51 protein-coding genes and 5 pseudogenes are annotated in these 57,671 nt (G+C 52.8%); 42 read left to right on the top strand and 14 right to left on the bottom strand.

From position 1 onward, the window contains the following. The first annotated feature begins 16 nt into the window (after window positions 1–16). Both B4113_RS03540 and B4113_RS03535 read left to right on the top strand, forming a co-directional pair. Window positions 17–979, top strand: coding sequence for a glycosyltransferase family 2 protein (locus B4113_RS03540; RefSeq protein WP_033019057.1), 963 nt, complete (start codon window positions 17–19; stop codon window positions 977–979). Further along, a complete protein-coding gene (locus tag B4113_RS03535; RefSeq protein WP_033019058.1) occupies window positions 951–1,361 on the top strand; it encodes a GtrA family protein in 411 nt (136 codons plus the stop codon). The genes B4113_RS03540 and B4113_RS03535 overlap by 29 nt, the downstream gene beginning before the upstream one ends. A 202-nt stretch (window positions 1,362–1,563) precedes the next feature. Here B4113_RS03535 and B4113_RS03530 read toward each other — a convergent pair. The 3 genes and pseudogenes from B4113_RS03530 to proB all read right to left on the bottom strand — a co-directional run. Beyond that, window positions 1,564–1,863: pseudogene (locus B4113_RS03530) on the bottom strand (low specificity L-threonine aldolase); the annotation flags it as partial. Between the two features lie 77 nt (window positions 1,864–1,940). Beyond that, window positions 1,941–3,185 (bottom strand): glutamate-5-semialdehyde dehydrogenase, encoded by a 1,245-nt coding sequence (locus B4113_RS03525; protein WP_033019060.1) that lies wholly within the window; start codon window positions 3,183–3,185, stop codon window positions 1,941–1,943. Beyond that, on the bottom strand, window positions 3,182–4,306 hold the full coding sequence (gene proB / locus B4113_RS03520) for a glutamate 5-kinase (protein ID WP_033019066.1): 1,125 nt from the start codon (window positions 4,304–4,306) through the stop codon (window positions 3,182–3,184). The genes B4113_RS03525 and proB overlap by 4 nt, the downstream gene beginning before the upstream one ends. A 523-nt stretch (window positions 4,307–4,829) precedes the next feature. Between proB and B4113_RS19350 the strand changes: the two genes are divergently transcribed. From B4113_RS19350 to B4113_RS03415, 21 genes are all read left to right on the top strand, one after another. Further along, on the top strand, window positions 4,830–5,036 hold the full coding sequence (locus tag B4113_RS19350; protein WP_131385675.1) for a hypothetical protein: 207 nt from the start codon (window positions 4,830–4,832) through the stop codon (window positions 5,034–5,036). A 92-nt stretch (window positions 5,037–5,128) separates the two neighbouring features. Beyond that, a complete protein-coding gene (gene ilvD / locus B4113_RS03510) occupies window positions 5,129–6,808 on the top strand; it encodes a dihydroxy-acid dehydratase (RefSeq protein ID WP_033019062.1) in 1,680 nt (559 codons plus the stop codon). Between the two features lie 629 nt (window positions 6,809–7,437). Further along, window positions 7,438–8,763 (top strand): phenylacetate--CoA ligase PaaK, encoded by a 1,326-nt coding sequence (gene paaK, locus B4113_RS03505; RefSeq protein ID WP_061912217.1) that lies wholly within the window; start codon window positions 7,438–7,440, stop codon window positions 8,761–8,763. A gap of 92 nt (window positions 8,764–8,855) precedes the next feature. Beyond that, the gene (gene paaA, locus B4113_RS03500; RefSeq protein ID WP_033843710.1) at window positions 8,856–9,824 is read left to right on the top strand and encodes a 1,2-phenylacetyl-CoA epoxidase subunit PaaA; all 969 of its coding nucleotides are present in this window, start codon (window positions 8,856–8,858) and stop codon (window positions 9,822–9,824) included. 12 nt (window positions 9,825–9,836) lie between these two features. Next, a complete protein-coding gene (gene paaB / locus B4113_RS03495) occupies window positions 9,837–10,190 on the top strand; it encodes a 1,2-phenylacetyl-CoA epoxidase subunit PaaB (protein ID WP_033843712.1) in 354 nt (117 codons plus the stop codon). Further along, the gene (paaC, locus tag B4113_RS03490) at window positions 10,166–10,993 is read left to right on the top strand and encodes a 1,2-phenylacetyl-CoA epoxidase subunit PaaC (RefSeq protein ID WP_033843714.1); all 828 of its coding nucleotides are present in this window, start codon (window positions 10,166–10,168) and stop codon (window positions 10,991–10,993) included. The genes paaB and paaC overlap by 25 nt, the downstream gene beginning before the upstream one ends. Before the next feature lie 134 nt (window positions 10,994–11,127). After that, complete coding sequence (paaD, locus tag B4113_RS03485; RefSeq protein WP_033843715.1) at window positions 11,128–11,604, top strand: 1,2-phenylacetyl-CoA epoxidase subunit PaaD; 477 nt, start codon at window positions 11,128–11,130, stop codon at window positions 11,602–11,604. A gap of 24 nt (window positions 11,605–11,628) precedes the next feature. Then, window positions 11,629–11,940, top strand: coding sequence for an EthD family reductase (locus tag B4113_RS03480; RefSeq protein ID WP_031408974.1), 312 nt, complete (start codon window positions 11,629–11,631; stop codon window positions 11,938–11,940). Further along, complete coding sequence (locus tag B4113_RS03475; RefSeq protein ID WP_033021318.1) at window positions 11,933–12,709, top strand: enoyl-CoA hydratase/isomerase family protein; 777 nt, start codon at window positions 11,933–11,935, stop codon at window positions 12,707–12,709. Before B4113_RS03480 ends, B4113_RS03475 begins: the two co-directional genes overlap by 8 nt. 12 nt (window positions 12,710–12,721) lie before the next feature. Continuing rightward, window positions 12,722–13,495, top strand: coding sequence for an enoyl-CoA hydratase-related protein (locus B4113_RS03470; protein WP_033843716.1), 774 nt, complete (start codon window positions 12,722–12,724; stop codon window positions 13,493–13,495). A gap of 17 nt (window positions 13,496–13,512) precedes the next feature. Then, window positions 13,513–15,030 carry an aldehyde dehydrogenase gene (locus B4113_RS03465; protein WP_033843718.1) on the top strand — a complete coding sequence of 506 codons (1,518 nt, stop codon included), beginning with the start codon at window positions 13,513–13,515 and terminating at the stop codon, window positions 15,028–15,030. Between the two features lie 303 nt (window positions 15,031–15,333). Continuing rightward, window positions 15,334–16,197 (top strand): 3-hydroxyacyl-CoA dehydrogenase, encoded by an 864-nt coding sequence (locus B4113_RS03460; protein ID WP_033843720.1) that lies wholly within the window; start codon window positions 15,334–15,336, stop codon window positions 16,195–16,197. A gap of 26 nt (window positions 16,198–16,223) precedes the next feature. Further along, window positions 16,224–17,435, top strand: a complete 1,212-nt coding sequence (locus B4113_RS03455; protein ID WP_033843721.1) for an acetyl-CoA C-acyltransferase — start codon at window positions 16,224–16,226, stop codon at window positions 17,433–17,435. A 257-nt stretch (window positions 17,436–17,692) separates the two neighbouring features. Continuing rightward, window positions 17,693–18,550 carry a phenylacetic acid degradation operon negative regulatory protein PaaX gene (gene paaX / locus B4113_RS03450; protein WP_033843722.1) on the top strand — a complete coding sequence of 286 codons (858 nt, stop codon included), beginning with the start codon at window positions 17,693–17,695 and terminating at the stop codon, window positions 18,548–18,550. Between the two features lie 242 nt (window positions 18,551–18,792). After that, on the top strand, window positions 18,793–19,794 hold the full coding sequence (locus B4113_RS03445) for a nitronate monooxygenase family protein (protein ID WP_081897207.1): 1,002 nt from the start codon (window positions 18,793–18,795) through the stop codon (window positions 19,792–19,794). A 186-nt stretch (window positions 19,795–19,980) separates the two neighbouring features. After that, a complete protein-coding gene (locus tag B4113_RS03440; protein ID WP_033843725.1) occupies window positions 19,981–21,123 on the top strand; it encodes a Glu/Leu/Phe/Val dehydrogenase in 1,143 nt (380 codons plus the stop codon). Between the two features lie 115 nt (window positions 21,124–21,238). Continuing rightward, window positions 21,239–22,252 (top strand): ABC transporter substrate-binding protein, encoded by a 1,014-nt coding sequence (locus B4113_RS03435; protein ID WP_033843727.1) that lies wholly within the window; start codon window positions 21,239–21,241, stop codon window positions 22,250–22,252. Window positions 22,253–22,266: 14 nt separating this feature from the next. Next, window positions 22,267–23,259 carry an ABC transporter permease gene (locus B4113_RS03430; protein WP_033843729.1) on the top strand — a complete coding sequence of 331 codons (993 nt, stop codon included), beginning with the start codon at window positions 22,267–22,269 and terminating at the stop codon, window positions 23,257–23,259. Then, a complete protein-coding gene (locus tag B4113_RS03425; RefSeq protein ID WP_031408994.1) occupies window positions 23,234–24,028 on the top strand; it encodes an ABC transporter ATP-binding protein in 795 nt (264 codons plus the stop codon). Before B4113_RS03430 ends, B4113_RS03425 begins: the two co-directional genes overlap by 26 nt. 40 nt (window positions 24,029–24,068) lie before the next feature. Continuing rightward, on the top strand, window positions 24,069–25,139 hold the full coding sequence (pdhA, locus tag B4113_RS03420) for a pyruvate dehydrogenase (acetyl-transferring) E1 component subunit alpha (protein WP_033843730.1): 1,071 nt from the start codon (window positions 24,069–24,071) through the stop codon (window positions 25,137–25,139). Further along, complete coding sequence (locus tag B4113_RS03415) at window positions 25,136–26,131, top strand: alpha-ketoacid dehydrogenase subunit beta (protein WP_033021360.1); 996 nt, start codon at window positions 25,136–25,138, stop codon at window positions 26,129–26,131. Before pdhA ends, B4113_RS03415 begins: the two co-directional genes overlap by 4 nt. Window positions 26,132–26,300: 169 nt before the next feature. On the opposite strand, the gene B4113_RS03410 is transcribed toward B4113_RS03415, so the two are convergent. Beyond that, the gene (locus tag B4113_RS03410) at window positions 26,301–26,825 is read right to left on the bottom strand and encodes a gamma carbonic anhydrase family protein (RefSeq protein ID WP_033021362.1); all 525 of its coding nucleotides are present in this window, start codon (window positions 26,823–26,825) and stop codon (window positions 26,301–26,303) included. 427 nt (window positions 26,826–27,252) lie between these two features. Here B4113_RS03410 and B4113_RS03405 point away from each other — a divergent pair, with 427 nt between their 5' ends. From B4113_RS03405 to B4113_RS03385, 5 genes are all read left to right on the top strand, one after another. Next, a complete protein-coding gene (locus B4113_RS03405) occupies window positions 27,253–28,743 on the top strand; it encodes a peptide MFS transporter (protein ID WP_033019399.1) in 1,491 nt (496 codons plus the stop codon). A gap of 269 nt (window positions 28,744–29,012) precedes the next feature. Then, entirely contained in the window at window positions 29,013–30,113 is a 1,101-nt protein-coding gene (locus B4113_RS03400) for an ABC transporter ATP-binding protein (RefSeq protein WP_033019397.1), read from the top strand. Next, window positions 30,110–31,051 carry a carbohydrate ABC transporter permease gene (locus B4113_RS03395; protein ID WP_033019394.1) on the top strand — a complete coding sequence of 314 codons (942 nt, stop codon included), beginning with the start codon at window positions 30,110–30,112 and terminating at the stop codon, window positions 31,049–31,051. Before B4113_RS03400 ends, B4113_RS03395 begins: the two co-directional genes overlap by 4 nt. Further along, window positions 31,048–31,860, top strand: a complete 813-nt coding sequence (locus tag B4113_RS03390) for a carbohydrate ABC transporter permease (protein WP_033019393.1) — start codon at window positions 31,048–31,050, stop codon at window positions 31,858–31,860. The genes B4113_RS03395 and B4113_RS03390 overlap by 4 nt, the downstream gene beginning before the upstream one ends. Window positions 31,861–31,877: 17 nt before the next feature. Then, window positions 31,878–33,194, top strand: a complete 1,317-nt coding sequence (locus B4113_RS03385; protein ID WP_033019391.1) for an ABC transporter substrate-binding protein — start codon at window positions 31,878–31,880, stop codon at window positions 33,192–33,194. A gap of 303 nt (window positions 33,195–33,497) precedes the next feature. On the opposite strand, the gene B4113_RS03380 is transcribed toward B4113_RS03385, so the two are convergent. Then, the gene (locus B4113_RS03380; RefSeq protein ID WP_081897295.1) at window positions 33,498–33,911 is read right to left on the bottom strand and encodes a hypothetical protein; all 414 of its coding nucleotides are present in this window, start codon (window positions 33,909–33,911) and stop codon (window positions 33,498–33,500) included. A gap of 520 nt (window positions 33,912–34,431) precedes the next feature. Between B4113_RS03380 and B4113_RS03375 the strand changes: the two genes are divergently transcribed. After that, window positions 34,432–35,577: a CapA family protein gene (locus B4113_RS03375; RefSeq protein WP_033843739.1), complete on the top strand. Its 1,146-nt coding sequence runs from the start codon at window positions 34,432–34,434 to the stop codon at window positions 35,575–35,577. A 140-nt stretch (window positions 35,578–35,717) separates the two neighbouring features. Here B4113_RS03375 and B4113_RS03370 read toward each other — a convergent pair whose 3' ends face one another. Both B4113_RS03370 and B4113_RS03365 read right to left on the bottom strand, forming a co-directional pair. Beyond that, complete coding sequence (locus B4113_RS03370) at window positions 35,718–36,311, bottom strand: class D sortase (RefSeq protein WP_033843740.1); 594 nt, start codon at window positions 36,309–36,311, stop codon at window positions 35,718–35,720. Next, a complete protein-coding gene (locus tag B4113_RS03365) occupies window positions 36,312–37,625 on the bottom strand; it encodes a processed acidic surface protein (RefSeq protein ID WP_033843741.1) in 1,314 nt (437 codons plus the stop codon). 651 nt (window positions 37,626–38,276) lie between these two features. Between B4113_RS03365 and B4113_RS03355 the strand changes: the two genes are divergently transcribed. The 5 genes and pseudogenes from B4113_RS03355 to B4113_RS21100 form a co-directional block, all read left to right on the top strand. Further along, on the top strand, window positions 38,277–39,260 hold the full coding sequence (locus B4113_RS03355) for an MBL fold metallo-hydrolase (RefSeq protein WP_033843743.1): 984 nt from the start codon (window positions 38,277–38,279) through the stop codon (window positions 39,258–39,260). Window positions 39,261–39,430: 170 nt separating this feature from the next. Beyond that, window positions 39,431–40,681 carry a triacylglycerol lipase gene (locus B4113_RS03350; RefSeq protein WP_033843744.1) on the top strand — a complete coding sequence of 417 codons (1,251 nt, stop codon included), beginning with the start codon at window positions 39,431–39,433 and terminating at the stop codon, window positions 40,679–40,681. Between the two features lie 518 nt (window positions 40,682–41,199). Continuing rightward, window positions 41,200–41,505: a 4a-hydroxytetrahydrobiopterin dehydratase gene (locus B4113_RS03345; RefSeq protein ID WP_033843746.1), complete on the top strand. Its 306-nt coding sequence runs from the start codon at window positions 41,200–41,202 to the stop codon at window positions 41,503–41,505. Then, window positions 41,502–41,597, top strand: a pseudogene (locus tag B4113_RS21105) (SDR family NAD(P)-dependent oxidoreductase); the annotation flags it as partial. The gene B4113_RS03345 and the pseudogene B4113_RS21105, both read left to right, overlap by 4 nt. A gap of 41 nt (window positions 41,598–41,638) precedes the next feature. Continuing rightward, window positions 41,639–41,779: pseudogene (locus tag B4113_RS21100) on the top strand (SDR family oxidoreductase); the annotation flags it as partial. A gap of 218 nt (window positions 41,780–41,997) precedes the next feature. Here the strand turns inward: B4113_RS21100 and B4113_RS03335 are convergent. Then, entirely contained in the window at window positions 41,998–42,525 is a 528-nt protein-coding gene (locus B4113_RS03335) for a YceI family protein (protein ID WP_033843749.1), read from the bottom strand. A gap of 163 nt (window positions 42,526–42,688) precedes the next feature. On the opposite strand from B4113_RS03335, the gene B4113_RS03330 reads away from it, so the two are divergent. From B4113_RS03330 to B4113_RS21090, 4 genes and pseudogenes are all read left to right on the top strand, one after another. Continuing rightward, window positions 42,689–43,546, top strand: coding sequence for a MurR/RpiR family transcriptional regulator (locus B4113_RS03330; protein WP_033844898.1), 858 nt, complete (start codon window positions 42,689–42,691; stop codon window positions 43,544–43,546). A 134-nt stretch (window positions 43,547–43,680) separates the two neighbouring features. Beyond that, the gene (murQ, locus tag B4113_RS03325) at window positions 43,681–44,568 is read left to right on the top strand and encodes an N-acetylmuramic acid 6-phosphate etherase (RefSeq protein ID WP_031409052.1); all 888 of its coding nucleotides are present in this window, start codon (window positions 43,681–43,683) and stop codon (window positions 44,566–44,568) included. A 24-nt stretch (window positions 44,569–44,592) separates the two neighbouring features. Next, a pseudogene (locus tag B4113_RS21095) lies at window positions 44,593–44,673 on the top strand (hypothetical protein); the annotation flags it as partial. 60 nt (window positions 44,674–44,733) lie between these two features. Continuing rightward, window positions 44,734–44,934: pseudogene (locus B4113_RS21090) on the top strand (phospho-sugar glycosidase domain-containing protein); the annotation flags it as partial. Between the two features lie 132 nt (window positions 44,935–45,066). Here the strand turns inward: B4113_RS21090 and B4113_RS03315 are convergent. From B4113_RS03315 to B4113_RS03290, 6 genes are all read right to left on the bottom strand, one after another. Next, window positions 45,067–45,972 carry a response regulator gene (locus B4113_RS03315; RefSeq protein WP_033844899.1) on the bottom strand — a complete coding sequence of 302 codons (906 nt, stop codon included), beginning with the start codon at window positions 45,970–45,972 and terminating at the stop codon, window positions 45,067–45,069. A 38-nt stretch (window positions 45,973–46,010) separates the two neighbouring features. Next, window positions 46,011–47,270 (bottom strand): HAMP domain-containing sensor histidine kinase, encoded by a 1,260-nt coding sequence (locus B4113_RS03310; protein WP_051962816.1) that lies wholly within the window; start codon window positions 47,268–47,270, stop codon window positions 46,011–46,013. A gap of 210 nt (window positions 47,271–47,480) precedes the next feature. Next, complete coding sequence (locus tag B4113_RS03305) at window positions 47,481–48,131, bottom strand: amino acid ABC transporter permease (protein ID WP_033019134.1); 651 nt, start codon at window positions 48,129–48,131, stop codon at window positions 47,481–47,483. A gap of 16 nt (window positions 48,132–48,147) precedes the next feature. Further along, entirely contained in the window at window positions 48,148–48,801 is a 654-nt protein-coding gene (locus B4113_RS03300; protein ID WP_031409063.1) for an amino acid ABC transporter permease, read from the bottom strand. Between the two features lie 84 nt (window positions 48,802–48,885). Next, the gene (locus B4113_RS03295; protein WP_033843753.1) at window positions 48,886–49,731 is read right to left on the bottom strand and encodes a glutamate ABC transporter substrate-binding protein; all 846 of its coding nucleotides are present in this window, start codon (window positions 49,729–49,731) and stop codon (window positions 48,886–48,888) included. A gap of 28 nt (window positions 49,732–49,759) precedes the next feature. Next, window positions 49,760–50,488 (bottom strand): amino acid ABC transporter ATP-binding protein, encoded by a 729-nt coding sequence (locus tag B4113_RS03290; RefSeq protein ID WP_031409067.1) that lies wholly within the window; start codon window positions 50,486–50,488, stop codon window positions 49,760–49,762. Window positions 50,489–50,788: 300 nt separating this feature from the next. Here B4113_RS03290 and B4113_RS03285 point away from each other — a divergent pair, with 300 nt between their 5' ends. The 4 genes from B4113_RS03285 to celB all read left to right on the top strand — a co-directional run bounded on the left by B4113_RS03285 (window position 50,789) and on the right by celB (window position 57,463). After that, entirely contained in the window at window positions 50,789–52,504 is a 1,716-nt protein-coding gene (locus B4113_RS03285; RefSeq protein WP_033843754.1) for a sigma-54-dependent Fis family transcriptional regulator, read from the top strand. 254 nt (window positions 52,505–52,758) lie between these two features. Next, window positions 52,759–53,946: an iron-containing alcohol dehydrogenase gene (locus B4113_RS03280; RefSeq protein ID WP_033019130.1), complete on the top strand. Its 1,188-nt coding sequence runs from the start codon at window positions 52,759–52,761 to the stop codon at window positions 53,944–53,946. A 189-nt stretch (window positions 53,947–54,135) separates the two neighbouring features. Further along, window positions 54,136–55,599, top strand: a complete 1,464-nt coding sequence (locus tag B4113_RS03275) for a CoA-acylating methylmalonate-semialdehyde dehydrogenase (protein WP_033019129.1) — start codon at window positions 54,136–54,138, stop codon at window positions 55,597–55,599. A 556-nt stretch (window positions 55,600–56,155) separates the two neighbouring features. After that, window positions 56,156–57,463 (top strand): PTS cellobiose transporter subunit IIC, encoded by a 1,308-nt coding sequence (gene celB, locus B4113_RS03270; protein ID WP_033843757.1) that lies wholly within the window; start codon window positions 56,156–56,158, stop codon window positions 57,461–57,463. Window positions 57,464–57,671 lie beyond the last annotated feature (208 nt).

Genomic DNA, 57,671 nt, shown 5'->3' with positions numbered 1-57,671 from the left:
GCAAGGAGGGAAATCAATGGCGACCTATTCTGTCATTATTCCTGTCTATAATGAAGCGCTTGTGATCCGTGAGACGTACCGACGGCTGAAAACAGTGATGGAGCAAACAGGTGAGCCGTACGAATTGTTGTTTGTGAATGACGGCAGCACCGATGGGACGCTCGATATCTTGAGGGAACTGGCCGTGAAAGATGAAACGGTGAAGTACATTGACTTCTCCCGCAATTTCGGCCATCAAATCGCGATTACAGCAGGAATGGATTACGCCTCTGGCCAAGCTGTTATCATCATTGACGCCGACTTGCAAGATCCTCCTGAACTGATTTGGGACATGATCGCGCGATGGAAAGAAGGGTATGATGTTGTCTATGCCCGGCGCGTCAAGCGGAAGGGGGAGACGTTGTTCAAGCGATGGACAGCGTATGTGTTTTACCGCTTGCTGCGGGCAGCGACCGAGATCGACATTCCCACTGATACCGGCGATTTTCGTCTCATTGACCGGAAAGTGTGCAATCAGTTACGCTATATGAGGGAGCGAAATCGTTTTGTCCGCGGGCTTGTCAGCTGGGTCGGTTTTCGGCACATAGCGGTGGAATACGAGCGAGAGCCGCGGCTGGCTGGGGAGACAAAGTATCCATTGAAAAAGATGATTCGTTTTTCGTTAGACGGCATTACGTCTTTTTCGCATAAGCCGCTCAAATTGGCGAGCTGGCTTGGGTTTGCTTTGTCGGCGGCAAGTGCAGTCGGCATGATGGCGGTATTGTACTTGAAGTGGTTCACCCATTCGACCGTGGCCGGATGGGCATCGCTGTTGATGGTCATGCTGTTTTGCAACGGAGTGACGATGACGATGCTTGGGATTACCGGTGAATACATCGGCCGCATTTACGATGAAGTGAAAGAGCGGCCTCTGTATATTGTCAATGAAACATGGGGAGTCGGAACGAGACATGAACGAAAGCCTTCCTACATTCCGTAAAGAAAAACAAGCCTTATGGCGGTTTGCCGTCGTCGGGGTGGGCAATACGGCGGTCGACTTCGCTGTCTTTTTTCTGCTCACCGCCGCAGGCGTTCCTGCGGCCGCGGCGCAAGTCGCTTCTTATGGCGCCGGGGTGGCAAACAGCTACGTTTGGAACCGGCGCTGGACGTTTCAAATGAAGCAAAGGGCGAATATCGGGGAACTGCTTCGGTTTCTTGCCGTCAACGGGCTGTCGCTCGGAGTGTCGCTTGTCGTCTTGTTGGCGGCCGAACGGCTCGGCCCGCTTTGGCTCGCGAAAGGTGTGGCCACGGTCATGGGCATGGCGGTGAACTTCGTTGGCAGCCGCTGTTGGGTGTTTGCGGCACCGCGAAGCGAACGTTGACAGAAAGCAGGGAAGGAGGACAACGAAAACGACCCGAAAGCCATAGGCGGTCCGGGTCGTTTTCTGGTTAGGAGGGACTGTAAAGGAAAACGATATTTTCCCAAGTGTACTGCTTTTCAGAAAAAGGAATAAAGGTGCTTCCAAATCGGGAAGCGAGGCGGTCGACCATTGTTTCAAGGGCAATGATGCCCGGCGCAGCCAAGACGCCGGCGAGCGCCGCTGCTGCTCCCGCCTCAGACAAGAAAATGTGCGATTCGGCTTCCAATATCACCTCATCTCCCGGGCGGCAATGCGTCAAGATGGCGACTTCGTTTCCTTGCGTGCCGCTTGTGACGAACAAGGCGTCTTCTTTTCCAAGCATTTTGGCCGCCAACGCTTCTCAACGGTTGACGGTCGGATCTTCGCCGTATACGTCGTCACCGACTTCGGCTTCTGACATCGCCCGGCGCATCTCTGGCGTCGGTTTGGTCACGGTATCGCTGCGAAAATCAATGAACGGCATCGTGGCCCCCCTTCTTTCCTGATCGTTGTGTGCATCGAAAGAACGGGAGTGCAGGGGGTCCCGCTTCCCGCCTTTGGTTACACGGTTCGAATTTGCCCGGTCCCGTACACGAGCGATTTCGTTGTCGTGATGGCCACAAGCCCCATCGGCCCGCGGGCATGCAGCTTTTGGGTGCTGATGCCGATTTCCGCCCCGTAGCCGAACTGTTCGCCATCCGTGAAGCGGGTGGACGCGTTATGGTACAAGACCGCCGCGTCGACCGCTTGGAAAAAGCGGCGGACGTGCGCCTCGTTTTCGGTGATGATCGCTTCCGAATGTTTCGTCCCGTAGCGGCGGATATGCTCGATCGCTTCATCGACATCGGCGACGAGTTTCACGGCTAAAATCGGCGCCAAATATTCCGTATGCCAGTCTTCTTCTGTCGCTTCGTTGACAAACGGATGCATAGCGGCAAGGCGGCGGTCGCCGCGCAGCTCGACGCCGCGAGCGTGAAGCGCCTCAAGCAGCTCGCCGGCGTGCGGCCACTGTTCGTGAATGAGCACCGTTTCGACGGCGTTGCAGACGGACGGACGCTGCAGTTTGGCGTTTACGACGATATCGACCGCCATCGACCGCTCGGCTGATTCGTCGATGAAAATATGGCAGTTGCCGACACCGGTCTCGAGCACTGGCACGGTGGCGTTTTCGACGACCGAGCGGATCAACCCCGCTCCGCCGCGCGGAATGAGGACATCAAGATAGTCGTTGAGGCGGAACATGCGCTGGGCCGTTTCCCGGCTCGTGTCTTCGAGCAGCTCAATGGCGGTTTCCGGGATGGCCGTTGTGCGAAGCGCCTCTTTCATGACGGCCACAAGCGCTTTGTTGGAATGAAGCGCCGATGAGCTGCCACGGAGCAAGACGGCATTGCCCGTTTTTAGGCAAAGGCTGGCGGCATCGACCGTCACGTTCGGGCGCGCCTCATACACCATGCCGATCACCCCAAGCGGCACGCGCACCGTTTGAATGCGAAGCCCGTTCGGCCGCGTCCATTCGGCTACGATTTCCCCGACCGGGTCAGGCAATGAAGCGACTTGGCGGACGCCACCGATGATTTGATCGATCCGTTCATTCGTGAGCTGCAGCCGGTCAAGCAAAGCCGGCGACAGCCCTTGCGCGCGGCCGGCGGCCATATCGTTTTCGTTTGCCGCCAAAATGACGGCCCGTTCGCGGTCGATGGCTTGGGCGATCTGTTCCAATGCCGCGTTTTTTTCTTCGGTAGACAGCATGGCTAACGTGTGTGCCGCCGTTTTCAACCGTTCGGCTTTTTCCAGCAGTTCGTTCATCTTTGGACACGCTCCTTTCGCAAAGTGACCCAATTGTCGCGGTGGATGACTTCCGGGCGGTGAAGGTAAGAGTATTGCCGGGCCTCTTCGCTCGGCCGCCCTTTCACTTTTTTCAAATCGGCGGCGGCGTAATACACTTGGCCGCGGCCGATGGTAATGCCTTTTTCATTGACGACGTCGACGACATCCATCGCATGGAAGTCGCCGGAAACGGCCGTGACGCCGGCGGGAAGCAAGCTTTTCCCGCGCACAAGCAGCGCTTCCTCGGCGCCGCTGTCAACGGTGATCGTGCCGGAAACGGGGGCGTGATAGGCGATCCATTGCTTGCGCATTTGCATTGGTTTCGGAAACGGAACGCCGATGTACGTACCGTCGCCTTTTCCAGCCAAAATATCGGCGAGCTTTTCTTTGCCGCTTTCCGTGCCGATGAAGACGCTGACACCGAACGAGAGCGCTTTTCGGGCGGCCAACAGCTTTGAGCGCATGCCGCCGGTGCCGACCGCTGAGCCGCTGTCGCCGGCTGAGGCGAGCATCTCGCTTGTAATCTCCGGCAAAAAGGCATACTTTTTCGCCTGCGGGTTCGTTTTCGGATTGGCGTCGTACAGCCCGTTAATGTCGGTGAGCAAAACGAGCGCATCGGCGTGCAAAAAGCCGGCGACCAAGGCGGAAAGCATGTCATTGTCGCCAAACGTCAGCTCCTCAGCGGAAACCGGATCGTTTTCGTTAATGACTGGGACGGCGCCGTGCTCAAGCAATGTCGTGATCGTCGTAAACAAGTTGCGAAACCGCTCGCGGCTGTAAAAATCGCTGCGCGTCAACAACAATTGGGCGGCGGTGAAGCCGAATCGGGCGAACGCCGAACTGTACGCCTGCATGAGCAGGCTTTGTCCGACGGCGGCGGCCGCCTGTTTGCCGGCGAGCGTCGTCGGCCGCGCCGGGTAGCCTAACGGTCCGAACCCGGCCGCGACCGCCCCCGAAGTGATGAGAATGACGTCATGGCCAAGCTGTTTCAGGTGTGCCATGGCTTCGACGTGATCATGAAGTTTGTCAAGGCATAGGCCGCCTTTTGGATCGGTGAGCGAGCTGCTTCCGATTTTGACGACGACGCGCTGCCGTTTCATGGCGTTCCCTCCTTTGCGAGTTTTGCCGCTGTCGATTCCATTGTTGTTTGCCGCCCGTTGGAAAGGCGGCCAACAAAAAAAACGCTTCTCCTCCTTTGGCAAAAGGACGGAAAAGCGTTCCGCGGTACCACCTTTTTTGGCGCACAAAGCGCCCACCTCTGGCCTATAACGCAGGCATGCGGCTTATGTTTGCATAAGCGGCCGTCTAGGGCAGGTTCAACCGGCTTCCCGCGAGGAACCTTCCAGCCTATGGGTTCCACTCTCTGGCGCGTTCCCTCGGTTTACTAGTCCCGTGCCGTTCCCGTTGATCCATTGTCATCGTCCAGAACGATAGATAGTTTGTAAGAAATTATGCCGGCAAATTCGGCTGTTGTCAAGAGAGAAGGAAACGGAACGATCAACGCAGCGCAAACCGCTCGTTGTCCTCCATCGGGAAACCGGGCGACCAATGTGTTCCGTGCCGCCTTCCCCGCTTGCGGCCGTTGTCCTCCGCCGGGAAACCCGGTGACCGCCGTTCCGTTGGGTGGAAGCATGGAGAAAAAGCGCAAACCGTCTTTATTTCCCAGCGAACGCTGGCCATGGTACGAACAGCATTTTCACCAGCTTTTCCGGTCTGTTTGGCGAGGCGATCGGGATACAGCCGCTTTCGCTGGCGCAAAGGAATGGCGAACGGCCGGAGCTTGGCTGGGAAGCGGCGCTGCCGCTGACTTGGATTGCAGGCAGCAAATGAAAACGTATTCAAAATAAAGATAATTGTCTTTCTATTAGAAAAAGTGGTACAATACTAGCAACCTAGCACTTTGTACGATGGAGGGACAACAGATGAAAAAACGGCGCAGTGACATGATCAAAAAAGGGTTTGACCGTGCTCCGCATCGGAGTTTGCTGCGGGCGGCTGGCGTGAAAGACGAAGATTTTGACAAACCGTTTATTGCCGTGGTCAACTCGTACATCGACATCATTCCGGGGCACGTCCATTTGCAAGAGTTTGGAAAAATCGTCAAAGAAGCGATTCGCGAGGCGGGCGGCGTCCCGTTTGAAATGAATACGATCGGCGTTGATGACGGCATTGCGATGGGCCATATTGGGATGCGCTATTCGCTTCCGAGCCGGGAAATCATCGCGGATTCGATTGAAACGGTCATTTCCGCGCACTGGTTTGACGGTATGGTGTGCATTCCCAACTGTGACAAGATTACGCCGGGGATGATGATGGCAGCGATGCGGCTCAACATCCCGACGATTTTCGTCAGCGGCGGGCCGATGAAAGCCGGTGTCACGAAAGATGGGCGCAAAATCTCGCTTTCGTCCGTGTTTGAAGGCGTCGGCGCGTATTTGGGTGGAACGCTCGATGAAAAAGGGTTGGAAGAGCTCGAACGCTACGGCTGTCCGACGTGCGGGTCGTGTTCCGGCATGTTTACCGCCAACTCGATGAACTGTTTGGCTGAAGCGCTTGGGTTGGCTTTGCCGGGCAACGGCACGATTTTGGCGGTCGACCCGGCGCGCAAAGAGCTCGTCCGCCGCTCAGCGAAGCAGCTCATGTATTTGATTGAGCATGATATTAAGCCGCGCGACATCGTGACGGAAAAAGCGATTGACAACGCGTTCGCGCTCGATATGGCGCTCGGCGGCTCGACGAACACGGTGCTGCATACGCTGGCGATCGCCAATGAAGCGGGCATTGACTACTCGCTCGAGCGGATCAACGAAATCGCCGCCCGCGTGCCGCACTTGGCGAAGCTCGCACCGGCCTCCGATATTCATTACATTGAAGATTTGCACGAAGCCGGCGGCGTCTCGGCGGTGCTGAATGAATTGGCGAAAAAAGAAGGGACGCTGCATTTGGATACGCTGACCGTCACCGGCAAGACGCTCGGTGAAAACATCGCCGGCTGTGAAGTGAAAAACGATGACGTCATTCGGCCGATTGACAACCCGTATTCGGAAACGGGGGGCCTCGCCATTTTGTTCGGCAACTTGGCTCCGGACGGTGCCGTCATTAAAACGGGCGCGGTTCAAGGCGGCATTACCCGCCATGAAGGCCCGGCGATCGTCTTTGATTCGCAGGAAGAGGCGCTGGAAGGCATCGCCAGCGGCAAAATCCAACCGGGTCATGTCGTCGTCATCCGCTATGAAGGGCCAAAAGGCGGTCCAGGCATGCCGGAAATGCTGGCGCCAACATCGCAAATTGTCGGCATGGGGCTTGGCACCAAGGTGGCGCTTGTGACCGACGGCCGCTTCTCCGGCGCCTCGCGCGGCCTGTCGGTCGGGCATGTGTCTCCGGAAGCGGCGGAAGGCGGCCCAATCGCCTTCATCCAAGACGGCGATATCATTGAAATCGACACAGTGAAACGGACGATCAACGTCAAGCTGTCCGACGAAGAGCTCGAACGGCGCAAAGCGAACTGGAAAGGCTTTGAGCCGAAAGTGAAAACCGGGTACCTCGCCCGCTACTCGAAACATGTCACCTCGGCGAGCACGGGCGGGATTATGAAAATTTAGTAGTTTGTCGTATGGATGGATCGAAATCCGTTCACGCAACGCTTCTGAGGATGATGAAAATTTAGTGGTTTGTCGTATACCGCGTTCGCTTGATAAAGCGCGGCAAGATGTCGAGGAGATGATGAAAATTTAGCAGTTTGTCGCCTAGCAGAGGCGGAAGCGCATATGATCACGAAGGGGATCCAGCCGTTGACGGATCCCCTTTTTTATTTTGTCGCGCCGATTTCACGATATGAAAAGCGTATTCGACTATATAAGTTGCAATTTGGGTTTACATGGCATTGTTCAATCTTCTTGTCACCGTGCCAGCTTGTCAGGTGATAAAGCCGGGACATGGAGGTCGGAAATTCTTTATTACAACCTATATCGTATGAAGCACGGGAGCGCCGCAAACAACGCCTTTGGCGCGGACTTCGGCTGCGGGGCGCCTGTTTCTGCGTGCCTTTGTCAGAAACGAAGAACCGAAAGCGGCTGCTTTTTTCTTGGCGGATGAAGGCAAAAACGATATTGACATTTTATAATATTTAGACTATTTTAAGATTAGATATGATATTTTATATATATTACGTTTATATAACGTTATATATTTTTGTATTTTTGGAAGCGCTTTAAAAAGGAGGGCGGAAACGATGATTTTCCATGACATCGAGACGGCTGCACGCTGGGAGCTTGAGGCGCTCCAGCTCGAGCGGCTGCGGGTGACGGCAGAGCGGGTGTATGCGCGGGTGCCGTTTTATCGGCAACGGTTTGAGGAATGCGGAGTGAAGCCGGAGGACATCCGCACGCTTGAGGATGTGCGCAAACTCCCGTTTACGACAAAGCGGGATTTGCGGGACCATTATCCGTTTGGTCTGCTCGCGGTCGATCTTTCCCAATGCGTCCGTGTGCACGCTTCAAGCGGCACAAGCGGCAAACCGACGGTGGTCGCTTACACGAAGAAGGACATTGAGCACTGGGCCGATATTGTGGCGCGGGCGATTGTCATCGCGGGCGGAAAACCGGGGGATGTGATTCACAACGCTTATGGATACGGGCTGTTTACGGGCGGGCTCGGGCTGCATTATGGCAGCGAGCGGCTTGGCGCCGTGACGGTGCCGGTATCCGGGGGTAACACCGACCGGCAAGTGATGATCATTGAAGATTTTCAGCCGACCGTCATTTGCGCCACGCCGTCCTATGTATTGAACATTGCCGAGCGGATGAAAGAGCTGGGCAAAGACCCGCGGCAAACATCGCTCAAATACGGCATCTTCGGGGCGGAACCGTGGTCCGAGGAAATGCGGCGCACGCTTGAAGAAACGTTTGATATGAAGGCGTGCGACATTTACGGGCTGAGTGAAGTGATCGGCCCGGGGGTGGCGATGGAATGCCACGAAGCGCAAAACGGCCTCCATATCGCCGAGGACCATTTCCTCGTGGAAGTGATCGACCCGAACACGCTCGAGCCGGTGGCGGAAGGGGAAGAAGGAGAGTTGGTGTTTACGAGCTTGATGAAAGAGGCGTTTCCGGTCATCCGCTACCGGACGGGCGATATCGCTTCCGTGACGAGAGAGCGGTGTGCTTGCGGGCGGACGACGGCGCGCATGTCGCGGGTCAAGGGGCGGGTTGATGATATGATCATCATCCGCGGCGTCAACGTGTTCCCGTCGGAAATTGAACACCATCTGCTTCGTGTCTCGGAACTGGCTCCGCACTATCAGCTGCACCGTCTCCGAAACGGACATTTGGAAGCGGTGGAATTGCATGCCGAAGTGACCGAGCAATTTTACGGTGAGATAGGCGGAAAGTTGCAAGGGGAAGCGGTCGACCGACTCATCCACCGCATTCAAGCGCTGCTGAAAACACACTGCCTCATTTCGATTGACGTTCATCTCCATCCTCCAAAAACGCTCCCGCGCTCGGAAGGAAAAGCGGTGCGTGTCGTTGACCGGCGCGGACAAGAGCATGCGGTGTAACGATTGAAAAAATAGTTGCTAATTTTATAACGTTAAAATATAATAACGTTAAATAAACGTTATATATTAAAATTTTTACAGGAGGAGGAAGGATGGCAGCGATGATGACGTTCACCCGCCTGTCAGATGAGGAGAAATACGAACGGTTTATGCAGCGCATCGAGGCGGGGGAAAAGATCGAAGCCGATGACTGGATGCCGGATGAATATCGAATGACGCTCATCAAGCTGATTGCGATGCATGCGGTGAGCGAAATTATGGGAGCGCTTCCGGAAAAAGAATGGGTGCCGAAAGCGCCGTCGCTGCGCCGGAAGCTTGGCATCATGGCGAAGGTGCAGGACGAGATGGGGCACGGCCAGCTGCTGCTGCGGGTGGCGGAAGATTTGCTGGCGCCGCTTGGGAAAACGCGGGAAGATATGATCGAAGATTTATTGAACGAACGGTTGAAGTTTCATAATGTGTTTCATATGCCGGCGCCGACATGGGCGGACGCCGGGCTGATCGGGTGGCTTGTCGACGGGGCGGCGATTATGACGCAGACGAACATGCTGGATGCCTCATACGGACCGTACGCACGGGCGCTGAAGCGCATTTGCGCCGAGGAAGTGTTTCACGCCCAGCACGGCGAGTCGATCATTTTGGCGCTCGCCGAAGGGACGAAGGAGCAGAAGGAGATGCTGCAAGAGGCGCTCAACCGTTGGTGGGAGGCGTTGCTCATGTTTTTCGGCCCGCCGACGGCCGACACGACGGGAACCTCGAAGCAAGACATCACGATCAAATACCGCATCCGCACGAAAACGAATGAACAGCTGCGCCAAGACTTCTTTACGAAATATGTGCCGCGCATTGGGGCGCTTGGTCTGAAGATTCCGGATGAGACAATGCGTTTTGACAAAGAGAAGGGCCAATGGATTTACCGGCAGCCGGACTGGGAGAAGTTTAAACAAATCATTCGCAACAACGGTCCAAAATCGCAAGAGCGGCTGGAGCTGCGGCGGACGGCATACAAGCAAAACGCCTGGGTGCGCGAGGCGCTCAGTGCGGTGCGGACGGCCGGATGAGGAGGGATGGCCATGGCGGGGAAAGAACAAGGGTTTTATCAAGTGTTTGAGGTGTTCAGCCGCAAAGCGCCGGATGCACCGATGCAGCATCAATTCAGTCTGCTTGCCCCCAATGAGGAGATCGCGCTCGTGATGGCGCAGGAAAACTTTATGCGCCGTGAGCCGGTCGCTGACCTTTGGGTCGTAAAGCGGGACTATATCCGGCGGATGAGTGAAGACGAAAAAGCAGCGCTCAAGCGGCTTGACAACAAAGATTACCGGCTGACGCGGGGATATGGGGATTTGAAAAAGCGGTGGCGCAAATACGAACAACAGGCGTTGGACGAAAAAGAAATTTTGTCATGGAAAGGCGAGATTCAACGATGAGTGAAAAGCATGTCGATGCGAACGGCCGGGAGGCGTTGACGGAGCTGTTGTTCCAGCTGGCCGACGATGACTTTTTGCTTGCCTACCGCGGCTCGGAATGGCTCGGCCTGGCGCCGCATATTGAGGAGGACATCGCGTTTTCTTCCATCAGTCAGGACACGATGGGCCATGCGGCCATGTATTATCAGCTGCTTGAAGATCTTGGCTGTGGATCAGCCGACGAACTGGCGCACGCCCGCCCGGCTTCGGCCCGGCGCAATGCGGTTTTGCTCGAACGGGCGAACGGCCCGGGGCATTATTTGCGTGAGCCTCGCTATGATTGGGCGTTCACCGTTGTTCGCCACTATTTTTATACGCAGGCGAAGCGCGTCCGTCTCGAATCGCTGACCAAAAGCAGCTATGCCCCGCTCGCGGAAGTAGCGGCGAAAATTCAAGTGGAGCTGCACTACCATTTGCTTCATTGGCATACGTGGTTTGTCCAGCTGACGAATGCCCCTGGGGAAGCGCGGACGCGAATGACCAAAGCCATTCAAGACGTGGCCGCTGATTTTGCCGGTGTGTTGACGCTCGGAGCGAAAGGAACGGACATGGTGCGGTGGGGGCTGATTGATGAGGAAAAGGTGCTGACCGAAAACACCATTGCCGCGCTGGCGCCGGCGTTTGCCGAAGTGGGGCTTGAGTGGCCGATGCCGTTTGGCATGAAGCATGGCAACGGCCGCAACGGCGAACATACGCCCGATTTGGACGAAGCGCTGGCGACGTTGTCAGAAGTATACCGCGCCGTCCCGCATGCGATATGGTAATGCCGGAGCCGCTGTTTGCCAACATGCGGCGTTGGGCGTGACGCCTCTTGATGTGTTTGTTCAAGGAGCAAAACGGTGCACTAGGCAACCGAAGCGGGAAAGCGGCAGCGGGTTGGAAAATGTGAGGGAGAGCCATGACAAATGAAGAGGTTTGGAAAGCGTTAGAAACGGTGAAAGACCCAGAGATTCATTCGATTAGCATTGTCGAGCTTGGGATGGTGGAACAGGTTGACGTTCGGGATGAAGCGGTCTCGGTCTGTCTGCTGCCGACGTTTCTCGGCTGTCCGGCGCTTGATATCATCCGCACGCGGGTGGAGGAAGCGGTGAAGCAAGCAGGGGCTTCAGCGGTGACGGTTGAGTTTCTCCGCCATCCGCCGTGGACGTCCGATCGGATCAGCGAAGCCGGACGGGAGCGGCTGAAGCAGTTTGGCATCGCTCCGCCGCCGCGGCAAATGCCGTCAGGGGCGTGGCAAGTCGAGTGCCCGTATTGCGGGACGGAGCGGACCATCATGGAAAATTTGTTCGGCCCGACCGCCTGCCGCAGCATTTTCTACTGCAAACAATGCAAAAATCCGTTTGAGGCGATGAAGCCGGTATTGATTTCGGGATAAGAAAAGGGAAAGGAGACGTTCGTGATGTTTAAAATGATTGCCTTGTACAAACAGCCGAAAGATAAGGAACAGTTTGACGCCCATTATTATGGAACGCATGTGCCGCTGACGGAAAAAATTCCTGGCCTCCGAAAAATCGAGGTGACGAAAATTACGGGGACGCCGATGGGGACGGAAAGCGAGTATTATTTGTTGTGTGAAATGTATTACGACAGCCAAGAGGCGTTCCAAGAGGCGATGAAAACGAAAGAAGCGAAGGCATCGGCCAAAGATGTCATGTCATTTGCCGGCGATCTCGTCACCTTTATGGTCGGTGAGGAAGTGGAACATGAGTGAGTGGACGTTCCTTGCGGTGCGGCAAGAGGGAGCGGTTGGCGTCATTGAACTGGCCCGCCCTGATGTGTTGAATGCGCTCAGCCGTCAGATGGTGGCGGAAATCGTCGCTGCCGTCGAATCGTTCGACCGGGATGAAGCCGTGCGTGTCATTGTGCTCACCGGGCGCGGGCGGGCGTTCGCCGCTGGGGCCGATATTCAAGAGATGGCGGACGATGACCCCATTCGTCTTGAGTGGCTGAACCAGTTTGCCGATTGGGATCGTCTGTCCCTCGTGAAAACGCCGATGATTGCCGCTGTCAACGGCTTAGCGCTCGGCGGCGGCTTCGAGCTGGCGCTGTCATGCGATTGGATCATCGCTTCGGCCGCAGCGGAATTCGGTTTTCCAGAAGTCAACCTCGGCGTCATGCCAGGAGCGGGAGGCACGCAGCGGCTGACGAAGCTCATTGGGCCGAAGCGGGCGCTCGAGTGGCTTTGGACCGGGGCGCGCATGTCGGCGAAAGAAGCCGAGCAGCTAGGGATTGTCACCCGTGTCGTCAGCCCAGAGCTTTTAATGGAAGAAACGATGCGGTTGGCCGGGCGTCTCGCTGAACAGCCGCCTTTGGCTCTTCGGCTGATCAAAGAGGCGGTGCAAAAAGCGGTCGACTATCCGCTGTATGAAGGCATGCAATTTGAGCGGAAAAACTTTTACCTATTGTTCGCCTCGGAAGACCAAAAAGAAGGAATGGCGGCCTTCCTCGAAAAACGAAAGCCGCGCTTCCAAGGAAAATAAGGGGGGCGTCCGATGTACGAAACGATCCGTTATGAAGTGAAGGGGCAAGTCGCCTGGCTGACGCTCAACCGCCCGGATCAGCTCAATGCGTTTACGGAACAAATGAATGCAGAAGTGACAAAGGCGCTGAAGCAAGCAGGAGCGGATCAAAACGTCCGCTGTGTGGTGATCACCGGCGCCGGCCGAGCGTTTTGCGCCGGCGAAGACTTGAGCGGCGTGACGGAAGAAATGGACCATGGCGACGTGTTGCGCACCCGATACGCGCCGATGATGAAAGCGCTTCATCATCTGGAAAAGCCGATTGTCGCCGCGGTGAACGGAGCGGCGGCCGGCGCGGGCATGAGCTTGGCGCTGGCGTGTGATTTCCGGCTTCTCTCGGAAAAGGCGAGTTTCGCTCCCGCGTTTATTCACGTCGGTCTTGTGCCGGATGCGGGGCATCTGTACTATTTGCCGCGCCTCATCGGGCGGGCAAAGGCGCTTGAGCTTGCGGTGCTCGGGGAAAAAGTGGCTGCCGAGGAAGCCGTTGCTCTTGGGCTGGCCACCAAGGTGATTCCGCTCTCGTCTTGGGAAGAGGAAGTCAAGCAGTTTGCCGAGCGGCTGGCGGCCATGCCGACGAAGGCGATTGGACTGATCAAACGACTGCTTCGCGAAAGCCAAGAAGCGACGTTTGACCGCTACCTCGAACGGGAAGCGGAATGCCAGCGCATCGCGGGATTGACATCCGACCACCGCGAAGGCGTTAAGGCATTTTTTGAGAAACAGAAACCGATTTTCCAAGGAAACTAAGCAAGGGGGAAAAAACGATGGCGACTGTCAAGCAAAAGAAAATGGAACCGATGCCGACGAAACGCGATTTCTATCATTTGATTATCAATGGGGAGCGGGTCGAAAGCGCCGCGGGCGAAACGTTGGTCGTCACCAATCCGGCCACGGGCGAACCGGTCGCTCGCGTCGCCAAAGGGACGCGCGAGGATGCCGAGCGTGCGGTGCAGGCGGCGCGGCAAGCGTTTGACCGCGGGAAATGGCGTCATTTTCCGGTGCAAAAACGGGCGCGCATCTTATACCAAATTGCGTCCATCATGCGCGAACGTTTCAATGAATTGGTGGAGTTGGAAATTTTGAATACCGGCAAAGCGTTGTCGGCGGCTCAAGGGCAAGTGATGCAGGCGATTGAAGACTTTGAATTTTTCGCTGGGGCGATCATTGGGCACCGCGGGGCGGTCAACCCGATGCCGGGGGCGTTTCACAACTATACAGAAAAGGAGCCTGTCGGCGTGTGCGCCCAAATTATTCCTTGGAACTATCCGCTCATGATGGCAGCTTGGAAAATTGCGCCAGCCATTGCCGCGGGATGCTCGGTTGTCGTCAAACCAGCGTCGCTGACGCCGCTCACCTGCCTTGTGCTGGCGGAAATTTGCCATGAGGCTGGCGTGCCGGAAGGGGTCGTCAATGTGGTGACAGGCGCCGGAGCGGAAGTTGGGGACGATTTGGTCGAACATCCGCTTGTCGACAAAGTGGCGTTTACCGGATCGACGCCGGTCGGCAAGGAAATTATGGAGAAAGCGGCGAAAACATTAAAACGGGTGACGCTCGAGCTGGGTGGCAAATCGCCGAGCCTTGTGTTTGCGGACGCTGATTTGGAAGCCGCTGTCGCCGGCTCATTGTTCGGCATTTTCTACAACAGCGGCCAATCGTGCGAGGCGCGCTCCCGCTTGTATGTGCATGAAAGCATCTATGATGAGTTTATGGAAGCGTTCGTGGCCAAAACGAAACAGCTGAAGCTCGGTGATCCGTTTGATGCCGGCACGCATGTGGGAGCGATCATCAGCCGCGGTCAGCTCGAAGTGATCGATGAGTATGTGCAGTCCGCGGTCGCTGATGGAGCGACGATCGCCGCCGGCGGAAAAGAGGCGGTCGTGGCCGGCTTTGAAAACGGTTACTGGTATGAACCGACGATTTTGACGAACGTGAACCAGCAAATGAAAGCGGTTCGCGAAGAAATTTTTGGACCGGTTGTCGTCGTGATGAAATTCCGCGATGAAGCCGAAGCCATTGAATTGGCGAACGACAGCGACTATGGACTGGCCGCCGCGATTTGGACAAAAGATCATGGCCGCGCTGTTCGCGTAGCCAAACAGCTGCGTTCCGGTATTGTCATGGTCAACAGCCCATTCTCCGCTTTCCCAGGCACGCCGTTTGGCGGCTACAAACAGTCCGGATTTGGGCGCGAGCTGTCTATCGAGGCGCTTGATTTGTACACCGAAACGAAAAGCGTGCTGTCATATTATGGTCCGCGTCCGCTTAATCCGTTTGGCGTCTAAGGCTTTTCATCGTTTGGCGTTCGTCACAATGCGCGAGCGTGTCGCGTTCTTGGAAGCAGCGTGCAGTTTGTCGCCCTTGCAGGCAAAGGCCGGTTAGGGCGGGCGATGGAGAGACACGTCCGTCCGATTGATGCGTTTCCATTTTTGGTGGCGGGCGGCCATGAGACAGATCTGTCCGGCTATCGAGCACCCCGTCGCTCGTGATGGGGTGCCCATTCATTTGACGGCGTTCACTGCTTGGCGAAAGGCACACCGGCTTGAGGCATCCGCCATGATATGCGAGAGCAGGAGAGGGGGAAGACGATGATCGAACGCCTTGTTGTCGTCGGCAGCGGCGTGATGGGGAGAGGCATTGCCTATGTCGGCGCTGTCGGCGGATTCCAGACGATAGTAGTGGACATTCAGCAAGAACAGTTGAAGAGCGCCCAGAAAGAGATTGCTTCGTTGTTCGAACAAGCCGTTGCTCGCGGGAAATTGACCGACAGCGAGCGGCAAGAAGCCGAGGCGCGCCTGTCGTATTCACTTGATTTGGCGTCCGCTGTGCGTGATGCCGATTTGGTGATCGAGGCGGTGCCGGAAAAGCTTGAACGGAAAAAACAAGTGTTCGAGACGATGGACGCCCATGCGCCGGCGTCGTGCTATTTTGCGACGAATACGTCCACCATGAGTCCGACCGAAATCGGTTCGTTTACGAAGCGGCCGGAGCGGGTGATCGCCATGCACTTTTTCAATCCGGTCCATAAAATGAAGCTGGTGGAAATCATCCGTGGCCTTGAGACGAGCGACGAGACGGCGCAAGTGGCGAAAGAAGTGGCCAAGCGAATGGGGAAAGAGACCGTTGTCGTCAATGAATTTCCGGGATTCGTCACCAGCCGGATCAGCGCCCTTGTCGGCAATGAAGCGTTTTACATGCTGCAAGAAGGGGTCGGGACGCCGGAAGAGATCGACAAGGCGATCAAGCTCGGCCTCAATTTCCCGATGGGGCCGTTTGAGCTCGCAGATTTAGTCGGGCTTGATACGCGACTGAACAACTTAAACTATTTGCACGAAAAACTTGGAGAAAAATACCGCCCGGCGCCGCTTTTGGAGCAATACGTCAAAGCGGGGCGGCTCGGCCGCAAAACCGGCCGCGGCGTCTATGACTATACGAATCGGGAAGACAGCTAATCCGCGAGAAAAGGAAGGGAGAAAACATGGGCAGAGAAGTCGTGATTGTCGATGCCGTGCGCACCCCGATCGGCCGCTATAAAGGGGCGTTGAAAGACGTGCGGCCGGACGATTTGGCCGCCGTTGTCATCCGGGCGCTCATGGAACGCAACCCGAACGTGCCGCCGGAACAAATCGATGATGTCGTATTTGGAAACGCGAACCAGGCGGGGGAAGACAATCGCAACGTCGCTCGTATGGCGGCGCTGTTGGCCGGGCTGCCGATGGAGGTGGCGGGGGTGACGGTCAATCGGCTGTGCGGTTCGGGGCTTGATGCGGTCAATTATGCGGCGCGGGCGATTTTGGCCAATGAGGCGGACATTGTGATCGCGGGCGGCGTGGAAAGCATGACGCGCGCTCCGTTTGTGATGGCCAAACCGTCAAGCGATTTTCCGCGCGGCAATATAGAGATGTACGACACGACGATCGGCTGGCGCTTTATCAACCCGAAGATGCACGAAATGTACGGCACCGACAGCATGCCGCAAACGGCGGAACATGTGGCGAAGCGATTCGGCATTGCGCGCGAGGCGCAAGATGAGTTTGCTTACGAAAGCCAAATGAAAGCGAAACAAGCGCTCGAAACGAATCGGTTTGCCGATGAACTCGTGCCGGTCGTTTACGACGATCGGAAAGGTAACCGGATCGTTGTTGACAAGGATGAACATCCGCGCCCGGATACGACGTTGGAGAAGCTGGCCAAGCTGCCGCCGCTGTTTGAAAACGGCACCGTAACGGCTGGCAATTCCTCGGGCATTAATGACGGGGCGGCGGCGCTGTTGTTGATGAGTGCCGATAAAGCGAAAGCGCTCGGTTTAAAGCCGTTAGCCAAATACGTAACGTCCGCTGTCGCCGGCGTGGAACCGGCGGTGATGGGAATCGGCCCGATTTTTGCGACGCGCAAAGCGCTGCGGCGCGCCGGGCTGTCCATCGATGACATTGGGCTTGTCGAGCTGAACGAGGCGTTTGCCTCGCAAGCGCTGGCATGCATCCAGCAGCTTGAGCTTGATCGGGCGAAAGTGAACGTCAACGGGGGGGCGATTGCGCTTGGTCATCCGCTTGGCGCGAGCGGCGCCCGCATTTTGACGACATTGATTTACGAAATGCGAAAACGCGGCGTCACCTATGGCTTGGCGACGATGTGCATCGGCGTCGGCCAAGGAATCGCGACGATAGTGAAAAACGCCGATGAACGGTGAGAGCGCCTTGCCTTGGTTCGGCGGAAAGGCTGGTTATGTTCAGACGACCCGTCATCCAGCCAGCTCAAATGATGCCTACCTAAGTTAGATGAAGCTACCGAAGCTGTGGCCGCATGTTTTTATCTCATCGAGAGCTGCCTGCCTTTTTAGTGGTGCGGCTCTTTTTTTATTCCTTTTGTTTTTTCGTCCGTCTTGCCAGCGTGATAAAAGTTTGTTACGATTATAGTTCGAAAACAAGATAAAGGGAGTTTCGTCGGATGAATACGCGCTCACTCATTTTTACGATTTACGGCGACTACATCCGCCATTACGGCGGTGAAATTTGGATCGGCAGCTTGATCCGCCTTCTTCGCGAGTTCGGCCATAACGACCAGGCGGTGCGGGCAGCGGTGTCGCGCATGAGCAAACAAGGCTGGATTCGCGCGGAAAAACGCGGCAACAAAAGCTACTATTCGCTCACGGAGCGCGGCGTCAAGCGGATGGAAGAAGCGGCGCGGCGCATTTACAAAACGCGTCCCGAGCATTGGGACGGGAAATGGCGCATTCTCATCTATACCATTCCTGAGGATAAGCGGCATTTGCGCGATGAACTGCGAAAGGAGCTTGTTTGGAGCGGATTCGGCACGATTTCCAACAGCTGCTGGATTTCACCGAATAATTTAGAGCAACAAGTGTACGACTTGATCGACAAGTATGACATCCGCCCGTATGTCGACTTCTTTCTTGCCGAATACGATGGACCGCATACGAATAAGCAACTTGTGGAAAAGTGCTGGAACTTAGAAGAGATCAACCAAAAATACGAGCAGTTTATTGCGGTCTACAGTCAAAAATACGTCATTGACAAACATAAAATCGAGCGCGGCGAAATGTCGGACGCGGAATGTTTTGTCGAGCGGACGAAGCTCGTCCATGAATACCGAAAGTTTTTGTTCATCGACCCCAGCTTGCCAGAAGAGCTGTTGCCGAATGAGTGGATGGGAAGCCATGCGTCCGCCTTGTTCAGCGATTATTACCAACAACTCGCAGCACCAGCCAGCCGTTTTTTTGAAGCGGTGTTTCAAGAAGGAGCGGAGCTTGGCAAAAAGGAAGAGGAAGAGATATCGGTGGACTGAACCGGGATGTACGGCGCAACGCTGTGCATCCCGGTTGCCGTTTATGGAATGTTTGGTATGGGACTGTGGCAGAGGAAAGTGGCTGCTGAATGAACATTGTCGGTTTGCCCGGGCATCAATCGTTGCAGGTTTTTCATTGTGGGCGTCGTATTGAATGATGACGAAATGACAAAATGCCCAGTTATATTGGGAAGGAAACATGCAATTGATGTTACACTCAAATCGTTCTCATCTTCGAAAAAATGTGGTATTATGTATATCATATAACGCATTTTTTACGGAGTGTGAATATAATGAATGATGTTTGCCGTTTGCTTGGCCTTCGTTATCCGATCATTCAAGGCGGGATGGGCAACATCAGCAACGCGGAACTGGCGAGCGCCGTATCGGAGGCGGGGGGGCTTGGAACGATCGGAGCCGGAACGATGCCGCCCGCTGAGGTGGAGGCGCTGATTATCGAAACGAAGCGGCGCACGAGCCGGCCATTTGCCGTGAACATCCCATTGCAGGTGACGCCGCACGCCGCGGAGATCGCCGAGCTTGTCATCAAACATCAAGTGCCGGTCGTTTCGCTTTCCGCCGGCAATCCGGCGCCATGGATTCCACGCTTTGCCGAAGATGGCATCAAGGTGATCGTCGTTGTTGCCTCGGTCCAGCAGGCGAAAAAAGCGGAAGCGGCAGGCGCCGATTTAATCGTCGCTGAAGGATATGAAGCGGCAGGGATTAACTCGCCGCTCGAGCTGACGACGATGACGCTCATCCCGCAAGTCGCCAGCGCTGTCCGCGTTCCGGTCATTGCTGCCGGTGGCATCGGCGATGGGCGCGGGCTGCTTGCCGCGCTGGCTCTCGGCGCCCAAGGGGTGCAGCTCGGCACAAGGCTGGTGGCCACGAAAGAAGCGCCGTTTCATGAAGCGTATAAACAGCGGCTTGTCGAGGCAAAGGAAAATGAAACGGTGATTGTCGGCCGCTCAGTCGGGCGCATTCGCCGCGTCATGCGCACGCCATATGCCAAGAAGCTGCTCGCGTATGAACAGCAAGGCATGCCGCTCGAGCAGTTTCAAGAATATACATCGGAGGAGCGCCATCGCCGCGGCGCGCTTTCTGGTGATTTTCAGGAAGGATTTATCAACGCGGGGCAAATCGCTGGCCTCATCGATGACGTGCCAACGGTGGCCGAGCTGTTTGAACAAATGATGACGGAAGCCAAAACGCAGTGGCAATCATTATCCAAACTATTTCGCTGATCGAACGAAGACGCCTGTCAAGTGGCGTCTTTTTTTGGCGATGAAAAATTGGTTGACAGAGGATTGACACTAACAATGAACATCGTTACTATAAAAATAGTATTACGTTATTTTAACGTGATAATATTTTTTGTTATATTAACTTGAAAACGCTTTCAAGCAGTAAAGCAAAGGAGAGAGGAAGAAGTGAATATCATGTTGTCTGCAAATGAATCACAAACTTTGGACCTGTTTTTTCAAATGCGTGAACATGAACAGGTGGTGTTTTGTCTCGATGAAGCGACCGGTCTAAGGGCGATCATTGCCATTCATAGCACGGCTCTTGGGCCGGCGCTCGGCGGCTGTCGGATGTATCCGTATGCCACGACGGAAGAAGCGCTCGCCGATGCGCTTCGGCTGTCAAAAGGGATGACGTATAAATGCTTGGCTGCCGATGTCGATTTTGGCGGCGGCAAGGCGGTGATCATCGGCGACCCGCGCAAAGACAAATCGCCGGAATTGTTTCGCGCTTTCGGTCAGTTCGTTGCATCATTAGGCGGCCGGTTTTACACGGGCACGGATATGGGGACGACGCCGGACGATTTCGTGCACGCGCTGAAAGAGACGAATTGTATTGTCGGCGTTCCAGAAGCGTATGGCGGAAGCGGAGACTCATCGGTGCCGACCGCCGCGGGCGTTGTTTACGGCATTCAGGCGACGAACGATGTGGTGTTCGGCAGCAAGCACTTGCATGGCAAAACGTATGCAGTGCAAGGACTCGGAAAAGTCGGAAAAAAAGTGGCGCTTCGTTTGCTTGAAGAAGGGGCGGATCTGTATGTGTGCGATTTGAACGAAGCGGCAGTGGAAGAGGTCGTAGCGTACGGCAAGCAAATCGGGGCGTCCGTCAAACCGGTAAACGGAACGGATATTTATCGCATCGAAGCCGATGTGTTCGTCCCATGCGCATTTGGCGGCGTCATCAACGATGAAACGATCGCCGAGCTGCGAGTGAAAGCGGTCGTTGGCTCGGCAAACAATCAGTTGGCTGACAAACGCCACGCCCGCATGTTGAAAGAAAAAGGCATCGTGTATGCCCCTGATTATATCGTCAACGCCGGCGGGCTCATTCAAGTGGCCGATGAACTGTATGGAGCGAACAAAGAGCGGGTGCTTTCGAAAACGAAGGCGATTTACGATACGTTGCTCGTCATTTATGCGCGGGCCGAATCAGAAGGAATGACAACGATCGAAGCAGCCGACCAATTTTGTGAAGAGCGGCTCGAAAAACGCAAACGCCGCAATCACTTCTTTACACATCAAAAGCGACCCAAATGGGTTGTTCGTCACTAAACGAATCATTAGTTCATTTTGTTGATTTATTTATCTGAAAATATATACTATACCAATTTAAAAGTTTATTCAGATAATGATTGATTGAAAATAAAGGAATGGGGAGGATCTATTCATGAACATAGCCATCAGACGCTTGACCATCCCGCTCATTCTTGGAGTTTTGGTGTTCTCAGGCTGTGAGGGAGAAAAGGAGGTGGCGACGAACGGTGTGAAAGAAAACGGAAAGCAGAAAACGTTTACGATTGGCGTCACCCAAATCATTCAACATCCGTCGCTGGACGCCGCCTTCAATGGATTTAAAAAGGCGCTTGAAGACGGGGGATTGAAAGAGGGAAAAAATGTTCGGTACCATATTCAAAATGCCCAAGGTGACATGAACAACAGCCAAACGATCGCGAATAACTTTGTATCGGACGGAGTTGACCTCATTTTTGCCAACTCGACTCCGAGTGCGCAAAGTGCGCTCAATGCCACGAAAGACATTCCAATTGTGTTTACATCTGTGACCGATCCGGTCGGCGCCGGTTTAGTTCCATCGATGGACAAGGCAGGGGAAAACATCACGGGAACAACGGACAGCCATCCCGATGCGATTGGCAAAACGATTCAATTCATCGATGAGCAAACGGATGCGAAAACCGTTGGGCTTATTTATAACGCAGGCGAACAAAACTCAGTGGCGCAAATTGAAAAAGTGAAGGAAGCGGCGAAACATACGGATTTGAAGTTGGTGGAAGCCTCCGTTTCGACCACAGCCGAGGTGAAACAGGCGGCAGAGTCGTTAGTTGGCAAGGCAGATGTGTTTTACATCGTGACGGACAACACCGTTGTATCTGCCATTGAATCGGTTGTCAGCGTTGCTAATGAGAAAAAAATCCCTGTTTTTACGGGGGAGCTCGATTCATTAAAACGAGGCTGCTTTGCGGCGTACGGGTTTGATTACTACGATATCGGCTATCAAGCGGGGCAAATGGCAGTCGCCATTTTAAAAGGAGAAGCCAAACCGTCAGCGATCAAACCAGAATATCCAAAAAAATTAAAATTGGTGATCAATAAACAAGCAGCGGAAAAGCAAGGAATCAAACTGAAGTCTGAATGGGAACAAATGGCAGAATACATCGAATGAAAGGATGAACGATTTTGTTGACGGCAATGACAGGAGCGGTGGAATCAGGGCTGATTTATGCCATCGTGGCATTAGGCGTCTATTTATCGTTTCGTATTTTAGACTTTCCGGATTTAACGGTGGACGGCAGCTTTGTGACCGGGGCTGCGGTGGCGGCGACGTTGATCGTCAATGGGGCTGATCCATTTATGGCGACGTGTCTGGCCCTTTTCGTTGGATTCGCTGCAGGGTGTATGACCGGGCTTCTTCATACGGCGGGGAAAATCAATCCGCTTTTGTCGGGCATTTTAATGATGATCGCGCTGTACTCAATCAATCTTCGTATCATGGGACGTTCGAATGTACCTCTTTTAAATCAAAAGACCGTCTTTACAACCATTCAAGAATGGGGGACAACGTTCGGACTTGACTCGGCCGCAGCGAAAACATGGGGGATTCTCCTGTCGATGACGTTGCTTGCTCTTTTGTTTAAATGGTTCACAGACTGGTTTTTGCAGACGGAAATGGGGCTTGCGATTCGGGCGACGGGCGATAATCCGCGCATGATTCGCAGTCTGTCGGCGAACACCAACTCGCTCATTGTCTTCGGGTTGGGCCTTTCCAATGCCATGGTCGCGTTCTCGGGGGCGCTGGTTGCCCAGTACGGCGGGTTTGCCGATGTCGGGATGGGAATTGGCATGATCATTATCGGTCTGGCTTCTGTGATTATCGGCGAAGCGGTATTTGGAACGAAAACGATCGCGCGAGCCACGCTTGCCGTGATTGGTGGAGCGATCATGTACCGCATTGTCGTGAGTCTCGCTTTGCGCGTCCAATTTCTCGAGACAGGGGATGTGAAGCTCATTACGGCATGCATTGTCATTTTGGCGCTCGTTGTCCCGCAAATGGCTCGTCAACAAAAAGAGAAAAAACGCAAAGAAGAAAAAAGACGGAATCGGGCGCAGGTGATGGCCGTGGCCGCAACAGGAAAGGGTGAGGCGGATGTTGCAGTTAAAAGGGATTTATAAAGTGTTTCACGAAGGAACGCCTGATGAAAAGATCGCGCTCCAAAACATTCATTTAACGCTTCGAAAAGGCGATTTTGTCACTGTGATCGGCAGCAACGGAGCAGGCAAATCGACCTTGATGAATGTAATTTCAGGGGTATTGTTTCCTGATGAAGGAACGATTTGGATTGACGGTCAAGATGTCACCATGATGCCGGAATACGTCCGCTCCCGCTATATCGGAAGGGTGTTTCAAGATCCGATGGCCGGAACGGCGCCAAACATGACGATCGAGGAGAATTTGGCGATGGCGTATACACGCAATCAAAAGCGCACGCTCCGCCGCGGAGTGACGAAAAAACGGCGCGATGAGTTTCGCGAGTTACTCTCCACCCTTCATCTCGGTTTAGAAAACCGCCTTCAGGCGAAAGTCGGCTTGCTCTCGGGCGGAGAGCGGCAGGCGTTGTCTTTGCTGATGGCGACGTTTACCGAACCTGCCATTTTGCTGCTCGATGAACATACAGCGGCCCTCGATCCGGCCAGGGCGGAGCTGATTACCAACTTAACAAAAGAGATTGTGGAGCGATATCGATTGACGACCTTGATGATCACCCATCATATGCAGCAAGCCATCGATTTAGGAAACCGGCTCATCATGATGGATAAAGGGCAGATCATTTTGGAAGTGGATGAGAATGAAAAGAAACGCTTAACGGTAGAAAAGTTGCTCGCGGAATTCCAACGCATTCGCGGGGAACAGCTCGTGAGCGATCGTGCGGTATTGAGCTGATGGATCGGCCATTCGACACCATGGAGAGGAGGAATAGGATATGGAACTCGATTTTCCGATGGTGCAACTATTGAATGAAGAAGGAGCGATCGTGCAGCCTGAATATCGTGAACAAATCACGAAAGAATTGACGATGTCGATGTATCGCCATCTGCTTCGCACGAGAATGGTTGACCGAAAATGTGTCAGCCTGCAGCGGCAAGGGCGCATTGGGACGTACGTGCCGTACGAAGGGCAAGAGGCGTGTCAAGTCGGAAGCGCGCTTGCCCTCGACGACGGCGATTGGATGTTTCCGACTTACCGCGATCATGGAGCGATGATGACGTTCGGCCGTTCCTTAACGCAAACGCTTTTATACTGGAAAGGTCGGACGGAAGGGTGTGTTCCACCTGAAGGGAAAAAAATCGTTCCGCCGAGCGTTCCTATTGCTACGCAACTCCCTCATGCAGCGGGGGCGGCGTGTGCTGAAAAATGGAAGGGGACGAAAAATGCGGTGATTGTGTACTTTGGTGATGGGGCGACATCGGAAGGAGATTTCCATGAGGGATTGAATTTCGCGAGCGTTTTCCACGCGCCCGTCGTCTTTTTCAACCAAAACAACCAATATGCGATTTCCGTTCCGATTACCCGTCAGATGAAGACAAAAACGATCGCGCAAAAAGCGTTGGCGTACGATATTCCCGGCCTTCGCATCGATGGAAATGACGTGTTTGCTGTGTATTTCAAAACAACTGAGGCGCTCGAGCGGGCGAGAAATGGAGGGGGGCCAACGTTAATTGAAGCAGTGACATGGCGTTATGGCGCCCATACGACGTCCGATGACCCGTCCAGATATCGCGATCAGGAGGAAAGCAAGAAACGGCGTGAAACAACCGATCCAATCAAGCGGGTCGAGCGCTTCATGCAGCGGGAAGGGTGGTGGGATGAAGAATGGGTGAATCAAGTGCAAGAGGAAGTGAACGCCGAAATCGAGCAGGCGGTTGTGGAAATGGAACGTTACCCAAAAGCGAATGTGTCGGACATGTTTGATTTTGTGTTCGCCCAACCGACATGGACGATTGCCGAGCAGAAAGAAGCGTATCTTCAGTGGAAACGGGGGATGGAAAGATGATCACCAAAGCAGGCGTCAAATCGCTCACCATCGTGCAAGCGGTCAATGATGCGCTTCGCACCATGCTCAAAGAGCGTGAAGATGTCATTCTGCTTGGGGAAGACATCGGGAAAAATGGCGGCGTGTTTCGCGCGACCGAAGGATTGCTGGAGGAATTTGGCGAGGAGAGGGTGGTGGACACGCCGCTAAGCGAAGCCGGATTTACGGGTGCGGCGATTGGAATGGCGCTCAATGGATTTCGTCCTGTCGTCGAAATTCAGTTTTTAGGTTTTATCTATCCAGCCTATGAACAAATCATGACCCATGCGGCGCGCATGCGTGCGCGGACAAGAGGGCATTTTACCGTGCCCTTGGTCATTCGCGCCCCGTACGGCGCGGGCGTGCGAGCCCCGGAAATTCATTCGGACAGCACGGAAGCGCTGTTTACCCATATGCCGGGAATCAAGGTCGTCTGTCCCGCGTCGCCGTATGACGCCAAAGGGCTGCTCATCGCCGCGATTGAAGACCCGGACCCTGTCCTCTTCTTAGAACCGATGCGCAGCTATCGCGCGTTTCGCGAAGACGTTCCGGAAGGAAAATATACGGTTGAAATCGGCAAAGGAAAAAAACGGCGGGAAGGGGACGACGTGACCGTCATTGCGTGGGGGGCCATGGTGCCCGTTGCGATGAAGGCGGCGGAAGAAGCGGAGAAAAAAGGGATTTATGCCGATGTCATCGACTTGCGTACGCTTTATCCGCTTGACAAGGACCTCATCGCCGAGTCGGTGCAAAAGACAGGGAGAACCGTGATCGTTCAGGAAGCGCATGCAACAGGTGGATTGGCTAATGATGTTCTTGCTGTCATCAACGATACTTCGTTTTTCTATCAAAAAGCGCCGGTCGAACGGGTGACGGGATTTGACGTTCCGGTGCCGTTTTTCGCTTATGAAGACGATTATTTGCCAACGCCAGCGCGCGTTTTGCATGCCATTGAAAAAGTGATGAACTTCTGAAAATGGAAGCAAAACCGCGTGATGAGTGTGGAAGTTGATTGTGCAAAACGCGGATGAATCATAAACGAAGAGCCATGCCCTCTGGCTGGCTCTTTTTCTTTTAACGATAAGGTGTACAGACAGATGGCTGTGAATATCGTTTTTTTGTGCAACCAGCTGTGTTATGGCGTTATTGCCGATGATTGGCCAGCTGTTCGCGATACTCTTTTCCTTTTTGAACGTATGTATCAATCGACAGCTGGATGAGCTCAAGGTCTTTGTCCGTCAGCTCACGCACTACTTTTCCAGGGGAGCCGATGACGAGCGAGCGGGGCGGAATCTTTTTGCTGGATGGAATCAATGTGTTGGCGCCGATGATGCATTCTTCGCCGATTTCGGCTCCATCTAAAATCGTCGATCCCATGCCGATGATCGAGCGCCGGCGGATCGTGCAGCCGTGAAGGATTACATTATGACCGACCGTCACTTCATCTTCCACAACGAGCGGCGATCCTTCGTACAAATGGCATGTTGTATTGTCTTGAATGCTCGTCCGTGCGCCGATCGTAATCGGCCCTTCATCGCCGCGCAACACGGCGTTAAACCAAATCGTCGATTCCGGCCCGACGGTGACGTCTCCGATCAAATAGGCGCCGGGAGCGATGAAAGCAGTTTCATGAACATTCGGACGTTTTCCGTTATACGGATACAGCATCTCCACATCCCCTTCCGTCGGTGATCGGTATAGCAATAAGTATAACACGTTTCGTACGAGAACGGAAGCTTGCCTAAAACCAGATGCTACGTCTCGCTCATAGGTAACATCCTTTCTTATGCTACCAATTAGGATTTAGAATGCGGTGGAAGCAAGAAAAAAGATAAACGGTGTTGTTTAGGAAATCATGGTTCCTTGTCATTGATGATACATGGATCCACGAGGATTGAAAAAAGCGTTTCCTTGAACGAAAAAAAGAAACGGGAAAAATCCTTCCGATACCTTTATTTTAAAATAATAGTATTTTTTTAATTTTGTTGGTTTAGCAATGAATGTTTGAGTAAATATCATACAAAAAAATTTTGACAATATAAACATAATGAATTATTATTATTAAAGAATTTATAGAAGGGGTAGGTTAGTTGTGATGGTATCTCTTGATAAAAAAGAAATCGCTTCCAGTGTTCCTCAACGGGGGTTTTTTGGTCACCCGAAAGGACTATTTACGCTCTTTTTTACTGAGTTTTGGGAGCGTTTTTCGTACTATGGCATGCGCGCCATTTTAGTGTATTACATGTATTATGAAGTGTCGAAAGGCGGGTTGGGGCTCGATGAGCATCTAGCGCTCGCGATCATGTCGATTTACGGGGCGCTTGTGTACATGTCGGGAATCATTGGCGGCTGGCTTGCCGACCGTGTATTCGGTACGTCGCGCGCGGTCTTTTACGGCGGCCTTCTCATTATGGCTGGCCATATCGCGTTGGCCGTTCCGGGCGGGGCGGCGGCGCTGTTTGTGTCGATGGCGCTCATCGTTCTTGGCACCGGGTTGTTAAAGCCGAACGTCTCGAGCATTGTCGGCGATATGTACAAGCCTGGCGATGACCGCCGCGACGCCGGGTTCAGCATTTTTTACATGGGCATCAACCTCGGGGGGTTTTTGGCTCCGCTTATTGTTGGCACAGTGGGGATGAAATACAACTTCCATCTCGGTTTTGGGCTCGCTGCTGTTGGTATGTTTCTTGGGCTAGTTGTGTTTGTGGCGACAAGAACGAAAAATCTTGGGCTGGCCGGGACGTATGTCCCCAACCCGCTGACGCCGGAAGAAAAGAAAAAAACGGCGGCGGTCGCCGGGGGCGCAGCGGTCGTGATTGCTGTGCTGCTCGCGATTTTGATTCCCAACGGTTGGTTTACGGTGGAAACGTTTATTTCCCTTGTCGGTATTTTAGGCATCATCATCCCGATCATTTATTTTGTCGTGATGTACCGCAGCCCGAAAACGACGGCCGAAGAGCGGTCGCGCGTCATCGCCTACATTCCGCTGTTTGTCGCTTCGGCGATGTTTTGGGCGATTCAAGAACAAGGGTCAACCATTTTGGCGAACTATGCAGACAAGCGTACGCAGTTGGATGTAGCAGGCATCCACTTGTCGCCTGCATGGTTCCAGTCGCTGAACCCGCTATTTATCATTATTTTGGCTCCGGTGTTCGCGTGGATGTGGGTGAAGCTCGGCAAACGGCAGCCGACGATCCCGCAAAAATTCGCTCTTGGCCTGTTGTTTGCCGGCCTGTCGTTTATCGTTATCCTCGTGCCTGGGCATTTGAGCGGTGGTGAGCTCGTCCATCCGATTTGGCTTGTGTTGAGCTATTTCATCGTCGTGCTCGGCGAGCTTTGCTTGTCGCCGGTCGGTCTGTCGGCGACGACGAAACTCGCCCCGGCGGCGTTTTCGGCGCAAACGATGAGCCTTTGGTTTTTGTCAAACGCGGCGGCGCAAGCGATCAACGCCCAGCTCGTCCGCTTTTACACGCCGGAGAATGAAACGGCGTACTTTGGCACGATCGGCGGGGCGGCGCTCGTTTTAAGCTTGATCTTATTCGCCCTTGCGCCAAGCATCCAGCGGTTGATGAGAGGGGTCCGATAATTGGGCGGATGGTTGCCGCTGTTTAGGAAGACAATCGTATTTAAAGACAGGACGCTCTGCGTTGGCAGGGCGTCTTTTTTATTGCCCTCAACATAAGTCCCAGTGACAGCTTAATGAACCGTGTGCCGGAGAACGAGAGGAGGAACTTTGAAGTGGTAACGTAGGGGATTTCATTACGAAATATTTACATAAATCAAAACGTACGTTCAGACTGTATTTACAAAAATGGATTACGATGGAATAGAAAACGGAAAAAGAGGAGGAAGGCAATGGCGTTTCTTGAGCTTATTGACGTGACGAAATCGTATGATGGCAAAAAGCAGGTTGTGGAGAATGTGAGTGTGGCGATTGAATCAGGGGAGTTTTTTGTGCTTGTCGGCCCATCGGGATGCGGTAAAAGCACGCTGCTGCGGCTTATTGCTGGCCTTGAATCGCTGACGTCCGGTTACATATTGATCGACGGGCAGGTAGCGAACGATTGGCCGCCTCATGCGCGCCGATTGTCGATGGTTTTTCAAAACTATGCGTTATATCCGCATTTGACCGTCGAGCAAAACATGCGCATCGTTTTGCAGGCGCAAAAGGTGCCGAAAGAAGAGCAAAGGCGCCGTTGCCTAGAAGCGGCGGAAATGCTCGGGCTGACGGATGTATTGGGACGAAAACCGCGGGAACTGTCGGGAGGACAGCGCCAGCGCGTCGCTTTAGGGCGGGCGATTGTAGCGAGAACGCCGCTTTGCCTAATGGACGAACCGCTCTCCAATTTGGATGCGAAACTGCGAGCGACCATGCGTGTTGAGCTCCGCCGTTTGCAGCGGCAGCTCGGCATGACGGTGATTTACGTCACCCATGACCAAACCGAGGCCATGACGATGGCGGATCGGGTCATGATTTTGCGGGCTGGGCATCCGCAGCAAGTTGGCGCCCCGCTTGACATATACAATCATCCGGCCAATACGTTCGTGGCTTCGTTTGTCGGAACGCCGCCTATGAACTTGGCAGAGGCGCACGTGCTTGAACATTCGCTTCTTTTGCAAAACGAGCGCCCCGTTCGCTTGATGCGCCGCCCTTTGCCGAAGACAGAACGGGTGACGATCGGCCTTCGTCCGGAGCATATTCATCGGGTAGCGCTCGGGGACGGGCATGTAACGGCTAGCATCGTCCATGTAGAGCGGCTTGGCAGCGAAACGCTTGTAACGTTTGAATTGACGAAACAAATTCATTGGACGGCGCGTTGGAGCGGACAAGCAAATGTGACTGTCGGCGAAGTGGCGTCATTTTCGTTTGATGAACATGCCCTCCACTTTTTCGATGGCCACAGCAAGCGGATCGGGCCGCCGACGAGAAGAGAAGAGGAGGCATTTGAGCGATGAATGACCGGGTTTCATCCCCCATGCCATCAGCATGGCCCGTTCCAACCCAGCCGACGGTGCGGCGGACGGCGATGAAGGCATGGATGGAAGGGATGGTCTATCTTTTGCCTTCCTTGCTGTTGTTTGGCGTCTTTCTGTTCTATCCGTTGGCAAGAACGTTGTACTTAAGCATGTTTTCTACGAATTACCAAGGAGCTCCCATCCGTTTTGTAGGTTGGGCGCATTTTGCCGCCCTGTTTCAAGATGAATCGTTTTGGCACAGTGTAAAGACGACGTTTTTCTTTGCCGCCCTTACCGTTCCGACAACGGTCGCCATTGCTTTCTGCCTAGCGCTGCTCGTCCATGAAAAGCGGAAAGGAATCGGGATCTTTCGAACATTGTTCGCTTCGACGATGGGAATGAGCGTGGCCGTAGCTTCTATTATTTGGATGTTTATGTACAACCCAGCCATCGGGATCATGAACCGCTTGCTGTCTGCGCTTGGCTTTCCCGCTGTTTCGTGGCTCCTTGATCCCGATACGGCGTTGTATGCGGTGGCGATCGCAACGATATGGATGAATATTGGTTTCACCTTTTTGTTGTTGCTGGCCGGCCTGCAAAACATCGATCCGTCCTTGTACGAAAGCGCGCGCATCGCTGGACTTAGCTATTGGCGCCAATTATGGACGGTGAGCGTGCCGCTGCTATCGCCGACTTTGTTTTTTGTCACGACCGTCTCGCTCATCCAAGCGCTGCAAACGTTCGGACAAATCGACTTCTTAACGAAAGGCGGGCCGGTGGATGCCACCAATGTGTTCGTGTATGCCATTTACCGGGAGGCGTTCGTCAACTATCAGTTCGGTTTCGCCAGCGCCCAGGCGATCGTACTGTTTGTCATCATCGCCGCGATTACATTTTTGCAGTTTCGGTTTGCCGAGAGGAAGGTGCATTATCAATGAAAACGGTCCGGTTTGTTGCTTATTATGGGGGGCTATGCATATGTTCAGCGCTTCTTTTATTTCCGATGGTCTATGCTCTGTTGATGAGCTTTATGGATAAAGCCGATATCTTTGCTGGGCGCCTGTGGCCTGAGCGGTGGGAGTGGACCAACTATCAAGCGGCGTTCAAACAGGCGCCGCTCGGGTCGTATTTGCTCAACAGTTTGTTTGTCGCTTCCGTGATCACGATCGGTCGCCTGATCGTTTCGAGCTTGGCTGCTTTCGCTTTTGTGTTTCTCCGCTTTCCCGGCCGCGATGCCTGGTTTTACATTTGCATTGCAACGATGCTCGTTCCGTGGGAGGCGACGGTCATTCCGAATTTTTTAACGGTCCAGCAGCTCGGTTGGACGAACCATTATTTCGGATTAACGATTCCCTTTTGGGCGATGGCGTTTGGCATCTTTTTATTGCGGCAACAGTTTCGCCAAATTCCTTACGAGCTGTATGAGGCGGCTCGTCTGTCCGGCATCGGGAATTTCCGCTTTTTTTGTCACATTGCGTTGCCGCTTTCCAAAACCGGCTTGGTGACACTGGCGGTTTATAGTTTTTTGGATGCTTGGAACATGTACTTATGGCCGCTGCTTGTCACGAGCGATGATCGCGTCCGCACTGTGCAGATCGGGCTGAAGCAGCTGCAGACGCAAGAAATGGCGAACAGTTGGGGCGTCGTCATGGCAGCGGCCGTTGTGGCGATGCTGCCGACATTGGTACTGTTGTTTGTCGGCCAGAAGCAGTTGCGTAAAGGATTGATGCAAGGGGCCATCCAATAACGGGGGAGGAGAACAACGTGAAAAATGTTTTGCTTGGATTACTACTCGCTTTCGTATCGATCATCGCTGGATGTTCAAGTGTGGATTCCAAGGGGGAGACCGCCAATCGAAAAACGGAAGTGGTGTTTTGGCACTCGATGAGCGGGGATTTGCAGCCGGTGTTAGAGGAAATTGTCAACGATTTTAATCAAACTCATTCAGACATTGAGGTCAAACCTGTGTTTCAAGGTACATATGAAGAAGCATTGACGAAATGGAACGCGGTGGCCGGAACGAAAGAAGCGCCGACGATCATGCAGACGTTTGAAGTCGGGACGAAGCATATGATCGACAGCAGGCAAATCGTTCCGGTACAAACATGGATCGACAAGGACCAGTACGACGTTTCGCAATGGGAGAAAAACATTGTTCGTTATTATACAGTCAACGGGCGAATTTACTCCATGCCGTTCAACTCATCGACGCCGGTGCTAATTTACAATAAGGATGCGTTCCGAAAAGCGGGGCTCGATCCCGAAAAACCACCGCTCACTTACAGTGAACTGAAAGAAGCGGCGAAAAAGCTGACAAAGAAAAGCGGAAAGGAAACAAAACAATATGGATTCTCGATGTTGAACTACGGCTGGTTTTTTGAAGAGATGATCGCCGTGCAAGGCGGATTGTATGTCAACCATGACAACGGCAGAAGCGCGGATGCCACCGAAGCGGTGTTTCATGGACAGGAAGGAAGACGAGTGTTTGAGCTGATCCGCGATATGTATCGGGACGGCACGTTTTATAACGCCGGGCAAAATTGGGACGATATGCGCGCGGCGTTTCAAGCAGGAAAAATAGCTATGTATTTGGATTCATCGGCCGGCCTCAAGTCGCTAATCGACAACTCACCGTTTTCGGTCGGGGTTTCGTATTTGCCCGTTCCGGACGGGATTGAGCGCCAAGGGGTGGTCATCGGCGGCGCTTCTCTTTGGATGATGAAAGGAAGCAGCGAGAAGGAGCAGAAAGCGGCTTGGGAGTTCATGAAATACGTAACCAGTCCTTCCGTTCAAGCCAAGTGGCACGTGCGCACAGGGTATTTTGCTATCAATCCCGCCGCCTACGATGAACCGCTCGTTAAAGAAGAGTGGAAAAAGTACCCACAATTGAAAGTGGCTGTTGACCAGCTCCATGAAACGAAGCCGACAGCGGCGACTCAAGGGGCGCTCATAACGGTATTTCCGGAATCGCGCCAACACGTAGTAAAGGCGATGGAGCAGCTATATGAAGGGGTAGATCCGCAAGAGGCGCTCGATCAGGCGGCCAAGGAGACGAATCGGGTATTGCAAAAAACCAATTGATCGAATAGTCATATGGAGATGCAAACAAAGCCACACAACATTTACCGGTGTGGCTTTGTTTATCGTCCGAATTTGTTCTTTTGCTGGCCAAAGGCTGGATGGACTGTCGAAACAACCATCGCAGCCCAAGCGATGGACCGAGCCCGGAGAGGATATGATAGCTCGCATCGTAAAGTTGGCAGCCAAACAAAAGGCGAAAGGAAGATGTTCGCTTAGACTATTGTGCTCCTGAACCGCCTTGTCGGAATTGACGAACGAGCCGCGGAAGATGTTTACTTTAGACTATTGTGCTCACCATGCCTGCTAGTTTGCCGCCTTCAACAAGTGGATTTCCTCTTCCACCCGCGCGATGCGGCCAAGTTGATAATCAAGACGCTGATGAATGAGGGAGATGTCTTCTTTGGTCGCCATGTTTCCGCGAATGTCGACGACTTCGCCGCGAAGGTTGGCAATTTCATGGCGCATGCCGTCTTGAATGCTTCGCTGCTCGAGTTGATTATCGCGGATGGCTTTGATCATCTCCGTATTTTCTTTTGTTTGCTCTTTTAGCCAGCGCAGTTCTTCTTCTTGTTTGTCCATCCGTTGTTCAAGCCGATCCATGCGCCGTTCGAGCTTGTCTACCTTTTGTTTCACGAGCTGGATTTCCTGTTTCATGGCATCCATGTCTTTTTTCATGGCATCCATATCTTTATTCATGATGTCCATGTCTTTTTTCATGGCATCCATATCTTTCTTCATGATGTCCATGTCTTTTTTCATGGTATCCATGTCTTTCTTCATGATGTCCATGTCTTTTTTCATGGTATCCATGTCTTTTTTCATGGTATCCATGTCTTTTTTCATGATATCCACGTCTTTTTTCAGCGTATCGACATCTTTTTTCAGCGTATCGACATCTTTTTGAAGGGTGGCGATGTTTTGCACGACCGTTTGCAAATTTTGTTTGACTCCGGTCATGTCGTGAACGAGATGCTGCACGAGTTCTGTCAATTGACGCAACAGTTGTTCCTCCATCAGAAAAGGCAACCTCCTTGATCCGATTTGGTGAGTGAAAGGGCATTTCCGACAGTGCAGTGGAAGGGATGTGTGAGGTGTGAGAGTGAGGAAGGAAATGCCTGTGAGGCCATTATATCACGAAACATGGAAGCCATCACGCAAAAAATTTGCTAGTCAGAAAGGAAAGAACGGGAAAAGTGTCGAAGGATATACAAAACGGCAAAAAGATAGGAGAAGGGATATGGACGTACAGAGAAAAAGAAAAGGTTTAGCGCTTCTCTTCGTTTCAGCGCTGCTGTTGCTCTCGTGTGACAAAGTTGATGAACATGGGGGAGATGAAGTGTTAGCAGCGCGAAAGGGGGAGGTGAACTCCGTGCCGCTGCCTAGCCCGGCTGCTAAGACGACTATAGCGCGAGCGGCAGTGAAATCCACTGTGCGGAGACCGGATGAAGTACGCATCACCATCAGCGCTGCGGGCGATGTGACGCTTGGACGTGATGAAAACTACGGTTATGCGTATTCGTTTGATGAAGAAGTGAAAAAGCATGGATTGGACTATTTTACGAAATACATTGAGCCGATCTTCAAGAAAGATGATTTTACGACCGTCAATTTGGAAACGACGCTGACGACCTCGACGCGGAAGGCAAACAAGAAATTTCGTTTTCGCGGCCACCCGAGTTATGCGAAAATCTTAACCTATGGCGGCATTGATGCGGTCAATCTCGCGAACAACCATACGTACGATTATTTGCAGCAAGGATACAAGGACACGATTGCCAGTTTAAAAAAGGAAAATATCGGTTATTTCGGTCGTACGCTCCGGTTGCTGAAAACGGTGAAAGGGGTCCAAATCGGGGCGCTCGGCTATGAAGGCTGGAGCAACACCAGCACGCTGCGCAAGCAAATCGCCAACGATATTCGCATGCTTCGGAAACAAGGAGCCGATCTCATCCTCGTTCATTTTCATTGGGGAGTGGAACGAAGCTATGTGCCAAACAGCACGCAAAAGGCGCTCGGCCGCTTTGCGATTGACAGCGGCGCCGATTTGGTCGTCGGCCATCATCCGCACGTCGTCCAGGGGATTGAAGAGTATAAAGGCAAATTCATCGTTTACAGCCTTGGCAATTTTATGTTTGGCGGAAACAAAAATCCGAGCGACAAAGATACGTTTGTCTTCCAACAAGTGTTTTCTTTTCAAAACGGCAAGCGGACGGCCAAAAAAGAAATCCGCGTCATCCCATTTCGCATCTCATCGGTGACGACAAGAAACAATTATCAGCCGATGCCGTTAACGGGAAAGGAAGCAGACCGGGTGAAACGGAAAATTGTCTCGCTGTCGGCGAAAATCAAAAAGCCGACTTGGACGGCGTACGAAGGGAAGTAAAAAAGAGGGTGTCCCAAAAGGACCGGGACTCCCTCTTTCGTCGCTATATATACGTACTGACTGCTTCCGCCGCACTATATGTTGTGCCTATCTTGAAAGAAGGCGACCTTTTGGGTCAGCCCCTTTCGATTTTCGCAAGGCTAAGAGCGTTCATTGATTAAGTTGGCGACGAGCACGTACCGCTGCGGAGCGGGGCCGACGTAGCGGAATGGATAACACGTGGAAACGGTGAGTGTCGCTTTCGGCTTTGGAACGATGACCGTCCGGTCGTCGGCATCGACGATACGCACTTTGCGCACTTTATAGGTGAATGTGCCAGCGGACGTGCGGACGATCAAGAGATCGCCTTCGCCGACTTCGCCAAGACGGCGGAAGACCGTGTCGCGATGGCCAGAAAGCACGCAGTTGTCCGCCTCGCCTGGCAGGACACTGCCTGCGTAATGGCCGACCCCTTTTTCCAACTCGTCTTCATCTGTACCGTGGTAAATCGGCAGGCTGGCGTTGAGCTTCGGGATGATGAGTTCGCCGATTTGTTCACCGATTTTTGGTTGTTTTGCGTAGAGAGGAGCTTGGTTTCGTATCGGCGCGGCATCCACTGGTTGCTCTGTTTCAGCGGACAGCGGCTTGGCCGCTTCTAGGCCGCTTTTCCATTTCAGACCACTAACGCCGACCACGGCGATTCCCGCTGCGATCAAGCTTGCTCCAAAAAAGCGCACGAGCCGTTTCCAGTTCATTTATTTCGCCTCGGCTCCTTGGCGGAAGCGGACAAGGAATGCACCGGTACCGATGAATGCCAAACCAAACAGGATATAAGCGGCATACGGGGATGCCGTTTTCGGCAGTTTGGCTCCGGCTTCGGTCCGCTTCAGCGGTTTCGGCGTCGCCGGCTTCACTACTTTTTCGATTTTCGCTGCCTGGCCGCCTTGTTGTAAGTCTTTGCCGATTTCATCGAATAGGTCAGAAGCAAACATCTCTTCGGTCACGACAAAATCAGCCAGTCGCTCGCCGTCAGTGCTGTAAATTTCAACAAGCAAATCGTAGCCGTTCGCTGATTCCATTGTCAGCAGCGTCGATAGGCTGAGCGGCTTTTTCTCGCCGTCTTTCGTCAAATAAAACTTTGCTTCCAGCTGGAATGTAGAAAGCAGGTCCGTCCATACATCGGCGATCTCAGCGATTTGCGTTGGCGATAGCTCCGTCATGCTCGTGAAATCGTACGCCCCGATCGCCTCAAGCCGTTGGCCGATTTCTTCCATTTTCTTGGCGAATTGCGGATCTTCCATATTCAGCGATTCAAAATGGGTATAGAGCTTTTCCAACTCTGCGTCCGTCAAACCGAGCTCGTCCAAATCCGGAAGCAAGTAGTCGATGACGGCCTCCGACAGTTCCTCGACCGTCGCATAATGGTCAAGCGAATCGCCGTTTTTAGACAGCAGTTTTTCCAACTGCGTCTTCGTCATGCCAATTTCTCGCAAAAATTCGTTTAATGTTTCCTCGGTCAACGGCGTCAAATTTTGATAATAATCGACAATATCTTTCAGCTCGCCGATTGAGTGGTAATCGGCCAACGATTCGCCGTGCCGATCAAGAAGAGCGATGAGCTCTTCCTTTGTCATTCCGCGTTCGTTTAGAAAGGCGGCTAGCGTTTCATCAGTGATCGGAACGGAGTAATGTTTAAACAGTTCGATATATTCTTCGAGATCATTGTAAAATAAAAACACATCGGTAATGGCCTGTGCCTCTTCCATTTCTCCATTGTCGATAAGCATTTGTCGAAGCTGTTGTTCGGTCAATCCGTGTTTGGCGAGCAACTGAGCTAAATTTTCTTCCGTGAGCGGCTCGCCGAGTTCGCGGCGTAATTCGTCCACGCTGTCAAACTCATCGAGCGAATAGCCTTCATAGTCCAAATAATTTTCCAGCTCTTCGACTGTGATCCCGGCTTCATTTAAATACTGCTCTAAAGCTGGATCGTTGCGTTCAATGGCGAACGCTGAAGCTGGCCATACAGTGGCTATGGATGCGGCCAAGGCAAAAGGAACGATGTTTTTCATGTCGTGACCTCCGTTTGTTTGATATACGAATTCAGTATATAGGGACATGAGAAGGATGAAAATAGAGAAATATATGGAATTTTTTTGTTTAGAGAAACGTTATAAGTTGCAATAGCGAATTTCTCATGTTTCGTTTCGATTTTCATCTCGTTCCTCTTAAGCCGGAGCGAAGTTGTTTCGGCACATGTCTTTCTTTGTTTGTCTTGCCTGCAAAAGAATAGAAAGTGTAAAATAAAGGTGATTCCGCTTTCATCATGCGCGCGTATCTCCGTGGGCGATGGAAGGTGATTGGCAGAGTAGTCAGTTTTGCCGATAGAAGAGGCGTACAAATGACTAGGAGAATGATCGATCGCGTTCACCGGACTTGTAAACGTCTCCATAGCTTCAGACCACAGGTTGGCTGGCCATACTTGAGCAACGGACATTGCACTCTTCTTGACAAAAAGCTGCACATCCTCGTTCGCATGTCATTTCCGAAAGAAGTCTCCCAAGAAACGTGAAAGGCACAACTCTGGCAAGCAGGGAAGGCGATTATCGATTGGCCAACACCGTCCGATCTTCCATCCATTGAACGAACAGCTTTGAATCGAAAGAATAGGTAGAACATCGCCAGCTCTCAAGAAATGGCGAAAGGCAAGGGGAGGAGAAGAAATGGCGTCTACGCTGGTGGAAACGATCGGGGAGGGGATGTACCGTGTTCCGATTCCCGTCCCGTTTCCGATGAAACATGTCTACTGTTACGTGTATCAGGAGGCAGACGGCTGGAGTATTGTGGACGTTGGGTTTCGCGATCGCGAGGCGATGCGCGCCTGGGAGTCAGCGTTTCGAGAGCTGGGAATAAAGCCTCGCCATGTTCGTGCCATTTATCTTACCCATTTTCATCCGGATCATTTTGGCTTGGCTGGCTGGATGCAGCAGCAAACCGAGGCTCCTGTGTGGATCAGCGCGCCCGATTATCACATGGCAGAACGGGTCTGGGGGGAAGAAGGCATCCAAGCAGGCGAGGTGGCGGCTTTGTTTCGCCGCCATGGTGCGCCAGAGGAACTGACAGCGGAAATAGAGAAAGACATGTGGAAGCTGTCGATGCGTGTGAGTCCGCTCCCGGTGCTCACTGTCTTGGACGCTTCCGACATTGTGCTTGGACAGCGGCGGTGGACGATTGTCCCGGTTCCCGGTCATAGTGATGGACTCATCAGTTTTTATCAGCCCGAATTGCGTCAATTGATCGCGTCGGACCACGTGCTTGATCGCATTACCCCGAATATTGGTGTATGGCCGGGAGCCGACCCGAACCCGTTGCAGCAATATTTCACTTCTTTGCGCAAAGTCGAGGAGTTGGAAGTGGATATCGCTTGGCCTGCCCATGGCCGGGCCATCCACCAGTTTCGCGAGCGGGTCAGCGCTATTGTCCGCCACCACGGACAGCGGTTGCAAGCCATAAAAGCGCTTGCGACGGCTCGGGTGACCGCCTACGACATCGCGCGGCGCTTGTTTGACCATAAGCGATTGACTCCGATCCAATGGCGATTGGCGATCGCCGAGACGCTCGCGCATTTAGAGTATTTAGTATCGACTGGAGAATTGGAAAAAGAGGAGCATCAGCGCACTATCTTCTATGAGCAACCGGCTCGCTAACTTGGCTGGCGCCGTCCATTATATTGTTTTAAATAGGCTTGGTAAAAGGGAAACGGTTCGGTGTAACGCGCTGGCTTGTTCATGTCGAAATCCCGACAATTGCGGGGATTGAAGGGGAATGGTTTTATAGATAAAATATTCAGGTAATTCAGAATGATGGGGGGAGCATAATGAAACGCTGTCGGGTTCTGTTTCTGTTGCTCGGATTATGGTTTGTGTTCGGCCTATCGGTCGCGGGAGGGCGGGCCGAAGCGGCAGCTTCGCGCGCCAATGATGCCCCCATCGTGCTTCTCCACGGTTTTACCGGTTGGGGAAGGGACGAAATGGTTGGATTTAAGTACTGGGGCGGCGTGCGCGGCGATATCGAGCAATGGTTGAACGACAACGGTTATCGAACTTATACGCTGGCGGTCGGACCGCTCTCAAGCAATTGGGACCGAGCGTGTGAAGCGTATGCTCAGCTTGTCGGCGGGACGGTCGATTACGGGGCAGCCCATGCGGCAAAGCACGGTCATGCGCGGTTTGGCCGCACGTATCCCGGCCTGTTGCCAGAATTGAAACAGGGCGGCCTCATTCATATCATCGCCCATAGCCAAGGAGGACAGACGGCCCGCTTGCTTGTCTCACTCCTAGAGAATGGCAGCCAAGAAGAGCGGGAGTACGCCAAGGCGCACAATGTGTCGTTGTCACCGTTGTTCGAAGGCGGCCATCGTTTCGTGTTAAGCGTGACGACGATCGCCACTCCTCATGACGGAACGACGCTTGTCAATATGGTCGATTTCACCGCCCGCTTCTTTGACTTGCAAAAAGCGGTGCTGAAAACGGCGGCTGTCGCCAGCAATGTGCCTTACACAGACAGCGTGTACGACTTCAAACTCGACCAATGGGGACTGCGCCGAAAGCCGGGTGAATCGTTCGACCATTATGTGGAACGGCTCAAGCGCTCCCCGGTTTGGACGTCCACAGATACCGCCCGCTACGATTTATCCATCCCCGGCGCTGAAGCGTTGAATCGGTGGGTGCAAGCGAGTCCCAACACGTATTATTTGAGTTTTTCCACCGAGCGAACGGAGCAAGGTGCATGGACCGGAAACCATTATCCGGAGCTCGGCATGAACGCGTTTAGTGCGGTCGTTTGCGCTCCGTTTCTCGGTTCGTACCGCAATCCGGCGCTCGGCGTTGACGATCGCTGGCTTGAAAACGACGGCATCGTCAATACGGTTTCGATGAACGGTCCAAAACGTGGGTCGAGCGATCGAATCGTGCCGTATGATGGGACAATACGAAAAGGGGTTTGGAATGACATGGGAACGTACAATGTCGATCATTTGGAAGTCATTGGCGTTGACCCGAATCCGTTGTTTCCGATTCGTTCCTTTTATTTGCGCCTTGCCGAGCAGTTGGCAGGCTTGCGGCCTTAAAACAAGCATTGGGCGAAAAAGCCATCCCGATCGGATGGCTTTTACTGTGAAAACTCGCCGGTGTATCGTGATTTTCATGTTTGGGTGGAGGGCAAAGCGTTGCTCATAGACCTTTTAGTGAACATGCGCTGCCTTGATCCGTCATTTTTATGCGAAGCTATATAAGTTGAAATTTTATTTTACATCCTGCTGATTCCTCTCATATCGGCTTGTACTTAGATGAAACCCGCAACGAAAAATCGGAAATTCTTTATTGTAACTTATAGAAGCAAGGGCTTATGAATGTTTTTTGCAGAGCAAGCGCGTAAGCTGTATGACGGCCGCGGATGTCCGATGGTATAATAAGGGGAAAGCAGGCGGATGGGGGATGGGCGCGAAGCCGATCGAGCGGCAAAAGAACGGTATACGTTTATGGCAAGTGGGTGGAAGATCATCAACGGCGTGCCCTACAACATGACACCAGCTCCTTCATTTGTCCATCAGTATTTCAAAGGAATCATAGAGAGTGAGGGATCACAGTGCGGTTAACCGAAGAGGAAGTGCAAGCGCTGCTTGCCGAGACAGACGGCTGGAAGCTCACCGATGAGCGATGGATCGTGAAAAAATACCGCTTTCAAGACTACTTGCAAGGCATTGAGTTCGTCGGGCGAATCGCTGCGATTTCCGAAAACGCCAACCACCATCCGTTCATTTCCATCGACTACAAGTTGATCACGGTGAAGCTGTCTTCGTGGCGTGCGAAAGGGTTGACGACGCTCGATTTTGACTTGGCGAAGCAGTATGATGAGGTGTATGAGCAGATGAAGCAGGGGGAAGGGGAATGATCGTGCATCGCACAGCCCTCGTTACCGGAGCGGCGCGGGGGATCGGCTATGAAGTGGCAAAAACGTTGGCAACCAACGGCGTGAACGTCGTGCTTGCCGACTTGAAGCAGGAAGAGGTGGAACGGGCGGCAGAGTCGTTTACCCGCTCGTGCCGCAGCGGCGGCTCTTGTCCGTTGAAGAAGTCGCCCATTATGTTCTCTTTTTGGCAGGCGAACAAGCGAAAGGTATCACCGGGCAGGCGGTCGTGATCGATGGCGGATATACGGCGCAATGAGGCGAAACAGAATGCTGGCATCGCACAGCGGTTTCGTTTCAAAGCCGAAAAGGGCTGACTCTGAAGGTGATCCGCCAGAACAGGTGGTCGAAATGGTTTTGTGCGCGGCTTATAGGAAAAGGGGATCCGCCTTCAATGCAGCATCGTGTTGTTCGATGTGTGTATAGCGCAAAAGAAGGTGTCCCGAGGCAACGGGACACCTTCTTCGCTACGGACGCTCAGCTGAGGGCGAACTCAAAGCTGGCGTTGAGTTTTACCTCTTTTCCGACAAGGAATCCGCCAGTTTCGAGCGCGACGTTCCATACCAATCCGTAATCTTCACGATTGATCGTTCCTTCGACGTCAAAGCCGACGGTGATGCCGCCGGTCAGCGGGTTTTTCACTTGACCGTTGTATTCGACTTTGAACGTTTCCGTTCTCGTCACGCCGCGAATCGTCAGCTGTCCAGTCACTTCATATTCGGTGTCGGACAGTTTGCGCACCGAGTCGCTGACAAAGGTGATGGTCGGATGGTTTTCCACATCGAAAAAGTCAGCTGAGCGGAGGTGGTTGTCGCGGTCGGTGTTTTTCGTATCGATTGAAGCGGCGTCAACCGTCACCTTTACTTTCAGCGACTCCAGTTCATTCACATCGCCTTGCACGTCGACGTCAAAGTTGGTAAATTCCCCTTTTGCTTTGGAAATCATCATATGCCGGACTTGAAAAGTGATCGAGCTGTGCGCTTTGTCAAGTTGGAATGTTGTCATTGTTCTCCCCCTCTTGGTTACTTCATCATCCCATCATTATCATAGCAAATATATATCTTGAATTCAAACATTTTTTATTCAAGTTTTTTTGGGGTGTAGAGTCCAAAGGGATATCCATGATAAGATGGAAATAGCAACAGTGGCCGGAAAGGATGGGACCATGATGAATGAAATAGGGATCTTAGCGAAAATCGAACAGCAGCTCGAGCAATTGTCACCGGCGGAACAAAAAGTGGCTGCCTATCTTCTTCGCCATGCGGAGCTGATTCCGACGATGACCACCAAAGAGTTGGCACGGGCAGCTGATACAAGCGAGGCGAGTGTCGTTCGCTTTTGCAAGGCGATCGGCATCGGCAGCTTTCCGGGATTGAAGCTGGCGCTTGCCCGTGAGTTGGCGATGGCGGATATGAACATTAATGATTTTTCCATCATTGACAAGCCGAATGCGCCGTATGAGCTGTTTATGAAAGTGACCTATGTGAATAAGGCGGCCATTGAGGCGACGACGACAACACTCGATAAGCGCGAGTTAGAAAAAGCCGCTGAGGCGATGATCAAAGCCAAGAAGATGGTTTTTTACGGAGTAGGCGGCTCCGCGGCCGCAGCGGTGGACGCTAGTTATAAGTTTACGAAGCTTGGCTACATGGCGGCAACATCGCCTGATTTTCATACGATGCTGCCACTGGTGGCCCATTTGCAAGAAGGAGATGTGTTCGTCGCCATATCGACGTCAGGGCGGACGAAAGATGTATTGGAGATCGCCCGGTTTGCCAAAAAGCAGCAGGCGACGGTCATTGCCATTACAAAGCTTGATCCTTCATCACCGTTATATAAGGAAGCGGATATTCGACTTGCGCTGCCGGATGTTGAGCAAGACCATCGCATTGGCAGTATGGCATCGAGAATGGTGCAGCTCAACGTGATCGATGCCTTGTATTTGATTACGTTCCATCGGGTGGGAAGCCGGGTCATTGAACGATTTCATCAAACAAGAGAAGAAGTGGTGCGGTTGCGGAGGTAAAGCGGGTCTGAGACGGGCCCGCTTTTTTTGTGGGAATGTTTCAAACAAAAAAGAATAGATTGATATTTTATTTCATAAATTTATAATATAATTATGAAATATAATTTCTTAAAACGTGCAAAGAGGTGACAAAATTGCTTGAACATCTTGCGACAGAACAACGAAACGAAAAAACGAAACATTTGGATGAAATGACGACAAAAGAAATTTTGCACGTCATGAACGAGGAAGATCAGGCCGCAGTTGCCGCAGTAGCTGAGCAACTTGATTGTATTGAAAAAGTCGTCCATCTTGTCATCGCCGCATTTCGGCGCGGCGGGCGGTTGATTTACGTCGGGGCGGGGACGAGCGGCCGGCTCGGATTGCTTGATGCGGTCGAATGCCCGCCGACATTTGGAACTGAACCGTCCATGGTGCAGGCGGTCCTTGCCGGAGGACCGGAAGCGATTGCGAAGGCGGTGGAAGGAGCGGAAGATGATGAAGAGGCTGCTGTTCGCGATTTACAGGCAGTCGGCTTGACGGAAAACGATGTTGTCATCGGCATTGCAGCAAGCGGCCGAACGCCATATGTGGTCAGCGCCCTTCGTTATGCCAAACAAATCGGGGCATCGACCGGAAGCATCGCCTGCAATAAAGGAGCCGCCATCAGTCAGTATGCCGATGCGGCGGTGGAAATCGAAACAGGGCCGGAAGTGTTGGCTGGTTCAACGAGGTTAAAAGCTGGGACAGCGCAAAAAATGGTGCTCAACATGATTTCTACGGCAGCGATGGTCGGTATTGGCAAAGTGTATGGGAACTGGATGGTCGATGTACAGGCGACAAATGAAAAGTTAAAAGAGCGGGCCAAGCGCATTTTAATAGAGGCGACAGGAGTCAGCGCCGAAGAGGCGTCCCGCTATTATGAACAGGCCAAAGGGGAGGTGAAAACGGCGATCGTGATGATTTTGCGCCAATGCGGTTATGAAGAGGCAAAAAAACGACTGCAACAAGCAAAGGGGTTTGTGCGTAAAGCGCTTGAATAACGAAATAAGGGGGAGAGAACGATCATGACTCGAGAACAACAAATTGCCATATCGATACTTCAGTACGTTGGGGGAAAAGAAAACATCATCCGCATTGCCCATTGCATGACGCGGGTGCGCGTGTCACTGCGGGATCCGGGCAAAGCGAACATGGACGCACAGCCTCTCCCCCCGGTGCCGCGTCGGGCAGGCCGAATCACGATCGATAACGAACGTTATGGCCGGTACGCCGGTGAACTGCAAATGACTTTGGTTGACCTCCCGCCCGATGACCGAGTCAATGTGATCGGTGAGGTGATCGAGGAAGATGTATCGCTGCTTCGCTTCGTTCATGGCGGCCGCCGCTTTTGTCTCATTCGTTGGTAGCAGGAAGACTCCATCGGTTGCTAGCGTGATGAAGATATAGAGAGGTGGCTGCCTGATTCTTTGTCGCGCCTAGGGGCAACGAGGGCAAGCCCATGGCCTGCCCTCGACCTTGAAAAGGCGTATCATCACCCGCTAGATTCGTTTCAGTTCGAGAAAAAAAGCGGTTAAAAACTTGCGCACATTCATCCGGCATTCCGTCTCGTTCTGGCCTCGCTCGAGTTCTTTCATGCGCCGGCGGATGTCCGCAAAATCAAACAGTCTTGGCGCGAAATGCTCAAACGTCGGATTGGTGTAATCGGTGAGGCCGAGGGAGGCGAGATGGGAGAACGCCTGCAAGACAAGCCGACGGATGCGCTGTTCCATCGCTCGCGCTTCTTTGCTTGTTTCCGCAGGCGACAGGCCATATTCCCGCCTAACGAGTTCCGCGTATAGCTCTTTCAACGGCGGCAGTTCCCGCACCGGACGGCCTTTTGCTTCCTGTTCGGCCAGCCAGCGCATCACAAGAAGCACATCCGCGCTGCCCGCCTCGCCGGCGACGCCAAGAAGAAGGAGAAGCTGCTCAGCCTGCTGTTCAATAGCGGCTTGGTTCGGAATGGATTCACGAGCGGCCGACGGCGGCTCAAAACCTTTTAGCACTTGGCGGATCGACTCAAGCGAACGGATGGCTGACATATGATCGGCGACCCGCTTGAGCACGGACAGCACTTCGTAGCGGTTGATCGGTTTTTGAATGTACGTGTCGATGCCTTGCAAATAGGCGTGGCCGATCATTTCTTTGTTTTCGACTTGAGAAATCATGATAAAGGTTCCGGCAAATCCTTCTTCCCGCAGCGCCTTGATCGTTTGAATGCCGTCGCGCCCCGGCATGAGTAAATCGATGAGCACGACATCGACGTCAAGCAAATCGGCGGTGCGGACGTTGAAGCCGTCCTCAGCGAAGCCGACCACCTCGCCGAGCCCTGATTCATGGATTAACTTTTCCAGCATCTTTCGGACTGCGGGGTCGTCTTCGATGAGAAAAAAACGAAGTCCTCCCATCCCTCTGTTCTCCCCTTTCTTGATGGTGCCGCGGCCATTCAAACAAGATGTGCCCCTTGCGGCGGTACAGGTGGATGCTCGTTCTGAAAGGCATCGGTTTGCGCCTCTAGCAGGCGGGACGTCGGAACAACGAAGCGAAAGACGGTCTGGCCCGGTTCGCTTTTGACGAGCTGCAGATGACCGCCGAGCGCTTGGGAGATGTCACGGGCATGGGTCAGTCCAATTCCTGTTGATGGATTGCCTCGGCGGTCGTATTTCGTCGTAAAGCCTGGTTGGAAAATCCAGGCGATATCATCAGCGGAGATGCCGGGGCCGTCATCTTCCACTTCGATGACCAAGCCGTTTCCTTCCAAGCGGGCTCGCAGTTCGACTGCTCCGTTTTTGCGAATGGCTTCGACCGCATTGGACACCAAATTGTTCAATACGGAAAGTAGTGGATAGAGCTGATCAGTGGCCAAGTCGATCTGTCCGTGATAGGAAAACGTGATCGCTTTTCCGGACAGGCTGGCGTATTTTTCGTTGGCGCGAATCACCATCGCACACAATTCAGCGATGGGAATGCGCCCCCTTCCTGACTGGCGGCCGATCAGTTTGGACAGACCGGCGAAAATGCGCTGCATATCCTTTTTTGTTTCATGAATATGTTCGGCAAGGTCGAGGGCGATGCGCGGTTCAACCGGTTTGCCTTCCACAAGGCGCGAGTACAGATCATAACTTTGGCGCGTCATGTCTTCCATGAGCGCCATCGATTTTTGCAAGTAAACCATCTCTTCGTAAAGCCCGCTGTTGACCATCATCAGCCGCTCAAGCTCTTCTTTTCTTGCCTCGGCCAGCGAGCGGACATGTTTGGTCATCCACATATTGTAAACGCCAATGACACAGAAACTGCGCAAAATAGCAAACAGCGACAGCACGACGAGCATGTGGCCGCTAAACGGGAACGATTCTCCCATTCCGTAGCGAATGGCAAGCTCGCAGCCGTTGGCGAGAAAGTCCAGCGCCGCTCCCATCACTCCCGCGCGGATGGGCGCCGCCATTTGCCGGCGAAAGTGAACCATGGCCGCCATAGCCGCAAAGCTGATGTAATATCCGGCGGCCGGAAGGTGAATCCATAGGCTTTCTGATGTGGATGTTTCCCCCGTTAAGACGTCGAGAAAAACGCGAAACCCGACGACCACCGCTCCGGTGCTTGCGCCGATGACAAGCGGGGGAAGGGAAGAAAAGGCGACCAACCCAAGAACAAAAACGGCGCTGCCGAGCGAGACGCGAAACGGGCTGTCAAACGGGTTCATTTTCATTTCGCCCAGAAACGCGGTCGCCGAAAGCAAAAGCAAAAGAAGCCAAACAGGTTCTTTTTTCGCGAGTGTCAGTGGACGTCACCGCCTTTGTGAAAGTCATGGCCTAGTTTGCAACTCTATTATATAACAGAAAAGCGAAAACAACGGCCTTTTTTCAAAGATAGCAAGAAAAAACCGTATGCCCCAGCTGAAGAAGGGGATACGGTTCCATCACCGCTGGCGGTATTCCAATCGCCGCGAGACGAGTGACAGCGAATAGTTGACGATAAAATACATGAACGCAACGAGAAGAAAAATCGGAATGACGAAATTGACGTTGCGCCCGTTAATGATTTGCGCATGGTTCATCAATTCGGGCAAGGAGATGACAATGGCCAGCGATGTATCTTTTAATAAGGAAATAAACTGGCTGACGATCGGCGGCACCATGCGTCGCAACGCTTGCGGCAAAATGATGTACCATAACGTCTGCCCATACGTAAGCCCCGATGAACGCGCCGCCTCGATTTGCCCTTTATCGATCGACTGCAGGCCGCTGCGGACAATTTCTGACAACATGGCCGATTCAAAAATGACCAAGGCCGAAATGGCTGCGTATAGTTTATCGAGCTTCAAGCCGACTTCCGGAAGGGCGAAATACGTAAAGAAAATGATCAAGAGCAGCGGCAAATTCCGGATTGTTTCGACCAGCACGGCGAGCAGTTGAGAAAGCACCGGGATTTTTGTGTAGCGAATGACCCCGATGATAATGCCGAAGATAAAACTCAAAGCAATGGAAATGAACGCCACTTCCAATGTGACGAGAAACCCTTGAAGCAAAAACTTCAAATGGGCGGGCGTGTAGGCACCGGCAAAATCCATGATGCACCCTCCTTTCCTACCGCGCCTTGAGCAGCCGGCGTTCTAAGTAGCCGACACCAAGGCTGAGCGGGATCGTTAAGACGAGGTAAAACAAGGCGACGAAAATATAGACGTCAAAGGTGACAAACGTTTTCGAGGAAATGAGATCGCCGAAATACATCAAATCAAGCCCGGCAATGACGCCAAGAACGGACGAATTTTTTACCAAATTGATGAACTGATTGCCAAGCGGTGGAATGACGATTTTCACCGCCTGCGGCAAGATGACGTAACGCATCGCCTGCAAATAGGTCAACCCGGACGAGCGCGCCGCTTCCATTTGTCCTTTCGGCACTGCTTGGATGCCCGAGCGGATCGCTTCGGCAATAAACGCAGCGGTATACACCATCAGTCCGAGCGTTCCGGCGGTAAACGAGTCAAAGCGAATGCCGATGGCGGGCAAGCCCATAAAAAAAACAAAAACGATTAAGACAAGCGGAATGTTGCGGATGAATTCTACGTACGCCGTTCCGATCCAATTGAGCGGACGAATCGGCGCGATGCGGAAAATGGCGATGATGGTCCCAAGGGCCAAGCTGCCGATGAGAGCCAGCACGCTGGCTAAAATCGTATGGCCAAATCCTTGCATATACAAATCCCAATGTTCCACCAAAATGGAAAAGCGCAGCACGGCGATCAACCTCCTTTCTTCGCTGAATGAAGGGCTTTGGGCAAACAGGTGGGCGGATGCGTCCCGCCCACCGTGTTTCGCCTGTCATTGTTGCGGTTTTTTGCCGATCCATTTTTCGTAGATCTTATCGTATTCGCCGTTTTCTTTAATTTCTTTTAAGTATTCATTGATGACTTGCAGCAGTTCTTTGTCCCCTTTGCGGACGGCGATGCCGTACGGCTCTTCGGTGAACGTTTCATCAAGGACGCGGTAGTTCGGGTCTTGTTTTGCCATCCCCCAAAGCAGCGCGTTGTCCGTTGTCAGCGCATCGCCTTGGCCGGCTTTTAACGCGGTAAACGCTTCTGCATAGTTTTCAAATTCAAGCACGTTGACTTGCGGTGCTGCTTTGCGGATGTTTTCCGCCGATGTCGAGCCTTTCGCCGTCAGAACGGTCATGCCTTTTTTCAAGTCTTTCACGCTGTTGATCGGGCTGTCTTTTTTGACAAGCAGCGATTGCCCAGCCATAAAGTACACATCCGAGAAATCCACTTCTTTTTTCCGTTCTTCATTGATCGTCATGGTGGCGATAATGGCGTCAATTTCCCCGTTGTTCAGCATCGGGATGCGCGTTTTGGATGTCACTTCTTTCAATTCAATTTTGTTTTCATCGCCAAGAATTTTTTTCGCCAACCCTTTGGCAATATCGATATCAAATCCTTCCACTTTGCCGGTTTCCGGATTTTTCAATCCAAATAAGTTCAAATCGTATTTGACGCCAACGACAAGTTTGCCGCGTTGTTTAATTTTTTCAAGTGTATTGGTCGCTTTCGTTGTTTCGGACGATGTTCCGCCTTCTCCTTTGTCCGTCGTGCTGCAGCCTGTCAAGGCGACAGCGCTCAATAAGGCCGTTAAGGCGACGGTAATCCACCATTTCCATGCTTTCTTTCTCATGAGCAAAACCCCCTTTGATTGACCGGAATTAATGGTTTAAAATGCGGCTTAAAAAGACACGCGCCCGTTCCTCTTTCGGGGCCGCGAAAAACTCCTCAGGCGGTGCTTCCTCTAAAATGCGCCCTTGATCCATAAAGACGATGCGATCGGCCACCTCGCGGGCAAACCCCATCTCATGGGTGACGACAACCATCGTCATCCCTTCTTTCGCCAGTTGTTTCATGACATCAAGCACCTCGCCGATCGTTTCCGGGTCAAGCGCCGATGTCGGTTCGTCAAACAGCATGATTTTCGGTTTCATCGCCAATCCGCGGGCGATGGCGACGCGTTGCTGCTGGCCGCCGGAGAGCGCGGACGGGTAAGCGTTTGCTTTATCTGGAATGCCGACTTTTTCGAGATAATACATGGCGATGTCATTGGCCTCTTTTTCCGACATGCCGAGCACTTTGCGCGGCGCCAACGTGATGTTTTGCAAGACGGTCATATGCGGGTATAAGTTGAAATGTTGGAACACCATGCCGATATTGCGCCGCAGTTCATTGATGTTGATCTGTTTGTCATTCACTTTGACGCCGTCAACGATCAACTCGCCGCTTGAGATCGTCTCGAGCCGGTTGATGCAGCGCACAAGCGTGCTTTTGCCTGAGCCGGATGGCCCGATGATGACGACGACTTCTCCTTGGTTGATCGTCAAGTTAATGTCTTTGAGCACATGAAAATCGCCGTAGTATTTGTTGACCTGGTGGAAATAAATCAATATCCCCCCTCCTTTGTGACAAATTTGTGAATGTTTTTCGAATTCATTGTAAATATGCGCCTACGAAAATCTACGGAAATCTACAAAAAATTTTGCTTGTTTGCAAAAAATCATCGATTCCAACACTTCTTGCCGGTTTGCGGTTTTCACGAAAAAAGGTCCATGGGTAGCGCGGTCCGCTCTCGACACGGAGATGAAAATGGCTGCTTGCTGACGGGATTTTCACGAAAAAAAACAGAAGGATTTTTTGAGGCCAGTAGCGAACGGTACGTGAAAAAGGAACAGGGAAGGGGGATCACGATGACGGTGGGTCATGGCGCATCAGTGACCCTTGGCCGCCATCAAACGTTGCAGCAGGCGGCTCAGTTGCTGGTGGCGCACGGGATGGACGCCGTTGATGTCGTCGATGAATGCGGGAGCTCGGTCGGTCGATGCACGTGGCGGATGCTGCTATGGGCGGTGGCGCATGGAATGGATCGCATGATGACAGTGGAAGAGGTATTGGCGGCGTTTTCGATCGAGGGCGGGACGGGGCCGAAAGAGGAAGGCACGGAAGCACCCGACGCCAAAGAGGATTCAAGGGCAACGGCCGAGCTTGAACGACTGCGGTGTGAGTTGGAAGAAACACAGCGCTTGGCGGAAACGATGAAAACGGTGCTGGATGCGGCGTATGAAGGGGTCGTCGTCGTTGATGGAGATGGCGTCGTTCGGGAAATCAACCGGGCGTACTGCCAGTTCCTCGGCATCCGCCGAGAGGATGCGATCGGCAAGCATGTGACGGAAGTGATCGAAAATACCCGTTTGCATATTTGTGTGCAATCCGGTATTCCAGAGCGTGGATATATTCAAAAAATTTACGGCCAGCCGATGGTCGTGCATCGCATTCCGATTTGGCGTGACGGCAAAGTCATCGGAGCGATTGGGATGCTCATTTTCCAAGGGGTGTCGGAAGTATACGAAATTTTCCGGCGCCTGCAAGAGCTGTCGCGCGAGGCAAGCCGGAAGGAGAAAAACGGGACGGCAGCGCCAAAACAAGAGGCGGCCACCTCCGCCGCCGTAGGGGTGGAGCGCATCATCAGCCGCCATCCGACGATCGTTGCGGTGAAACAAATGATCCGCCGGGCGGCGCGTGTGCCGTCGACCGTGCTCATTACCGGCGAAAGCGGAACGGGGAAGGAAGTGGCGGCGCGGGCGATTCATGAGGCGGGTCCGCGTGCGGACGGGCCGTTTGTCAGTATCAACTGCGCCGCCATCCCGGAAGCGCTTTTGGAAGCAGAACTGTTTGGCTATGAGGACGGAGCGTTCACCGGTGCGAGAAAAGGGGGGAAACCGGGCAAGTTTCAGCTCGCCCATGGGGGGACGCTGTTTTTAGACGAAATCGGTGATATGCCGCTTGCGATGCAGGCGAAGATGTTGCGCGTGCTTGAGGAAAAGAAAGTGGAAAAAGTGGGCGGGGTATCGGGGACAGAGGTGGACGTGCGCATTATTGCTGCGACGAACAAACCGCTCGAGGAGATGGTGCGAGGCGGAACGTTCCGCGAAGATTTGTTTTACCGCCTGAACATTATCCGCATCCATCTCCCGCCGCTGCGTGAGCGGAAGTCGGATATCCCCGCCCTCATCGCGCATCATATGGAACGGCTTTGCCAGCAGTATGGGGTTCGGGGGAAATCTTTTTCAAAAGAGGCGATGGAGGTGTTGGTCAGCTATTCATGGCCAGGCAACATTCGTGAGCTGGTCAATGTCATCGAGTGGCTCATTAGTATGGTGGAAGGGGAGAAGATTGAGCGCGAACATTTGCCTGCCTATTTGTCCGCCATTCAGCCGATGGCGGCATCTATGCCATATGGCGGTGCGAACATCGCCGACCGGTGGAAAGAAATGGTCTACCAATCCGAACGCGAACGCATTGCTGCCGCCCTTGTCGCGGCGAACGGCAATAAGGCGGAAGCGGCGAGGAGACTTGGCATTCACCGATCTACATTATATGAAAAATTAAAAAAGTATGGATTTTGAGCGTTCTCCGCTGAGAAGGGGGGTTCTCGGTCCATGATGATCAACAACGGCAGACTGACCGTTGTTTCTTTTTTGTTGAGGGGAAAAGGGTGTCGGGAGAATGTCGGGTAATGTAGGGGATGTGTAGGTAAAGTGTGGGTGGGATTCCGTTAAGGAGATGGAAAATTCCTAATCATAACACGTTTCTAGTTTGGCATAAAGTTTGCATATAGAAGATATTGAAAACGATATCAAAGGAAGAGGGTGACGGAACAATGTACGAGCTGTTGGTGCCGAACCGGGTTATTTATGGGTGCGAAACGTTTCGTGAAGTCGGCGGGCAAGCGAAAGCGCTCGGGTCGAAAGCGTTCATTGTCAGCGATCCGGTGATGGAGAACATCGGTCTGGTCGCCCGCTGTGAACAATATTTGCAGGAAGCGGGGGTGCCATTTGCCAAGTATACAGGGGTCGACAAAGAACCGACGGATGTCCATGTAAATGAGGCGCTTGACGTCTGCCGGAGCGAACGATGTGACGTCATCATCGCTCTTGGCGGCGGCAGCAGCATCGATGCCGCGAAGGCGGTGGCAGTGATGATGACGAATGAGGGAACGATCAGCGACTATGTTGGCAACGCTAGGATGTTCACGAAAAAACCAGTGCCGCTCATCGCCATTCCGACGACGGCCGGCACCGGTTCCGAAGTGACGAAAGTGACAGTCATTATTGATACGAAGACAGACGTCAAAATTATGATTTCCCAGCCGGCGCTCCTTCCGGCCGTGGCGATCGTTGACCCGCTTCTTACTGTCTCATGCCCGCCATCCGTCACCGCGGCGACCGGTGTCGATGCGCTTTGCCACGCGATCGAGGCGTATATTTCCCGACGCGCCCATCCGGTGACCGATGTGTTGGCGCTATCCGCCATTGAGGCGATCATCGGTCATTTGCGCCGGGCGTACGAAAACGGTCAAGACATCGAAGCGCGGGAGAAAATGGCGATCGCGGCGATGAAGGCCGGCATGGCGTTCTCGAACGCCTCGGTGACGCTCGTGCACGGCATGTCGCGGCCGATCGGCGCGCTTTTCCACGTGCCGCACGGCGTGTCCAATGCGATGCTGCTGCCAGGGGTGCTTGAATTTACAAAAGACAGCGCCAGAGAACGGTTGGCGGTGATTGCCCGGCTCATCAACCCGCAGCTGAAGGACGTTTCTGATGCCGAAGCGGCCGATGCGCTTGTTGAAGAAGTGAAACAGCTTTGCCGTGATTTGCACATCCCGAATATGAAAACATGGGGCATTGACAAAGCGGCATTCGACAAAGCGGTTGATAAAATGGCGGCTGATGCGCTGGCAAGCGGCAGTCCAGCGAATAACCCGAGAGTGCCGACGCACGAGGAAATTGTGGCATTGTACCATTATTGTTACGACTATGAGTACAACACGAAAACCGTCAGTTCGTGAATCAGATGGCGATTGCAGGACGCATGACAGCGGCCAGCCGCAAACAGACGGCAAAGGACGCCGCTTTTTGGAAGCGTTCAGCTTGCCAACTGTTCCCGCACAAGGCAGCATTCGCCGCTGAATCGATCACGCTTGTGCGCGTTCATGAGCCAATCTGTCGAAAAACCGATGAGAAAGGTGGTTTCATTCATGAGTTCTGTCACCGAAACAAAAACATTGAAAAACTTCATTGCCGGCCAATGGGTCGCTTCGACATCCGGAAAAGAAGAAATCGTGCCGAACCCGGCGACGGGAGAAGTGTTGGCCAAAGTGCCTCTCTCTTCGCGCGAGGAGCTGGATGCGGCGGTGGCGGCTGCGAAGGAAGCGTTCCGCGAATGGCGGAAAGTGCCGGTTCCGCGCCGCGCCCGCATTTTGTTCCGCTACCAGCAGCTGCTTGTCGAGCATTGGGAAGAGTTGGCTAGAATGGTGACGCTAGAAAACGGCAAAGTATACGAGGACGCGTACGGCGAGGTGCAGCGCGGCATTGAATGCGTCGAGTTTGCGGCAGGGATTCCGACGCTCATGATGGGGCAGCAGCTGCCGGATATCGCGACCGGCATTGAATCGGGCATGTATCGCTATCCGCTCGGCGTCGTCGCTGGGATTACGCCGTTTAACTTCCCAATGATGGTGCCGTGCTGGATGTTCCCGCTCGCCATCGCTTGCGGCAATACGTTTGTACTGAAGCCGTCCGAGCGGACTCCTATGTTGGCCAATCGTCTGGCGGAGCTGTTCACCGAAGCCGGCCTGCCGCCGGGAGTGCTGAATATTGTCCACGGAGCGCACGAGGTCGTGAACGGCATTTTAGAACATAAAGACATTAAAGCCGTCTCGTTCGTCGGCTCGCAGCCGGTTGCGGAGTACGTATACAGGACAGCCGCCGCCCACGGCAAGCGGGTGCAGGCGCTCGCCGGTGCGAAAAACCATTCGATCGTTATGCCGGACACCGATCTTGATCTGGCGGTGACGAACATCATCAACGCCGCCTTTGGTTCGGCGGGTGAGCGGTGCATGGCGTGCTCGGTCGTTGTCGCTGTCGGTGATATCGCTGATGAGTTGGTGGAGCGGCTCAAACAGGCTGCTGACCGCATCCAAATCGGCAACGGGCTTGACCAAGGCGTCTTTTTGGGCCCGGTCATCCGCGAGGCGCATAAAGAACGGACGATCAAATACATTGAAATCGGCGAAAAAGAAGGCGCGCTCCTTGTCCGCGACGGCCGCCGCGACTCGGCGACAAGCGGCAAAGGCTACTTTATCGGCCCGACGATTTTTGACCATGTCAAGCCGGGCATGACGATCTGGACGGATGAAATTTTCGCTCCGGTTCTCTCGGTCGTCCGGGCCCGCGATTTGGACGAAGCGATTGAGATCGCCAACCGGTCGGAGTTCGCCAACGGCGCCTGCATTTACACCGACAGCGCCAAAGCGATCCGCCAGTTCCGCGAAGAAATCGACGCGGGCATGCTTGGCGTCAACGTCGCCGTCCCCGCGCCGATGGCCTTTTTCCCGTTCTCGGGCTACAAAAACTCGTTCTATGGCGACCTTCATGCCAACGGCCGCGACGGCGTCGAGTTTTACACGAGAAAGAAAATGGTGACGGCGAGATATCAGTAAGCGAATGATGAAGAAAGGGTGTCCCAAATGTAGCAGGGCACCCTTTTTTACTACATATGTCCCTCCTCTCACCACTACTCATTTATTCTAGTTTTTTAATGGAGGTACCGTTGAGTTAGACTCTTTTCGCGAAAATTCTAATTTGGTGAGTGGCGATTTTCGTGCCCGGGTGGAGCACAGAAGGTAGCCCATAGGTCGTTCGGTGAAAATCCCGTGCCGGTGAACAGTGATTTTCATGCTAGGCGGGAGCGAAATTTACTCATGGATGTTTTGGATCATGTTTGCTTCCGAGTTGTTTTTATGTTTGTTGAGGCATGGAATACAAAAAAAACAAGTAAAGATGTCCATAGTTAAAGGGTGTTTAGCTGTTCGGATGCTAGATTGCCTTCAGAGATTATTAAAAGATGTCAACAATGCTTAGGACAAAATTGTAATATTTAACAATCATGATTGTAAGCGTTTTATTATAAAATTGTACATGAGAAGGATATGATTGGTAGAAGTGTTTGTTGGGTTATGGGTATGACCAGACTATAAAGAGTAGGGAGGCGAATACATGAATAGGTTCATGAGATTTCTAGATGAAAAGTTTATGCCTGTTGCGGCAAGGGTAGGAGAACAGCGGCATCTACAGGCGATCCGCGATGGTATCATTATGACAGTCCCTTTAGTCATTATTGGATCACTTTTCCTGATCATCGCCTTTCTTCCTATTAAGGGGTATGAATCATTTATGTCAAGCTTGTTTGGGGGTAACTGGCAAAAAAACCTGCTTTACCCGGTTGGTGCGACATTTGACTTGCTTGCTATATTTGTAGCTTTTGGAGTTGCCTATCGACTGGCTGAAAGATATAAATTAGACTCAGTATCCATTGCGATCGTTTCAGTCGCCTGCTTTCTGTTAGCGACACCTTACAAAATCTCCTTCACTCCTCCAGAAACAGACAAAGTTTATCAAGTCGATGGAATTCCAACTGCACTAACGGGGAGCAAGGGAATGTTTGTCGCTATTATTATCGCTATTTTAACAACAGAAATTTATCGTATTGTTGTCAAGAGAAATATGGTCATTAAGATGCCAGCCGGTGTACCCCCAGCTGTAGCTAGGTCGTTTGCTGCCTTGTTGCCAGGGATGGCGGCCATAATAACCGTTTGGTTGTTGCGGTTGTTGCTTCAAGTTACCCCGTTCGAAAACATGCACAACATTGTCTTCACTCTCTTAGGAAAGCCTCTTTCTCTCCTTGGAGGTTCGTTGGCCGGGGCCGTTATCGCAGTGGTTATCGCGCAGATGTTGTGGGTAACAGGCATCCACGGACAGGCCATTGTGTGGGGAATTATGTCGCCTGTTTGGTTGGCGCTTGTAGATGAAAATCGGCTTGCCTTTACGTCCGGAAAAGAAATCCCCCATATCATAAATGTTCAGTTTATGGATATCTTTTATTCTATTGGAGGTTCAGGGACAACACTCGGTTTGGCACTCTTGCTTTTATTTAAGTCACGCAGCAAACAGGTAAAGCAACTAGGAAGGCTGGCAATTGCCCCGGGATTGTTCAATATTAATGAACCAATTATTTTTGGGCTGCCTATGGTGATGAATCCGGTTATGATGATACCGTTTATTCTCGTTCCAGTGGTTATTGTTACAGTTTCGTACTTTGCAATGGATTTAGGTTTAGTCGCAAAAACAGCTGGAGTGATGGTCCCTTGGACAGCACCTGTAGGAATAGGGGGATTTCTAGCTACGGGGGGTAAATTTTCAGGAGCGGTATTGCAGTTATTCAATGTGGCTTTATCAGCAACATTATATTATCCATTTTTTAGAATATGGGATAACCAAAAATATAAAGAAGAACAACAATCTTAAATATAAATTCAAATTGACTTCATATTCATCGCATGTGTTTTTTTTAAAGTGTCAACAACCCCCTTGACAAAGTCGCGTTTACTTCTCATTGAAGGCCGGTTGTAAGCGTTTTAAGATAAAGGTACAGTCAAACAAAAAGGAGCATTCCCGTTAGGAGCTTTTCCGGGGACTTGATCAAAAAAAGCCCTCTTGGTATGATGCAGGGGTG

It is taken from the genome of Geobacillus sp. B4113_201601, assembly GCF_001587475.1.
In the GTDB taxonomy this organism is placed as follows: Bacteria; Bacillota; Bacilli; order Bacillales; family Anoxybacillaceae; genus Geobacillus; species Geobacillus icigianus.
The sequence above is the reverse complement of the archived record's forward strand: the minus strand, read 5'-3'. Positions and strand labels throughout refer to the sequence as shown.

Excerpts from the sequence above, each read along its gene's own strand:
- B4113_RS03400 (WP_033019397.1), top strand. The coding sequence starts at position 29,013 with ATGGCGTTTCTTGAGCTTATTGACGTGACGAAATCGTATGATGGCAAA.
- B4113_RS03480 (WP_031408974.1), top strand. The coding sequence starts at position 11,629 with ATGTTTAAAATGATTGCCTTGTACAAACAGCCGAAAGATAAGGAACAG.
- B4113_RS03525 (WP_033019060.1), bottom strand. The coding sequence starts at position 3,185 with ATGAACGAACTGCTGGAAAAAGCCGAACGGTTGAAAACGGCGGCACAC.
- B4113_RS03415 (WP_033021360.1), top strand. The coding sequence starts at position 25,136 with ATGATCACCAAAGCAGGCGTCAAATCGCTCACCATCGTGCAAGCGGTC.
- B4113_RS03335 (WP_033843749.1), bottom strand. The coding sequence starts at position 42,525 with ATGACAACATTCCAACTTGACAAAGCGCACAGCTCGATCACTTTTCAA.
- B4113_RS03375 (WP_033843739.1), top strand. The coding sequence starts at position 34,432 with ATGGACGTACAGAGAAAAAGAAAAGGTTTAGCGCTTCTCTTCGTTTCA.
- celB (WP_033843757.1), top strand. The coding sequence starts at position 56,156 with ATGAATAGGTTCATGAGATTTCTAGATGAAAAGTTTATGCCTGTTGCG.
- B4113_RS03390 (WP_033019393.1), top strand. The coding sequence starts at position 31,048 with ATGAAAACGGTCCGGTTTGTTGCTTATTATGGGGGGCTATGCATATGT.
- B4113_RS03540 (WP_033019057.1), top strand. The coding sequence starts at position 17 with ATGGCGACCTATTCTGTCATTATTCCTGTCTATAATGAAGCGCTTGTG.
- B4113_RS03445 (WP_081897207.1), top strand. The coding sequence starts at position 18,793 with ATGTGGTATTATGTATATCATATAACGCATTTTTTACGGAGTGTGAAT.
- paaA (WP_033843710.1), top strand. The coding sequence starts at position 8,856 with ATGGCAGCGATGATGACGTTCACCCGCCTGTCAGATGAGGAGAAATAC.
- B4113_RS03470 (WP_033843716.1), top strand. The coding sequence starts at position 12,722 with ATGTACGAAACGATCCGTTATGAAGTGAAGGGGCAAGTCGCCTGGCTG.
- B4113_RS03365 (WP_033843741.1), bottom strand. The coding sequence starts at position 37,625 with ATGAAAAACATCGTTCCTTTTGCCTTGGCCGCATCCATAGCCACTGTA.
- B4113_RS03295 (WP_033843753.1), bottom strand. The coding sequence starts at position 49,731 with ATGAGAAAGAAAGCATGGAAATGGTGGATTACCGTCGCCTTAACGGCC.
- B4113_RS03425 (WP_031408994.1), top strand. The coding sequence starts at position 23,234 with ATGTTGCAGTTAAAAGGGATTTATAAAGTGTTTCACGAAGGAACGCCT.
- paaC (WP_033843714.1), top strand. The coding sequence starts at position 10,166 with ATGGAAAGGCGAGATTCAACGATGAGTGAAAAGCATGTCGATGCGAAC.
- B4113_RS03465 (WP_033843718.1), top strand. The coding sequence starts at position 13,513 with ATGGCGACTGTCAAGCAAAAGAAAATGGAACCGATGCCGACGAAACGC.
- B4113_RS03455 (WP_033843721.1), top strand. The coding sequence starts at position 16,224 with ATGGGCAGAGAAGTCGTGATTGTCGATGCCGTGCGCACCCCGATCGGC.
- B4113_RS03330 (WP_033844898.1), top strand. The coding sequence starts at position 42,689 with ATGAATGAAATAGGGATCTTAGCGAAAATCGAACAGCAGCTCGAGCAA.
- paaB (WP_033843712.1), top strand. The coding sequence starts at position 9,837 with ATGGCGGGGAAAGAACAAGGGTTTTATCAAGTGTTTGAGGTGTTCAGC.
- B4113_RS03275 (WP_033019129.1), top strand. The coding sequence starts at position 54,136 with ATGAGTTCTGTCACCGAAACAAAAACATTGAAAAACTTCATTGCCGGC.
- pdhA (WP_033843730.1), top strand. The coding sequence starts at position 24,069 with ATGGAACTCGATTTTCCGATGGTGCAACTATTGAATGAAGAAGGAGCG.
- B4113_RS03305 (WP_033019134.1), bottom strand. The coding sequence starts at position 48,131 with ATGGATTTTGCCGGTGCCTACACGCCCGCCCATTTGAAGTTTTTGCTT.
- paaD (WP_033843715.1), top strand. The coding sequence starts at position 11,128 with ATGACAAATGAAGAGGTTTGGAAAGCGTTAGAAACGGTGAAAGACCCA.
- B4113_RS03380 (WP_081897295.1), bottom strand. The coding sequence starts at position 33,911 with ATGAAAAAAGACATGGACATCATGAATAAAGATATGGATGCCATGAAA.
- B4113_RS03280 (WP_033019130.1), top strand. The coding sequence starts at position 52,759 with ATGTACGAGCTGTTGGTGCCGAACCGGGTTATTTATGGGTGCGAAACG.
- B4113_RS03435 (WP_033843727.1), top strand. The coding sequence starts at position 21,239 with ATGAACATAGCCATCAGACGCTTGACCATCCCGCTCATTCTTGGAGTT.
- B4113_RS03310 (WP_051962816.1), bottom strand. The coding sequence starts at position 47,270 with ATGAAAATGAACCCGTTTGACAGCCCGTTTCGCGTCTCGCTCGGCAGC.
- B4113_RS03475 (WP_033021318.1), top strand. The coding sequence starts at position 11,933 with ATGAGTGAGTGGACGTTCCTTGCGGTGCGGCAAGAGGGAGCGGTTGGC.
- B4113_RS03460 (WP_033843720.1), top strand. The coding sequence starts at position 15,334 with ATGATCGAACGCCTTGTTGTCGTCGGCAGCGGCGTGATGGGGAGAGGC.
- B4113_RS03350 (WP_033843744.1), top strand. The coding sequence starts at position 39,431 with ATGAAACGCTGTCGGGTTCTGTTTCTGTTGCTCGGATTATGGTTTGTG.
- B4113_RS03315 (WP_033844899.1), bottom strand. The coding sequence starts at position 45,972 with ATGGGAGGACTTCGTTTTTTTCTCATCGAAGACGACCCCGCAGTCCGA.
- B4113_RS03395 (WP_033019394.1), top strand. The coding sequence starts at position 30,110 with ATGAATGACCGGGTTTCATCCCCCATGCCATCAGCATGGCCCGTTCCA.
- B4113_RS03355 (WP_033843743.1), top strand. The coding sequence starts at position 38,277 with ATGGCGTCTACGCTGGTGGAAACGATCGGGGAGGGGATGTACCGTGTT.
- proB (WP_033019066.1), bottom strand. The coding sequence starts at position 4,306 with ATGAAACGGCAGCGCGTCGTCGTCAAAATCGGAAGCAGCTCGCTCACC.
- paaX (WP_033843722.1), top strand. The coding sequence starts at position 17,693 with ATGAATACGCGCTCACTCATTTTTACGATTTACGGCGACTACATCCGC.
- ilvD (WP_033019062.1), top strand. The coding sequence starts at position 5,129 with ATGAAAAAACGGCGCAGTGACATGATCAAAAAAGGGTTTGACCGTGCT.
- B4113_RS03405 (WP_033019399.1), top strand. The coding sequence starts at position 27,253 with ATGGTATCTCTTGATAAAAAAGAAATCGCTTCCAGTGTTCCTCAACGG.
- paaK (WP_061912217.1), top strand. The coding sequence starts at position 7,438 with ATGATTTTCCATGACATCGAGACGGCTGCACGCTGGGAGCTTGAGGCG.
- B4113_RS03370 (WP_033843740.1), bottom strand. The coding sequence starts at position 36,311 with ATGAACTGGAAACGGCTCGTGCGCTTTTTTGGAGCAAGCTTGATCGCA.
- B4113_RS03285 (WP_033843754.1), top strand. The coding sequence starts at position 50,789 with ATGACGGTGGGTCATGGCGCATCAGTGACCCTTGGCCGCCATCAAACG.
- B4113_RS03535 (WP_033019058.1), top strand. The coding sequence starts at position 951 with ATGAACGAAAGCCTTCCTACATTCCGTAAAGAAAAACAAGCCTTATGG.
- B4113_RS03410 (WP_033021362.1), bottom strand. The coding sequence starts at position 26,825 with ATGCTGTATCCGTATAACGGAAAACGTCCGAATGTTCATGAAACTGCT.